Annotated in this window: 47 protein-coding genes; 20 read left to right on the forward strand and 27 right to left on the reverse strand. The window is 62.6% G+C overall.

Annotated features, from left to right (window positions below):
- Nucleotides 1-180 precede the first annotated feature (180 nt).
- The 5 genes from ACVOLL_RS16920 (at nt 181) to ACVOLL_RS16940 (ending at nt 4,673) form a co-directional block, all read left to right on the forward strand.
- On the forward strand, nt 181-969 hold the full coding sequence (locus tag ACVOLL_RS16920; RefSeq protein ID WP_481513947.1) for a ferredoxin--NADP reductase: 789 nt from the start codon (nt 181-183) through the stop codon (nt 967-969).
- A gap of 112 nt (nt 970-1,081) precedes the next feature.
- Nucleotides 1,082-3,490, forward strand: coding sequence for an AAA family ATPase (locus ACVOLL_RS16925; RefSeq protein WP_481513948.1), 2,409 nt, complete (start codon nt 1,082-1,084; stop codon nt 3,488-3,490).
- A gap of 114 nt (nt 3,491-3,604) precedes the next feature.
- The gene (locus ACVOLL_RS16930; RefSeq protein ID WP_296246580.1) at nt 3,605-3,883 is read left to right on the forward strand and encodes a type II toxin-antitoxin system RelE/ParE family toxin; all 279 of its coding nucleotides are present in this window, start codon (nt 3,605-3,607) and stop codon (nt 3,881-3,883) included.
- On the forward strand, nt 3,883-4,176 hold the full coding sequence (locus ACVOLL_RS16935; RefSeq protein WP_481513949.1) for a HigA family addiction module antitoxin: 294 nt from the start codon (nt 3,883-3,885) through the stop codon (nt 4,174-4,176). Before ACVOLL_RS16930 ends, ACVOLL_RS16935 begins: the two co-directional genes overlap by 1 nt.
- A 119-nt stretch (nt 4,177-4,295) precedes the next feature.
- Complete coding sequence (locus ACVOLL_RS16940) at nt 4,296-4,673, forward strand: DUF6970 domain-containing protein (RefSeq protein WP_481513950.1); 378 nt, start codon at nt 4,296-4,298, stop codon at nt 4,671-4,673.
- Nucleotides 4,674-4,739: 66 nt separating this feature from the next.
- Here ACVOLL_RS16940 and ACVOLL_RS16945 read toward each other — a convergent pair whose 3' ends face one another.
- A complete protein-coding gene (locus tag ACVOLL_RS16945) occupies nt 4,740-5,222 on the reverse strand; it encodes a glutathione peroxidase (RefSeq protein WP_481513951.1) in 483 nt (160 codons plus the stop codon).
- 155 nt (nt 5,223-5,377) lie between these two features.
- Here ACVOLL_RS16945 and ACVOLL_RS16950 point away from each other — a divergent pair, with 155 nt between their 5' ends.
- On the forward strand, nt 5,378-7,549 hold the full coding sequence (locus ACVOLL_RS16950; protein WP_481513952.1) for a M3 family metallopeptidase: 2,172 nt from the start codon (nt 5,378-5,380) through the stop codon (nt 7,547-7,549).
- A gap of 417 nt (nt 7,550-7,966) precedes the next feature.
- Here the strand turns inward: ACVOLL_RS16950 and ACVOLL_RS16955 are convergent, their stop codons facing one another.
- The 7 genes from ACVOLL_RS16955 to ACVOLL_RS16985 form a co-directional block, all read right to left on the reverse strand.
- Nucleotides 7,967-8,968: an HlyD family secretion protein gene (locus ACVOLL_RS16955; protein ID WP_481513953.1), complete on the reverse strand. Its 1,002-nt coding sequence runs from the start codon at nt 8,966-8,968 to the stop codon at nt 7,967-7,969.
- A gap of 9 nt (nt 8,969-8,977) precedes the next feature.
- Nucleotides 8,978-9,175: a DUF1656 domain-containing protein gene (locus tag ACVOLL_RS16960; protein ID WP_481513954.1), complete on the reverse strand. Its 198-nt coding sequence runs from the start codon at nt 9,173-9,175 to the stop codon at nt 8,978-8,980.
- Entirely contained in the window at nt 9,165-11,252 is a 2,088-nt protein-coding gene (locus ACVOLL_RS16965; protein WP_481513955.1) for an FUSC family protein, read from the reverse strand. The genes ACVOLL_RS16960 and ACVOLL_RS16965 overlap by 11 nt, the downstream gene beginning before the upstream one ends.
- Nucleotides 11,253-11,316: 64 nt before the next feature.
- On the reverse strand, nt 11,317-11,811 hold the full coding sequence (locus ACVOLL_RS16970; protein ID WP_481513956.1) for a MarR family winged helix-turn-helix transcriptional regulator: 495 nt from the start codon (nt 11,809-11,811) through the stop codon (nt 11,317-11,319).
- A gap of 90 nt (nt 11,812-11,901) precedes the next feature.
- Complete coding sequence (gene cfa, locus ACVOLL_RS16975) at nt 11,902-13,017, reverse strand: cyclopropane fatty acyl phospholipid synthase (protein ID WP_481513957.1); 1,116 nt, start codon at nt 13,015-13,017, stop codon at nt 11,902-11,904.
- A 17-nt stretch (nt 13,018-13,034) separates the two neighbouring features.
- Nucleotides 13,035-13,862: a DUF3298 and DUF4163 domain-containing protein gene (locus ACVOLL_RS16980; protein ID WP_481513958.1), complete on the reverse strand. Its 828-nt coding sequence runs from the start codon at nt 13,860-13,862 to the stop codon at nt 13,035-13,037.
- 60 nt (nt 13,863-13,922) lie between these two features.
- Complete coding sequence (locus tag ACVOLL_RS16985; protein ID WP_481513959.1) at nt 13,923-14,216, reverse strand: GNAT family N-acetyltransferase; 294 nt, start codon at nt 14,214-14,216, stop codon at nt 13,923-13,925.
- Nucleotides 14,217-14,415: 199 nt separating this feature from the next.
- Here ACVOLL_RS16985 and ACVOLL_RS16990 point away from each other — a divergent pair, with 199 nt between their 5' ends.
- On the forward strand, nt 14,416-14,580 hold the full coding sequence (locus ACVOLL_RS16990) for a hypothetical protein (protein WP_481508433.1): 165 nt from the start codon (nt 14,416-14,418) through the stop codon (nt 14,578-14,580).
- A 122-nt stretch (nt 14,581-14,702) separates the two neighbouring features.
- Here ACVOLL_RS16990 and ACVOLL_RS16995 read toward each other — a convergent pair whose 3' ends face one another.
- Entirely contained in the window at nt 14,703-15,323 is a 621-nt protein-coding gene (locus ACVOLL_RS16995; protein ID WP_481513960.1) for a rhomboid family intramembrane serine protease, read from the reverse strand.
- Between the two features lie 4 nt (nt 15,324-15,327).
- The gene (locus ACVOLL_RS17000; protein WP_481513961.1) at nt 15,328-16,896 is read right to left on the reverse strand and encodes a POT-type proton-dependent oligopeptide transporter; all 1,569 of its coding nucleotides are present in this window, start codon (nt 16,894-16,896) and stop codon (nt 15,328-15,330) included.
- 178 nt (nt 16,897-17,074) lie between these two features.
- On the opposite strand from ACVOLL_RS17000, the gene ACVOLL_RS17005 reads away from it, so the two are divergent.
- On the forward strand, nt 17,075-17,884 hold the full coding sequence (locus ACVOLL_RS17005; RefSeq protein WP_481513962.1) for an endonuclease/exonuclease/phosphatase family protein: 810 nt from the start codon (nt 17,075-17,077) through the stop codon (nt 17,882-17,884).
- Between the two features lie 231 nt (nt 17,885-18,115).
- Here ACVOLL_RS17005 and ACVOLL_RS17010 read toward each other — a convergent pair whose 3' ends face one another.
- Nucleotides 18,116-18,727: a superoxide dismutase gene (locus tag ACVOLL_RS17010; protein ID WP_481513963.1), complete on the reverse strand. Its 612-nt coding sequence runs from the start codon at nt 18,725-18,727 to the stop codon at nt 18,116-18,118.
- Nucleotides 18,728-19,006: 279 nt separating this feature from the next.
- Here ACVOLL_RS17010 and ACVOLL_RS17015 point away from each other — a divergent pair, with 279 nt between their 5' ends.
- Both ACVOLL_RS17015 and ACVOLL_RS17020 read left to right on the forward strand, forming a co-directional pair.
- The gene (locus ACVOLL_RS17015) at nt 19,007-19,480 is read left to right on the forward strand and encodes a guanyl-specific ribonuclease (protein ID WP_481513964.1); all 474 of its coding nucleotides are present in this window, start codon (nt 19,007-19,009) and stop codon (nt 19,478-19,480) included.
- On the forward strand, nt 19,477-19,926 hold the full coding sequence (locus ACVOLL_RS17020; protein ID WP_481513965.1) for a barstar family protein: 450 nt from the start codon (nt 19,477-19,479) through the stop codon (nt 19,924-19,926). Before ACVOLL_RS17015 ends, ACVOLL_RS17020 begins: the two co-directional genes overlap by 4 nt.
- Before the next feature lie 3 nt (nt 19,927-19,929).
- On the opposite strand, the gene ACVOLL_RS17025 is transcribed toward ACVOLL_RS17020, so the two are convergent.
- From ACVOLL_RS17025 to ACVOLL_RS17040, 4 genes are all read right to left on the reverse strand, one after another.
- A complete protein-coding gene (locus ACVOLL_RS17025) occupies nt 19,930-20,457 on the reverse strand; it encodes an SRPBCC family protein (RefSeq protein ID WP_481513966.1) in 528 nt (175 codons plus the stop codon).
- A gap of 324 nt (nt 20,458-20,781) precedes the next feature.
- A complete protein-coding gene (locus tag ACVOLL_RS17030) occupies nt 20,782-21,210 on the reverse strand; it encodes a VOC family protein (protein WP_481513967.1) in 429 nt (142 codons plus the stop codon).
- Nucleotides 21,211-21,295: 85 nt separating this feature from the next.
- Entirely contained in the window at nt 21,296-23,185 is a 1,890-nt protein-coding gene (locus ACVOLL_RS17035) for an ATP-binding cassette domain-containing protein (RefSeq protein WP_481513968.1), read from the reverse strand.
- A 35-nt stretch (nt 23,186-23,220) separates the two neighbouring features.
- Complete coding sequence (locus ACVOLL_RS17040; RefSeq protein ID WP_481513969.1) at nt 23,221-24,126, reverse strand: LysR family transcriptional regulator; 906 nt, start codon at nt 24,124-24,126, stop codon at nt 23,221-23,223.
- A 127-nt stretch (nt 24,127-24,253) separates the two neighbouring features.
- Between ACVOLL_RS17040 and ACVOLL_RS17045 the strand changes: the two genes are divergently transcribed.
- Complete coding sequence (locus ACVOLL_RS17045; protein WP_481513970.1) at nt 24,254-25,282, forward strand: YeiH family protein; 1,029 nt, start codon at nt 24,254-24,256, stop codon at nt 25,280-25,282.
- Between the two features lie 304 nt (nt 25,283-25,586).
- Here the strand turns inward: ACVOLL_RS17045 and lysS are convergent, their stop codons facing one another.
- Both lysS and prfB read right to left on the reverse strand, forming a co-directional pair.
- Nucleotides 25,587-27,107, reverse strand: a complete 1,521-nt coding sequence (gene lysS / locus ACVOLL_RS17050; RefSeq protein ID WP_481513971.1) for a lysine--tRNA ligase — start codon at nt 27,105-27,107, stop codon at nt 25,587-25,589.
- Nucleotides 27,108-27,206: 99 nt separating this feature from the next.
- A protein-coding gene (gene prfB, locus ACVOLL_RS17055) for a peptide chain release factor 2 (protein WP_481513972.1) occupies nt 27,207-28,332 on the reverse strand; the annotation gives its coding sequence in 2 pieces (ribosomal slippage) (nt 27,207-28,256 and nt 28,258-28,332; 1,125 coding nt in all).
- 158 nt (nt 28,333-28,490) lie between these two features.
- Here prfB and ACVOLL_RS17060 point away from each other — a divergent pair.
- Together ACVOLL_RS17060 and ACVOLL_RS17065 are read left to right on the forward strand one after the other, a co-directional pair.
- The gene (locus ACVOLL_RS17060) at nt 28,491-29,669 is read left to right on the forward strand and encodes a PPC domain-containing protein (protein ID WP_481513973.1); all 1,179 of its coding nucleotides are present in this window, start codon (nt 28,491-28,493) and stop codon (nt 29,667-29,669) included.
- Between the two features lie 115 nt (nt 29,670-29,784).
- Nucleotides 29,785-31,131 carry an ABC transporter substrate-binding protein gene (locus ACVOLL_RS17065; protein WP_481513974.1) on the forward strand — a complete coding sequence of 449 codons (1,347 nt, stop codon included), beginning with the start codon at nt 29,785-29,787 and terminating at the stop codon, nt 31,129-31,131.
- Between the two features lie 172 nt (nt 31,132-31,303).
- On the opposite strand, the gene ACVOLL_RS17070 is transcribed toward ACVOLL_RS17065, so the two are convergent.
- The gene (locus tag ACVOLL_RS17070) at nt 31,304-34,165 is read right to left on the reverse strand and encodes a VIT domain-containing protein (RefSeq protein WP_481513975.1); all 2,862 of its coding nucleotides are present in this window, start codon (nt 34,163-34,165) and stop codon (nt 31,304-31,306) included.
- 536 nt (nt 34,166-34,701) lie between these two features.
- On the opposite strand from ACVOLL_RS17070, the gene ACVOLL_RS17075 reads away from it, so the two are divergent.
- A complete protein-coding gene (locus ACVOLL_RS17075) occupies nt 34,702-35,244 on the forward strand; it encodes a DUF6630 family protein (RefSeq protein WP_481513976.1) in 543 nt (180 codons plus the stop codon).
- Between the two features lie 290 nt (nt 35,245-35,534).
- On the opposite strand, the gene ACVOLL_RS17080 is transcribed toward ACVOLL_RS17075, so the two are convergent.
- The gene (locus ACVOLL_RS17080; protein WP_481513977.1) at nt 35,535-36,446 is read right to left on the reverse strand and encodes a tetratricopeptide repeat protein; all 912 of its coding nucleotides are present in this window, start codon (nt 36,444-36,446) and stop codon (nt 35,535-35,537) included.
- Nucleotides 36,447-36,516: 70 nt separating this feature from the next.
- The gene (locus ACVOLL_RS17085) at nt 36,517-37,431 is read right to left on the reverse strand and encodes a LytTR family DNA-binding domain-containing protein (protein WP_481513978.1); all 915 of its coding nucleotides are present in this window, start codon (nt 37,429-37,431) and stop codon (nt 36,517-36,519) included.
- A gap of 154 nt (nt 37,432-37,585) precedes the next feature.
- Between ACVOLL_RS17085 and ACVOLL_RS17090 the strand changes: the two genes are divergently transcribed.
- Entirely contained in the window at nt 37,586-38,779 is a 1,194-nt protein-coding gene (locus ACVOLL_RS17090; RefSeq protein WP_481513979.1) for an acyltransferase family protein, read from the forward strand.
- Nucleotides 38,780-38,793: 14 nt separating this feature from the next.
- Here the strand turns inward: ACVOLL_RS17090 and ACVOLL_RS17095 are convergent, their stop codons facing one another.
- Nucleotides 38,794-39,468, reverse strand: a complete 675-nt coding sequence (locus tag ACVOLL_RS17095; RefSeq protein WP_481513980.1) for a TetR/AcrR family transcriptional regulator — start codon at nt 39,466-39,468, stop codon at nt 38,794-38,796.
- Between the two features lie 14 nt (nt 39,469-39,482).
- Here ACVOLL_RS17095 and ACVOLL_RS17100 point away from each other — a divergent pair, with 14 nt between their 5' ends.
- Nucleotides 39,483-40,421, forward strand: coding sequence for an ABC transporter six-transmembrane domain-containing protein (locus ACVOLL_RS17100; protein WP_481513981.1), 939 nt, complete (start codon nt 39,483-39,485; stop codon nt 40,419-40,421).
- A gap of 134 nt (nt 40,422-40,555) precedes the next feature.
- On the opposite strand, the gene ACVOLL_RS17105 is transcribed toward ACVOLL_RS17100, so the two are convergent.
- Together ACVOLL_RS17105 and ACVOLL_RS17110 are read right to left on the reverse strand one after the other, a co-directional pair.
- A complete protein-coding gene (locus ACVOLL_RS17105) occupies nt 40,556-41,683 on the reverse strand; it encodes a fatty acid desaturase family protein (protein ID WP_481513982.1) in 1,128 nt (375 codons plus the stop codon).
- Nucleotides 41,684-41,686: 3 nt separating this feature from the next.
- Nucleotides 41,687-42,739 (reverse strand): ferredoxin reductase, encoded by a 1,053-nt coding sequence (locus tag ACVOLL_RS17110; RefSeq protein WP_481513983.1) that lies wholly within the window; start codon nt 42,737-42,739, stop codon nt 41,687-41,689.
- Between the two features lie 93 nt (nt 42,740-42,832).
- On the opposite strand from ACVOLL_RS17110, the gene fabR reads away from it, so the two are divergent.
- The gene (fabR, locus tag ACVOLL_RS17115; RefSeq protein WP_481513984.1) at nt 42,833-43,495 is read left to right on the forward strand and encodes an HTH-type transcriptional repressor FabR; all 663 of its coding nucleotides are present in this window, start codon (nt 42,833-42,835) and stop codon (nt 43,493-43,495) included.
- A 361-nt stretch (nt 43,496-43,856) separates the two neighbouring features.
- On the opposite strand, the gene ACVOLL_RS17120 is transcribed toward fabR, so the two are convergent.
- Nucleotides 43,857-45,011 carry a DUF1615 domain-containing protein gene (locus ACVOLL_RS17120; protein ID WP_481513985.1) on the reverse strand — a complete coding sequence of 385 codons (1,155 nt, stop codon included), beginning with the start codon at nt 45,009-45,011 and terminating at the stop codon, nt 43,857-43,859.
- A 47-nt stretch (nt 45,012-45,058) separates the two neighbouring features.
- On the opposite strand from ACVOLL_RS17120, the gene ACVOLL_RS17125 reads away from it, so the two are divergent.
- From ACVOLL_RS17125 to ACVOLL_RS17135, 3 genes are all read left to right on the forward strand, one after another.
- Nucleotides 45,059-46,252, forward strand: coding sequence for a GGDEF domain-containing protein (locus tag ACVOLL_RS17125; RefSeq protein WP_481513986.1), 1,194 nt, complete (start codon nt 45,059-45,061; stop codon nt 46,250-46,252).
- Between the two features lie 130 nt (nt 46,253-46,382).
- Nucleotides 46,383-47,159 (forward strand): HipA family kinase, encoded by a 777-nt coding sequence (locus tag ACVOLL_RS17130; RefSeq protein WP_481513987.1) that lies wholly within the window; start codon nt 46,383-46,385, stop codon nt 47,157-47,159.
- Complete coding sequence (locus ACVOLL_RS17135; protein WP_481513988.1) at nt 47,137-47,529, forward strand: DUF3037 domain-containing protein; 393 nt, start codon at nt 47,137-47,139, stop codon at nt 47,527-47,529. The genes ACVOLL_RS17130 and ACVOLL_RS17135 overlap by 23 nt, the downstream gene beginning before the upstream one ends.
- 203 nt (nt 47,530-47,732) lie before the next feature.
- Here the strand turns inward: ACVOLL_RS17135 and ACVOLL_RS17140 are convergent, their stop codons facing one another.
- From ACVOLL_RS17140 to gyrA, 3 genes are all read right to left on the reverse strand, one after another.
- On the reverse strand, nt 47,733-48,119 hold the full coding sequence (locus ACVOLL_RS17140; protein ID WP_481513989.1) for an energy transducer TonB: 387 nt from the start codon (nt 48,117-48,119) through the stop codon (nt 47,733-47,735).
- 114 nt (nt 48,120-48,233) lie between these two features.
- Complete coding sequence (locus ACVOLL_RS17145) at nt 48,234-49,853, reverse strand: acyl-CoA synthetase (protein WP_481513990.1); 1,620 nt, start codon at nt 49,851-49,853, stop codon at nt 48,234-48,236.
- Nucleotides 49,854-50,104: 251 nt separating this feature from the next.
- Entirely contained in the window at nt 50,105-52,804 is a 2,700-nt protein-coding gene (gyrA, locus tag ACVOLL_RS17150) for a DNA gyrase subunit A (RefSeq protein ID WP_481513991.1), read from the reverse strand.
- Nucleotides 52,805-53,228 lie beyond the last annotated feature (424 nt).

Genomic DNA, 53,228 nt, shown 5'->3' on the forward strand with positions numbered 1-53,228 from the left:
CCCCCCCCCCCGCCCCGCCCCCCCCCCCCCCCCCCCCCCCCCCCCCCCCCCCCCCCGCCCCCCCCCCCCCCCCCCCCCCCCCCCCCCCCCCCCCACACCAACAGTCCAGTCAAATGAGATTCATTCCTATTTATGGGTTATCGGCTAGAATAGGTCGGTCTCCAATCTACGAATCACGGCATGTCTTCCGCTTTTGGCGCCGAAACGGTGCTTGAAGTCCGTCACTGGACGGACGCCTACTTCAGCTTCTCCACCACCCGCGACAGCGGCTTCCGCTTCGAGAATGGCCAGTTCGTGATGATCGGGCTGGAAAACGAAAACGAAGGCGCCCGCCCGGTGATGCGTGCTTATTCCATCGCCAGTGCCAACTGGGAAGAGCAGCTGCACTTCTTCAGCATCAAGGTGCAGGAAGGTGCGTTGACTTCGCGTCTGCAGCACCTCAAGCCCGGCGACAAGGTCCTGGTCGGCAAGAAGCCTACCGGCACCTTGCTGATCAGCGATCTGCACCCCGGCAAGCACCTCTATCTGCTGGGCACCGGCACCGGCCTGGCGCCGTGGTTGAGCGTGGTCAAGGACCCCGAAACCTACGAGCGTTTCGACAAGGTGATCGTCTGCCACGGCGTGCGCTACGAGAAGGATCTGGCCTACCGCGAGTACTTCGAGCAGGAGCTGCCGAACGACGAGATCCTCGGCGACATCGTCCGTGACAAGCTGCTGTATTACCCGGCGGTCACCCGTGAGCCCTTCCCCAACCAGGGGCGCCTGACCTCGCTGATGGAAAGCGGTCAGATGCAGGAATCACTCGGCCTGCCGCAGCTGGATCCGGCCAACGACCGCTTCATGATCTGCGGCAGCCCGCAGATGCTGGCCGATCTGCGCAGCGTATTGGACGCACGCGGCTTCGAAGTCTCCACCCGCATCGGCACTCCGGGCCACTACGTGTTCGAGCGCGCCTTCGTCGAGAAGTAAGGCGTGTAGGGTGTTTACCGACCATTGGTCGCTATGAACCCAGACAATGATGGCGTAGCGTAACGGCCGGATCACACTGATCCGGCCGTTTTCAGTTCAGGGGAAAGGATTCATGGTTTCAAGCAGTTCCCGCAGCAACTTCATCGACAACCAGCGCAGCGTGCTGCTCGACGAGCTGGCGCAATGCCAGCAACGTGCCCACACCGCAAAGCAGGCGATGGGCGCTGCCTACCCCGCCGCATGCCAGGCCGCCCAGGCTATGCGTCCGGCGTTCGAAGAAGGTCTGGCGCAGGCACGCCGCAACACGCAGCAACACGGCCGCAAAGGCACCTTGGGGCCAGCGTTGAGTTTGCGCGCGACCTTGGGCAGCGGCGGCGTCCGCACCGTGGCCTGGCTGCTGCTGCTCGGCAGCCTGGCGTTGTATGGGCCGATTCGGAACTTCTGCGGCCAGCTGTCGTACACGCTGCCCTTCCCGGCCAGCACGCTGTTCCTGTTGTTCGTCTACATTCCGCCTGGCCTGCTCCTGTATGCGCTGTTGGTCTGGCTGGGCCGCAACCGTATGTCAAAGCGCAATGCCGCCGCTGGGTTGGCATCGATCGATGCGCTGGGCAAACGCCAGCTGCAGCTGCACGCCTTCGGCAAGAAGCACGACGATGGCCGCAGTCACCCCTATCCTGTCATCCGCGCGCCCGCACCCTCGGTGGAGAAGATGGGGAACAGTTGGCAGCTCGGTGACAAGCACGACAACTCCAACGCGGTGATGGTTGGCTTGAGTACTGATGTCGCCAACGACAAGGACCCCGACATCTTCATCCGCCTGCCGCTCAACGGCCACCCCGGCGGCCTTGTACGCGTCCGCGCCGAAGCGGATGAACACGCCGCGACGTGGACTCCATTGGCTGCCGAATTGGCACCGATGCTGGCACCACTGGCCCAGCCCATTCTTGACCTGCAGGCACTGAGCGCGCCGTATGAGCGCGAGTTGCAGCTGCAGCAGTCGCTGCTGACCCGGCTGGCCTCGCTGGACAAGCTGGAAGCCAACTGGAAAGACGTCGCCATCCCGGAGCAGACCCTGGAGCAGGTGATCAAGCTGGTGGACCGCTTTGCCGCCGGTACCCCGCCGCTGCCCAAGGGCATGCTGCTGTGGGGCCCTCCCGGCACCGGCAAAACCCTGATCGCACGCAAGCTGGCCGAACACGTGGACTGCAATTTCGTCGCAGTCACCATCGCCGATCTGAAGGGCGAGCACATCGGCCACACCGGCCCCAAGGTCAAGAAGATCTGGGAAGACGCGCGCAGCAAGGGCCCAACCATCCTGTTCGTTGACGAATGCGAAAGCGCCTTCGCCCGTCGTGGCAGCCGCGACACCGACAATTTCGGCAACGAGCTGGTGCAGACCTTCATCGCCGAATGGGATGGCTTCAACCAGGGCAGCGGCAACGTACTGGTGATTGGCGCCACCAATCGCCAGGAGTTGATCGATGATGCCGTGCTGTCGCGCTTCACTGTCTCCATCGAACTTGCCGCACCCAATGCCGAGGCGCGCGAGCGCATCCTGCTGGCCGAGTTCGGCAAGGCCCAGCTGGCATTGCCGGTAACCGAAGCGCTGGTGCGCGAAACCGCCGGCATGTCCGGCCGCGACCTGTCCACCCTGATCACCAGCGTGGTCTCCACCCATCCGGCCGGGCGCCCTGCACAAAGCGACTTCAGCGCCGCCATCGCGCGCCTGCGCGGCAAGAGCTCCACCTCGGTGCAGACCTTGGGCTGGGACGATGTGATCGTGCCGGCCAGCACCCGTGCCGAGTTCGAAAGCCTGGGCAAGGAGCTGCTGCATGCCGAAGAACTGGCGCGGATGAACATCCCGGTGCCACGCGGCATCCTGCTGTACGGCCCACCCGGTACCGGCAAGACCCAGATTGCGCGCGTACTGGCCAGCCAGTCCGGGCTGTCCTTCATCGCCGCCTCCTCGGCGGAGATCAAGGGCCAGTTCCTCGGCGACGGCGGCGCACGGGTCAAGCAGCTGTTCGAAAAGGCCCGTGCACAGGCGCCGTGCATCGTCTTCCTCGATGAGATCGACACCATCGCCCCGCCGCGTGGCAGCGGCAACTCGGACAAGTTGAACGCCGAGATCGTCGCCCAGCTGCTGCAGGAACTGGACGGCATCAGTACCAAACAAGGACAGGTCTTCCTGCTTGCTGCCAGCAATCATCTGGACGCCATCGACAGCGCCCTGCTGTCGCGACTGGAGCGCAAGATCCAGATCGGCCTGCCCGACGTGGACGCACGCGCGGCAATCCTGCGCCTGCAGCTGGCCGGCAAGCCCTTGGATTTTGCCGTTGAGGAAGTACTGGGCACCCTGGCAGCCGCCACCGAAGGCAGCTCCGGCCGCGACCTGCAGTCACTGGTCACCGCCGCCACCCGCCGCGCCCTGCAACGGGCCATGGCCGAACATGGCGACCCCACCAAGGTGCAGTTGCAGCAGAAGGACCTGCTGGACGAGGCGGAGACCGATCCGGTCTAAGCAAGGTTGCCCGGCGCAGTCCCGCGCCGGGCATTGCCGCACCCCGACTGACCCCGCTACCACCCCTGCTATCCCAGTGAATGTTGCGTGATGCGCAACATGCTACAATCCAGCATGATCAAGTCATTCCGCCACAAAGGGCTGCGCAAGCTCTATGAAACCGGAAGCACCGCAGGCATACAGGCAAGTCATGCGAATCGACTGCGCCTGCAGCTGGCCGCACTTGATACAGCACACACAATCGAGGACATGGATATCCCCGGATTTCGCCTGCACGCACTGAGGGGTGAGATGAAGGGGCGCTGGTCGATTGCCGTCAACGGCAACTGGCGCGTCACCTTTGAATTCAAGGATGGCAATTGCCACGTGCTGGACTACGAGGACTATCATTGATGAACATGCATAACCCACCGCATCCGGGCGCCTTCATTTCCGGCATCTATCTGGAGCCGAACAATGTCAGCGGCCGCGAACTCGCACAGGCACTTGGGGTTTCCGCCTCGACGTTGAGTCGGGTGTTGAACGGCAGCAGTCGGGTCAGCCCTGAAATGGCTTTGCGCCTATCTGTCGCCCTTGGTCGCAGCCCGGAAAGCTGGTTGGCCATGCAGGACGCGCATGATCTCTGGGTAGCCCGTCAGCACGTCGATCTCAAGACGGTAGGCCGTCTGCAGCTGGCTGCCGCATGATGGCTTTGTATAGGCCGGCGCACTGACAAGCGTCCGCGGCACCATCATTGGCTGTCGACATGGGATTTCAAACCACGGCCGATTGGGGACTATTTGCTTCTCAGCCATGCGAGCAAAACATGAATCCGCAACCACTTCTGATCCTGCTTGGTTTATCCGCTACCAACACCTGCTTTGCGGAAGACCCTCCGCCTTTCGTCAACGCGCTGATCACACAATATGAGTCAGCCTCGCCCAGCGCGAGTCCCGGCTCGATCTGGCGCTACCAGTACGGTCGGCGCACGGTGTACTTCGTACCCATGGGGCGCTGCTGTGACTTTCCGAGTGAGTTATACGAGCGAAATGGGCAACGAATCTGCTTCCCCAACGGCGGTCTGTCAGGCAGCGGAGATGGCAAATGCCGCGACTTCTTCCAGCAGCGAACTGCCGGCACCAGGATCTGGCATGACCCACGAACAGTCCCGGTAAACGAAGCACCCGTGACGGTGCGCCCATGACTCGCCGCCCGGAAGCTTCGCCAAGCAAGGCCCGCTTCTCAACTCAAACTGATCCGGCACCATTCTTCAGCCAAGCGCGGCCCGAATGTCCGCCTCCAGCGCCTCCGGGCGCGCGGTCGGCGCGTAGCGGGCAATCACCTGGCCGTTGCGACCGATCAGAAACTTGCTGAAGTTCCATTTGATAGCGGCGATGCCCAGCGCGCCACGCTTCTGCCGCTGCAGCCACTGCCATAGCGGATCAGCGTCGGCACCGTTGACCTTGAGCTTGGCCGACAAAGGGAAGCTGACCCCATAATTGATGCTGCAGAAGTCCTGGATGGCGGCGGCATCGCCCGGCTCCTGGTGGCCGAACTGGTCGCAGGGGCAGCCCAGCACCACCAGCCCTTGCGGGCCCAACTCCTGCCACAGCTGCTCCAGTCCTTCGTACTGCGGGGTGAAGCCGCATTTGGAGGCGGTATTGACGATCAGCAGCGCCTTGCCGTCAAACGCAGCCAGCGGCAGCGGACGTCCGTCCAGCGCGGTCAGCTCGAAATCGAAGGCATTTGGCATGGCGCGGCTCCTGACAGGACCGTCAGCGTACGCCATCGCGGCGCCAACGGCATGCAAGATGTGGCCTTTCAGCGCAACCATGCCATTCGACACACCCGTGCGGGCGCGCCTGCAGGTACCCTGAAAGATCAGTCTTTTTTACCGGAGTTTCCGCCTTGAACACCCGTCTCGCCCTCGCCCTTGCCGCGACCCTGGGTCTTGCCCTGCCGGCTTACAGCCAGGCCGCAACCGCTGCGACCACCCAATCGGCCCAGCAGGCCAATCCGTTCTTCGCTGAAAGCCCGCTGCCGCTGCACTACCCGCAGTTCGACAAGATCAAGGACGCCGATTTCGCGCCGGCCTTCGACGCCGGCATGGCGCAGCAGCTGCAGGAAGTGGAAGCGATCGCCAACAACCCGGCCGCGCCCACCTTTGAAAACACCCTGATCGCGCTGGAAAACAGCGGCGCCGTGCTCGACCGCGCCACCACCGTGTTCTTCTCGCTGATCGGCGCCGACACCAACGACGCACGCAAGAAGCTGCAGGGCGACTACTCGGCCAAGTTCGCCGCGCACAGCGACGCCATCAACCTCAACGGCAAGCTGTTCTCGCGCATCGAGACCCTGTACAACAACCGCGCCAACCTGGGCCTGGACGCTGAGAGCCTGCGTCTGGTCGAGAAGTACCGCGACAACTTCGTCCGCGCCGGCGCCAAGCTGGGCGACGCCGACAAGGCCAAGCTCAAGGCGATGAACGCCGAGCTGGCCAACCTGGGCACCAAGTTCAGCCAGAACGTGCTGGCCGAGGTCAACGCCTCCTTCATCGTGGTCGATGACGTCAAGCAGCTGGACGGCCTGTCCGCCGAGCAGATCGCCGCCGCTGCCGAAGCCGCCAAGGCCCGCAAGCTGGATGGCAAGTACGTCATCGCCCTGCTCAACACCACCGGCCAGCCGCCGCTGACCAACCTGGCCAACCGCGAACTGCGCCAGAAGATCTACGAGGCCTCGGTCTCGCGTGGCAGCAAGGGCGGTGAGTACGACAACACCGCACTGGTGTCGCGCATCATGACCCTGCGCGCCGAGAAGGCCGCACTGATGGGCTTCCCGAACTTCGCCACCTATTCGCTGGGCAACCAGACGGCAAAGACCCCGGAAGCAGTCAACGCGATGCTGGGCCAGCTGGCTCCGGCCGCCGTCACCAACGCCAAGCGCGAAGCCGCCGACCTGCAGGCGATGATCGACAGCGAGCAGAAGGCCGCCGGCAAGCCGACGTTCGAACTGCAGCCGTGGGACTGGGCCTTCTACAGCGAGAAGGTGCGCCAGGCCAAGTACAACTTCGACGAATCGCAGCTCAAGCCGTACTTCGAGCTGAAGAACGTGCTGGAGAACGGCGTGTTCTTCGCCGCCGGCAAGGAATTCGGTCTGAGCTTCAAGCAGCGCACCGATCTGCCGGTTTACCACGACGACGTCACCGTCTATGACGTGTTCGACGCCGATGGTAGCCAGCTGGCGATCTTCATCTTCGATCCGTATGCACGCGAATCCAAGCGTGGCGGTGCGTGGATGAACGCCTACGTGTCGCAGTCGGGCCTGACCGGCGACAAGCCGGTGGTCGCCAACCACCTCAACATCCCCAAGCCGCCGGCCGGCAAGCCGACCCTGCTGACCTGGGACGAAGTGACCACCACTTTCCACGAGTTCGGCCACGCCCTGCACGGCATGTTCTCGGACGTGAAGTACCCTTACTTCGCAGGCACCGCGGTGCCGCGTGACTTCGTCGAGTTCCCGTCGCAGGTGAACGAGATGTGGTCAGACGAGCCGACCATCCTGGCCAACTACGCCAAGCACTACCAGAACGGCTCGGCAATGCCGCAGGCTCTGCTGGACAAGGTGATCGCCGCGTCCAAGTTCAACCAGGGCTTTGCCACCACCGAGTACCTGGGCGCAGCGATGCTGGACCAGAACTGGCACCAGATCGGTGTTGGCCAGATCCCGGCACCGAAGGACGTAATGAAGTTCGAGCATGAAGCGCTGGTCAAGGACGGCATCTACTACGCGCCGGTCCCGCCGCGCTACAAGACTCCGTACTTCAGCCACATCATGGGCGGCTACTCGGCTGGCTACTACGCCTACATCTGGTCGGAAGTGCTGGATGCCAACACCCAGAAGTGGTTCCGCGAGAACGGCGGCCTGTCGCGCGCCAATGGCGACCACTTCCGCAAGACCCTGCTCTCCAAGGGCGGCAGCGTCGATGCGATGGAGCTGTTCCGCAACTTCGCCGGCCACGAGCCGCAGATCGAGCCGCTGCTTGAGAAGCGTGGTTTGACCACCGGTGCTGCTGCCAAGTAAGCAGCTACTGGTTTTGGTGGAATGAGAACGCCCGGCTTTGCCGGGCGTTTTCTTTTGCTTCGTGCGGCAGATCAAAAGCCCCCTCATCCGCCCTCCGGGCACCTTCTCCCGCAGGCGGGAGAAGGGAGTGGTCAGGCGCCGCGGGGGTCAGATGTATTGCTTGAGCTCACGCATTGCGCGGCAAGCTATCAGCTCAAGCAGCGCCTGCATTCCCTTCTCCCGCCTGCGGGAGAAGGTGCCCGGAGAGCCTGCCCCCGCGAAGGCGGGGGGCGGATGAGGGGGCTTTGTGCTTCTGGCTTTGTGCTTCTGGCTTTGTGCTTCTGGCTTTGTGCTTCTGGCTCTGTGCTTCTGGCTTCTGGCTTCTGGCTTCGGACTTCGTTCAACCAGCATCCGGTCAGCAAAAAATCCGACCCAGCCTTACCGCCCCCGCTCCACAATCACCGTAGCGGTCATGCCATTGGCCAACACAACACCTTTCGCAACCGAGCCCGCATCCAGCTTGATCCGTACCGGAATCCGCTGCGCCAAGCGCACCCAGTTGTAGGTCGGATTCACATTCGCAAGCAGATCACTGCCAGTCGGACTATCCGCATCGGTAATACCATGCGAAATACTTTCGATGTGCCCGTGCAGCTCCTGCCCGCTCATCAACTGCACGCGCGTGCCATCACCCACATGCAACTGCGCCAGCTTGGTCTCTTCAAAATAGCCGTAGACCCAGAACGAATCGGTGTCGATCACCGCCAGCTTGGCCGCACCAGCTGTGGCGTAATCGCCCTGTCGCACTTCGAGGTTGGTGACATAACCATCCACCGGCGCGCGCACCTGGGTGCGCTCCAGATTCAACTCCGCCGTATCCAAAGCCGCCTGCGCCTGCTCCACCGCCGCCAGTGCCTGTTGCTGCGAGGCACTGGCCTGCTGCCGGCTGGCCTGCGCCTGTGCCACCCCGGCGCGCGCTGCCTGCACAGCACTGAACGCATCGGTGCGCGCCTCTTCGGAAATCAAACTGCTGGTGATGCGTTGGCGTCGCTCGTACTGCTGTTGGTAGCGACTTGCATTGGCACTCTGCTGTGCAGCGCCGGCCGCCGCGACCTGGATGCTGGCGCCTGCCGCACGCGCTGATGCCTGTGCCGCAGCCAGGTTGCCGCGTGCCTGATTCAAAGCATTCTGGTAGCGCGCCGGATCAATCTGGTAGAGCACATCACCACGCTTCACCAACTGGTTGTCGCGCACCGCTACCGCGCTCACCGGCCCGGAGACATCTGGTGCCACCCGTACCACCTCGGCGCGCAGACGACCTTCACGGGTCCAAGGCGAATACATGTAATGACGCCACATCGCCATCGCGATAAAGGCTGCAATCACCACCATCACGGCAGTGATGGAGAAACGAAGAATGGATTGGACTTTGGGGGTCATGGAAGATTCTCAGAACAGCAGCAGGCCGAAGCCACCAAACAGGCAGATGAAGATCGCGGTGCGGAACAAGGCTGGGTGCCAGACATTGCGGTACCAACCACGACGACCAGCCAGCGTGTCCAGTCCCCACAGCACGATGCAGACCACAACAAACAACAACAGCAAGCCCGGAAACAGGGTTCCCGCAAATGCGATTTCAATTGGCATGGCGAGCCGCCTCCAGGCGTGAATCAAGTGGCGTGATATAGGTCGCCATCACCGAGCTGTCATCCACCATCGCCAGGCGCACCAAGCGCAGGTGCAGCAGCACGCGTGCTGCGACGCCGCCGTCCTTGGCCTGACTGCGGGCAAGCGCAATGGCGGCAGTCAGTACGCTGTCGGCACGTTGCCAAGCCTGTGCGCTGGGTGCTGCGAAGAAGTCGGCCAGCACCAACACCACCTCGTCCACACATTGGTGCAACTGCGTCGATGCCGGCTCATGGGCCACATCCTGACGCAGATGGATCAGCGCACGGCCAGTTTCGTTGACCGCCAAGGCCCAGGCCAATTGCATGCGTGATTCCTCACTGCCCGCTGCGGTGTGAGCGACGATCTGATGCAACAGGTCGCTGTTGGAACTTTCGAAACGATGCTGCAGGCCACTTAGCGGCGCCTGCGCAGCCATACCCACCTGCGCACGCAGGCCGGCCATCTGCCGACGGCGCAACCAGGCCGTGCCCACCAGCGGTGGCATCAACGCGAAGCTCAGCACCGCCGCTCCCATCGCGATCATCTGCGAGGTGCCTTCGTTGAAGAAACGCACCGGGTCGAAGGTGTGCACGCCGGTAATAGCCAGGATGTTGACCAGCCCCATCGTGTAACCCAGGCCGAACACCGCCAGCTTGGGCCGGCTGACCATATACGGACCGACCATGAAAAACGGCAGCAAGCCAGCAACCAACAAGGTGAAGCCCTCCATCCGGGTCAGCACCATGTAGTCGCAGACGTAAGCTGCAAGCACACCAACCAGATAGCCCCAGGCCACTTTACTGGTCATCTGCGCAGCGTTTGGCATGGTGGCAAACAGGCCGGAAAAGATCGTCGCCAGCAGCATCACATTGACCGCCATCGCCCAGCCGCTGGCGGCCCACAGCGCCCCTAGCAGCAACATGGTGATGGCAGTGCGGGCGAACGCCACCGCGGCACCGAGATAGTCATTGCCGCGGATGAAATGGGCACGTGCGTCCTCTTCGGTCGGTGCGACCTGCAGGGTCAGCTGTCGACGTGCATGAACGTACTGCGCAAGCTCCTTCACGAAGCGCCGCAACAACTGTACACCCACATCGAAGTCCTCTACCTGCGCTGCAGCGCTCAGTTGCCTGCGCAACTGGGCAGCACGCGTCGCCACGTTTCCACGCATCTCGTGGATCTGCTCGGCCAGTTGCGCGGGCGACTGCTCGCTCGACTGCAGGGCCGCGCCCAGCGGCTGATACAGCGCCTGCAAGGCCTGGCCGGCAGCCGGGTCTGGCTGACGTAGCATACGATTGATCAGATGGTGCAGGGACTGGAAACTGGTCGATGCAGCCATGAAGCGCTGGTTGAAGCGCTGCAGATGCGCGCTGCGTGCGCGCGCTTCACTGTCCTCGAAGATCACCGAACTGCGCAGGTCTTCCAACGCAACCGCATCCCGCACCACGCGTAGATGCGCCTGCTCCATCCGCTCGCGTGGCACTTCGCCAAGCAGCGCGCCGCGCGTGAAACCAAGGAAATTTTCGTACTGATTGTTCACCGCTGTACGCAAGGTGTCGCGCAGGCGCACTGGAAATATCGTGTCGCTGATCACCGCGGTCACCAGCAAGCCCAGCAGTACTTCGCTGATGCGTGCCACCGCCGAGTCGAAGACCTGCCCTGGGTGGGTGGAGATCACCGGCAAGGCGATGATGGCAGCGGTATAGCCGGCCAGCACGAAGGCATAGGATTTGAAGTTGCGATGCAAAGTGGCCCCGGCGGTACAGCCGGCGATCCACAGCGCCATCAACAGCAGGAACGGCTCGCGCTGTTGCGGAAACAAGCCCACGATCAACAGCGCACCGGCCGCACCTGCAAAGGTGCCAAGTACCCGGTAGAACGCCTTGGCCAGCACCATCCCGCTTTGCCGGTGCATGACGATGACCGTGGTCATCATCGCCGTGCCCGGCTGCGGCAACTGCAGGCGCATCGCCAGCCAGCCGGTGAGGAAGAATGCTACGGTCGTTCGCAGCACGAACAACCAGGTATCGGCCTCGCCCTTGAGGAAGCCGGGCATGCCTGCGTACCAAGGCTCTGCAAGTTGCGGGCTTGTTGATGTCGGGATTGCTGACATGACGTACTCAGCCCGCCTCAATGCCGTCCAGCATCTTTTTCAGCAGGCGCTCGAGCTGGTGCTGCTCATTCTCGTCCAGGCCCTGCACCTGCATGACCAACAGCTCCGCCATCTTCGGCAACAGCTTCTGTATGCAGGCAAGACCGGCAGCGGTCAGGTGCAGCCCCAACTTGCGCCGGTCATTGGTGTCCGGAATACGCTCCAGCAGGCCCTTGTTGCAGAGCTGATCGGTGAGCCGGGTGATGTTGGCCGACTTCTCGGTCGCCGCTTCAGCCAACTCCGACGGGGTCAACGGGTGCCCCGGGGTGCCGTACAACATCATCAGGATGTTGTATTCGGCGTGGCTGAGGTCGAAATCACGCAGCACTGCATTGGCGCGATCATGGACCGTCTTGTAGATGCCCTTGACCAGGCGCACCAGTACCGCCGGTTCACGCGGAAACCCGGGCCAGCGGGCGCAGGTGGCATCAATCCGGGTTTCAGTCGCGTCGAAGCTGCTCATGGGCTATCCGGCTCATCCAAGAATGAGGCAGATAATACACATATGTAATATAAACTTATAAAACAGTTTTGCGGTTACAGCGTTCCACGTTCAGCGTGGCGCCAGATAACCTTCCCGAACCCCGCGCGGTGACAGCAACAACTGCCACAACTGCGAGTGGCGGGTACGGAAGCTCGCCATCGACGCGGCCAGGTAGAAACGCCACATGCGCCGGAAGCGCTCATCGTAACGCGCGTCCAGATGCTCCCAGGCCGCCTCCACGTTGTCGCGCCAGGCCTGCAGGGTGCGGTCGTAGTCGGTGCCGAAGTTGTGCCAGTCCTCCAGCACGAACAGCCCTTCCATCGCATGGGTGATCTGCGCCGCCGACGGCAGCATGGAGTTGGGGAAGATGTACTTGGCGATCCACGGATCGGTGCGGTCGCGGCTGATGTTGGTGCCGATGCTGTGCAGCAGGAACAGGCCCTGCTCGCCCAGGCAGCGCCGGGCAACCTCGAAGTAGCTGCGATAGTTCTTGACCCCGACATGCTCGAACATGCCCACCGAGAATACGGCGTCGAAGTGTTCGTCCAGCTCGCGGTAGTCCTGCAGGCGTATTTCGACCGGCAGACCGGCACACAGTTCACGGGCAAATGCGGCCTGCTCCTGCGAGATGGTCACGCCCACCCCCTGCACGCCATAGCGCTCGGCGGCGAACTTCAGTGCTTCGCCCCAACCACAGCCGATATCCAGCACGCGCATCCCCGGCTGCAGGCCGAGCTTGCGGCAGATCAGTTCGAGCTTGGCTTCCTGCGCATCATCCAGCGTGCTGGCATTGCGCCAGTATCCGCAGCTGTAGACCAGCCGCTTGCCCAACATGGCCCGGTAAAGGTCGTTGCCCAGGTCGTAATGCCGCTTGCCAACCTCGTAGCTGCCCTGCCCGCTCTGCAGGTTGAACAGCTTGGCCTTGAGCGCGTCCCAGACTTCGCCGCTGCCGTGCACGCGTTCGTCCAGTCGCGCATCCAGCAGGTGGGTGAGCAGGCCATCCAGCGAATGCGCCTGCCACCAGCCTTCCATGTAGCTCTCGCCCAGACCGAGCGAGCCTTCGGCCAGCACCCGCGCATAAAAGCGCGGGTCGAGGATTTCCAGGTCCTGCGGCCGGTCACCGCCAGGGATGATATCGGCCTCCTGCAGCAGTGCTTCCACACGTCGTTGCAGCCCTGCATCCATCACTGACCTCCTGTGTTTCAGGGGCGCGCGAACAGCCCCTGGTAAGCCGCCGCCACATGCGGCAACAGCACCGCTGCCGGCACATCCACCGTCTGCGTGCCATCCGAGTACGGCCCCACCTGATAGGGCGGGAACACGAAGCGCAGTGCCGATATCTTGCCCCCCGCGTCCAGCACCGGCTGGAACTGGCCGAAGTTGGTGGCGTCGGCGGTGGTGCCTTCGTCGATCATCTTGGACAGATTGCGGACCTGGGCCTGCTGCTCCTCTGGCGACATGTCCTCGCCCTGGGCGCGCACCGTAGCCTGCTCCAGCAGCTTGTCCTCGGTGAAATCACTGATCGCTTGCCAGCCCTTGACCGAGGTGATCAGGTCTTCGGCCTTGAGCAACTGCTGCTGCTCGGGCAGCCATACAAAACGGGCTACCAGCGGCTGGCCGTGGGCGCCACCGGTGTAGCTGCTGCCATCAGCGGAAACCGCTACAACCGCAGGCGATTCCACCAGCATGTCGAAGGCCAGTGACAGTTCATACGGGGCGGTGGGCTTGTCATTGCCCAGCTCGGACACCGACTTCAACAGGTCAGCCTTGGCATGGCCTGCATAGTCGCTCAGCGCATTGGCCAGACCCGGGTACTTGGCGGCTGCCGGCGGGTAGCTGATACCAATGACATAGCTTGGGGTGTTTTCAATCACATCGCGCAGATCAGCTGCCGCAGGTGCGACCGCAACCGGTGCCTGCACCGGTTCCGCGGCCGGTGCGACCGGCGCACCTTGCTCATCCTGCTTGCAACCAGCCAATGCCAGCAGCAACACCGCTGCGGCAGACGATCCCCGTACCAACCTGTTCATGCCCTTTCATCCCTTGGAGGTGTGTGCGGCCGCCCGGTCGGGCTTGGCCATGCCAGCGAATTATCCCAGCAGGTCTGCATATTCGCCATGGCGTTGCATGAAAGTCGCGGCATAGGCGCAGGCCGGTATCACCTTCCAGCCAGCTGCACGCGCATGCTCCAGCGCGAAGCGGGTCAGCGCTGCGGCAATGCCGCGGCCGCCGATGGCCTCGGGCACCCCGGTATGGGTGATGACCATGACGCCGTCGTCCAGCTCGTAATCCAGCACGGCGCGCTGGCCATCGACCAGGGTCTGGAAGCGGCTTGCGACAGCGTCATGTTCGATCCCTGGAACTGGCGGTTTATTCAAGGTCATGGCTACTCCTGCGGAACGCGGTGTTTTTGGTGAAAGCGACGTGATGACACGTGCTGCCGGTCGGAAGCGCCACTTTGCGTCACTTTCCGACATCGGCGCCGGCAACGCCACCGCAATCAAAGCATGGACTGTGTCTCAAAAGCTGGCACGGGATTTGCTGCGTATACCCTCAAACGACAAACAGCAGCCAAGGTGTCCCATGTTCGACAACGACCGCACGATGCAGATCCCGTCCAACGACCATGACTCCACCCTGCTGGAGGGCCTGTTCCAGCTGGCCGTCGCTGGCGACACCAGCGGCTGGGAATTCAAGAAGATCGACAGCGAAGTCTATTCGCGTCTGCTCGACAGCTACGCCGCCTGAGTCAGCTGCAAGCGTTCGCGCGCGAGGCGCAGCTGCCGTAAACGAAGCGGGGCCGCGACGACACGATGCGCGCGGCCCCTTGCATGAGGGGCGACACAGCCCCTCAGCTCCCTCTCCGTCGATCAGAAGCGGAAAGTAGGGTTCATCAGACTCTGCAGGAAGTGCTGCAGCAGTTCCGGCTCCATGATCAGCATGAACATCACACCGAACGCGGCGCCGGCCAGGTGTGCGCTGTGATTGACGTTGTCCTTGCCCTTCTTGTCCATCCAGATGCTGTAGCCGACATAGAACACGGCGTACAAAATGGCCGGCGCCGGGATGAACATGATCAGGATCAGCTTCCACGGCGCGATCAGGATGTAGGCAAACAGCACTGCCGACACCGCTCCCGAAGCGCCCAGGCTCAGATAGTTCGGGTTCTTCTGGTTCTTCAGGTAGGTCGGCAGTATCGATACCACCAGCGCCGCCAGGTAGAACAACGGGTAGACCCACCATTGCCCGGTGATCCCGAGCATGATGACTTCGATCGAGCGGCCGAAGAAGTACAGGGTCACCATGTTGAACAACAGGTGCCCGAAGTCAGCATGGATGAACCCATAGGTCACCAGCCGGTCGTACTGCTTGTGCTTGTCGATGGCCGGCGGCCACAGGATCAGCCGGTCAGCCAACTTGCGGTTGTTGAACGCCATCCACGAAACAAGCGCGGTGATGGCGATCAGGATCAGGGTTATCGGTCCTTGCATGTGTTCAAACCGCCCGGTAGTTGTCGACCATCTTGTAACGGCGCGCGTAGATTCCAAATGCCAGTGCGGCAATGAACGCAAAACCAGCAAAGAAGAACATCAGGAACGCCGTCTCGCTCAAGCCGGTGCTGGCAATACGATCAGTGACCGCATGGTTGCGCACCGCCGCGTTGGACAGCAGCACCCACAGATTACCGATGGTTGTGGTCAGGTTCCAGAAGCTCATCACCACACCCTTCATGGATGCCGGTGCCTGGCTATAGGCAAACTCCAGACCGGTCGCCGAAACCAGCACTTCGCCGAAGGTCAGCAGCGCATACGGCAGCACCTGCCAGAAGATCGACATCGCATCGCCGCCGTCCATGACCACCTGGATGCCACCCACAACGATCCAGGCCAGGCCACTGAAGGCGATACCGGCAGTCATCCGCCGCAGCGCGGTTGGCTCGAAGCCAAAGCGACGCAGCGCCGGGTACAGCACCAGATTGTTGAACGGGATCAGGATCATCACCAGCAGCGGGTTGAGCGCCTGCATCTGCGAGGCGGTGAACCAGCTGGGCATGCTCATCTGCTGGCCCTGCAGCACCCAGGTCGAGGCTTTCTGGTCGAACAGGGAGAAGAACGGCGTGGTCAGGGCGAAGATTACCAGCACCTTCATTACCGAACGTACGCCTTCAACAGCCGACTCCGGGTGCACGCCACGGGCGCGGTCCAGCTGCAGCATGGTGCCGCCGCCAATACCGGCCAGCACCGAAACCAGCGCCAGACACAGGCAGATCACGATGCCCAAGGCGGGCACCAGCGCGAACGAAGCCAGCGCCAGCACCACGCCCAGCACCGCCACCACCAGGCCCATGCGGCCTTGGCCCGGCGCCTGCGCCAGCAGCGCGGTCCGGATCACGTTGGCGAAGGAGTGCGGGTCCTTGGGCGGCAGCGGCACCAGCACATAGCGTTTACGGCCGAGCCAGAACACGAAGGTGGCCACGAACATCAGGATGCCGGGGATACCGAAAGCCCATTGCGGGCCAAGATTCTTCAGCGCAAGCGGGATCAACAGCGAGGCGAACAGCGAGCCGAAATTGATGATCCAGTAGAAGGCGTCAAACACGATCTTGGCCAGGTGCTTGTTGCCCTGATCGAACTGGTCACCCATGAACGAAGCGACCAGCGGTTTGATGCCACCGGCGCCCAGTGCGATCAGCCCCAAGCCAAGGAAGAAGCCCTGGCGGTTGCCCTCGAACAGCGCCAGGCACAGATGGCCAACGCAGTAGATCAGGCTGAACCAGAGAATGGTGTGGTACTTGCCGAAGAAGCGGTCAGCCAGCCAACCTCCGAGCAGCGGGAAGAAATACACGCCGATCATGAAGCTGTGCATGATGTCTTTGGCTTCGCCGGCACGGCCCTCGGCGGTGATCTCCTGCAACAGCAGCGAGGTGATCAGGAACTGCACCAGGATGTTGCGCATCCCGTAGAAGCTGAAACGTTCGCACGCCTCATTGCCGATGATGTAGCCGATCTGGCGCGGCATCTTTGCCTTGGGGTTCGGGGCTGTTGCCACGTCGTTGGTCGTCATCTGCGGGCGATCCGTGAATACAAAGGTTGCAAGCGTAACGCATCAGGCCGCCCGCCAGACCGGTTCGGACCAGCAAAACACCTACCGCCCATACCGGCAAAACCTCAGCTCATACGCCTGCACGCCCCTTCGACGCAGTAAGCATTAGGATGACAGTCCCTCATTTCGAGGCGTTGCAATGCTGCGCTGGGGTTGTTTTGGACTGTTGGTCCTGTCATTTGGCGTCATGGCCGAGCCGGTGTTGCCGGTCATCAAGGTAGCCAACCTGCGTCTCCCCGACAGTGGTGAGATCTGGAGCAGCCAGCGCGAGCGGATCGCCGCGCTGATGCAGGATCTTCGGCCGGATGTGATCGTGGTACAGGACGTCCGCCAATTGGCCAGCGCCCCTAACCCCGCCTGCTGGCTGGGTACCCGCCTTAAATACAGCTGCGACTTCATCAGTGCCGACCGCCCCAGCCAACCAGTGCGGCGTGGCAATGCGGTGTTGACCCGCCTGCAGGCACAGCAGGACGGCATCACCCTTCTGCACGGTGACGATGCCCCCACGGCCGCCGGCATGCAGCGCCTGCAGTTGCAGCAGGCGCTGCTGAACATCTACGCCGCCAGTATGTGCCCCAGCGACAACAGCTCGGTCGCGCGCGGCCACCAGGCTGCCGACCTGCGCTCATGGATGGACGCCACCGCTGATGGCCTGCCGTCGCTGATCATCGGTGACTTTGCCGCGCCAACCGAGGAATTGGTGCGCCAGCTGCCGGGCTATCAGCCCGCGCGCAGGAACCCCTCCACCCGTCACGGCGAAGCCCGCCTGTCTGCCGACACCCAGCATGGTATGGACGTGCTGTACCAGGTCCGTAGCTTTGCCGATATCACCCAGCAGGCAATCCAGCTACCGGCCAGCGATGCGCAGCCAGCAAGCGAGCCGCTGGGCATGATGGCGACGCTGCGGATTACCCGGATTCCAGCGAGCGTTGACGCTGAGAAGCCCTGAAGCGGCGCCGCAGCGGTAGTCGTTTGTGGGAGCGGCGTAAGCCGCGAAGCAGATGCATCATCAGATCACAAAGGTGCCAAGGGTTCGAGCAACATCAGCCTCGCGGCTTACACCGCTCCCACAAAAGGGGGTCATGCTGCGGCCGAACACCCCCGAAACAACAGAGGCCGGGCAATGCCCGGCCTCTGCGGCAACGGCGACCACTTGGGCCACCGCTTCATGTCACTGCACTCAGGCAATGGCTTCCTGGTAGCGACGCTCGACTTCCTTCCAGTTGATCAGGCTGTAGAAGGTTTCGATGAACTCGGCGCGACGGTTCTGGAACTTCAGATAGTAGGCGTGCTCCCACACGTCGATGGTCAGCACCGGGGTGCGGCCTTCCATCAGCGGGCTTTCCTGGTTGGAGCTCTTCTCCACCAGCAGCTTCTTGTCGGCGGTGACGCTCAGCCATGCCCAGCCGGAACCGAACTGAGTCAGTGCGGCCTTGGTGAAGGCTTCCTTGAACTTGTCGAAGCCACCCAGCTGCTCGTCGATGGCCTTGGCCAGCGCGCCGCTCGGGGTGCCACCGGCATTCGGGGCGATCACGTCCCAGAACAGCGAGTGGTTGCCGTGGCCGCCGCCCTGGTTGCGCACGCCCTGCTGCAGGTTTTCCGGCAGGGTCTTGACCTTGCGCAGCAGCTCATCGACCGGCAGGTCGGCGTACTCGGTGCCTTCGACCAGTGCATTGAGGTTGTTGACGTAGGTCTGGTGGTGCTTGGAGTAGTGGATCTCGACCGTGGCCGCATCCATGTACGGTTCCAGCGCGTCGTAAGCGTAAGGCAGCTTGGGCAGGGTATAGGCCATCACAAATCTCCTTGGGTATATGCCTGGGGTCTGTGCCCGGAGAACCCGGGCGATGCAGATACAGCAGTGAATGGTAGGCAGGAACGTCCAACTTACCAAGACCGATGTAAAGGAAACTTTGTCCCGCAATCGGAATCGACACGATTTCAGGGCTGTGCGTCGTCATTGTTATCGGCCTGTGAACCACGCTGCAGGCATCACGCATGAATCGCCCGTTCAACAAAATCCGGCTGACAGCGTGATAATCATTCCCCTTTCTTCGATTGATCGCCTGCCCTGATGCGCAAGCCCTACCTTCTGGTTATAGCCGTGGTCCTGCTGGTTGCCGGCCTATGGGGCATGCGCGTTGCGCAGCAACCACCGCCGCCGCAGTTCGCGCCCTCATTGGGCGCGGACCTTGGCGCTGGAAGCGATCCGCAAATTGCGGCAGAAGCGCAATCCCGCGCGGCCACACCTCGCGATCCGCTACCGGCCTTCCTGCCGCCCGAAGCACGCGAGACCATCGCCCTGATCCAGCGCGGCGGGCCCTACCCGCATCGCCAGGACGGCAGCACCTTCGGCAACCGCGAGCGCCAGCTGCCGCAGCGCCCGCGCGGCTATTACCGCGAATACACCGTGGATACACCCGGGCTGAGCCATCGTGGTGCCAAGCGCATCGTTACCGGCGGCGACCCGCCGGATGCCTGGTATTACACCGACGACCATTACGAGAGCTTCCGCAGCTTTGAAGTCCCCGCCAGGAGTACGCCATGAGTGACAGCGGTTTCGATATGGGCCTGGAAGATGTCAGCCAGGCCGGCGTCTACGGTGTCGGCGATGGCGACCTTGGTGGCTTGGCGGCGGTCGCACGCGATGCCGGGCTGCGCGTGTGCAGAATCGACCTGGAAGGTTGCGCCGACAAGCGCACCTTGTTGATGCGACTCGGTACCCAGCTCGACTTCCCCGCCGGTTGGAGCCGCAACTGGGATGCGCTGTCCGATGGCCTGCGTGACCTGTCCTGGTTACCGGCCAACGGCTATGCCTTGCTGTTCAGTGACGCCAACGACCTGCGCCAGGGCAGCCCGGCGGATTTCGATACCTTGCTGGATGTGCTGTCCGAAGCATCGGCCAGTTGGGCCGAGAACAACGTGGCGTTCTGGGCCTTTATGGAACTGCCCGGCGGTGGTGAAGAGGCAGGCGACGAGGACGAGGAAGCGTGATCCTCAGCGGGTGCTCTGCAGCCATTGCGCCAGACCGCCCAACTGCTGCGCTTGGACCTTGTCCACCACCGGCGCCAGCACACCGAGATCATCCGGGCTGTAGCCACCTGCGCGATAGCGCCATGTCACCCGGGTAGCTGCGCCTTCGGCCTGCAGCGTCCACTCGGCAACGCCATGCAGGCCCATGCCCTGCATCGGCCCAAGTGCGCCGCTCATGCGCAGGGTTTTCTCCGGATCGACGAACACTACCTGCAGGTGCTGCGCCTGCTGCGCGTCTGCAATCTCACAGAAGCAGCCACCGGCGCGGGCATCGATGGACAACCTTGCGGCCTTGCCCCACCAGCTGTGGTCTTTTGGCCACCAATGGTCGATATCGGCGGTCATCGCCTGCCAGACGCGCGTTGGCGAGGCTGCGATCAGGGCGCTGTTCTCAACGGTGAAGCCTGCGACTGTGGCGTCTTTGACTTCAGCGTGTGCGGGCAAGGCGAAGGCTGTTGCGAGCAGCAGGAGCGTAGTGAGTCTGCGGGACATGGCTGCTGCTCATGGTGAATGACATGAGCATGCGCGGAGCATGGTTGGGCCGCAAGCGTTGGGTTCATGGCGAAGAGTCCCCCTCCCCAGCCCTCCCCTACGCCTTCGCCGCAAGGGAGGGAGCGAAGCGTTGAGCCCTTCGTTTTGGTTCGCGCCCGGACCCTCCCGTGTGCCGAGCAGCTGAGCCCTCCCTTTCGCGCAGCGAAGGGGAGGCTTGGGAGGGGTGCTTTTGATCTTCGCCAAATACGCGACGGCACGGATACAGCGAGAAGCCCCCTCCCCAACCCTCCCCTGCGCCTGAGGTGCAAGGGAGGGAGCAGAGCATCAGCCCAAGCCAGCCGAAACCGGCCCCTTCAGCTCGATGGTGTTGCCGTCGGGGTCCCTGAAGTACAACAACAGCCCGTCCCCTTCAGCACCGAAATTCACCTCGGCAGCCGCCAACGGCGTTGCGCCGTGCAGGGATAGATACGCAACCAATTCCGTCTCATCGAAAGGCTCAATGCGCAGGCACAGATGATCAACATTGCGCGCTTCCGCTCCCGGTCCGGCACCGCCGCGGGCACCCAACGCGCCATCCAGACTGATCAGGTCGATCATCGAAGCGCCGGCACGCAGATGCACCAAGCCAAGATGGTCGCGTCGTCGCACCACCTCGCAGCCCAGCACCGTTGAATAGAAAGCAATGCTGCGCTCCAGGTCGCGGACCCGGAACACCACATGATCGATACGCTCAACCTCAAACGGTCTTCTCATCATCACCTCGCAGCATCCATGGACACATCCTGCCGTCCTCGACGAGGACGGCAGGTGAAGCAAGGCGCAGACCGTCAGAACCAGTTCAGGCGTCCAGTTCCTGCCAACGAGCGTAGGCGGCATCCAGCTCGGCCTGCACCTTGGTCAGCTGCTGCGTGTGTGCAGTGACTTCGGCACTGCTGCGCGTGTAGAACGAGGGATCGTTCATTGCCGAGGTCAGGCCTTCCACGTCCAGTTCCAGCTTCTCGATCTTCGCCGGCAGTTGCTCCAGTTCGCGCGCATCCTTGAAGCTCAGCTTGCGCTTGGGCGCGGCTTCAGCAACCGGCGCGGCAGCCACAGCAGCAGGTGCCGCCGTCGCCGAGGCCTTGGCCACCGCCATCGCGGTCTGGGTCGGTGCTGGCCGCTGGCGCAGCGAGTCGCTATAGCCGCCGATGTAATCACCGACTTTGCCTTCGCCTTCCAGCACCAGCGTGGAGGTCACCACGTTGTCGAGGAAGTCACGGTCATGGCTGACCAGCAACAAGGTGCCGGTGTAGTCGGCGAGCAGCTCTTCCAGCAGCTCCAGGGTTTCCACGTCCAGGTCGTTGGTCGGTTCGTCCATCACCAGCAGGTTGGACGGCTGCGCGAACAGCTTGGCCAGCAACAGGCGGTTGCGCTCGCCGCCGGACAGGCGGGTGATCGGCGCGCGTGCGCGTTCCGGGGTGAACAGGAAGTCCTGCAAGTAGGCATGCACGTGCTTGCGCTTGCCGTTGAGATCGATGAAGTCCGCGCCTTCGGCCACGTTCTCGATCGCACTCCAATCCTCGCGCAAGGTGGCGCGGTACTGGTCGAAATAGGCGATCTGCAGGTTGGTGCCCTGGCGCACTTCGCCGCTGTCCGGCTGCAGTTCGCCCAGCAGCAGTTTCAGCAAAGTGGTCTTGCCGCTGCCGTTGGGGCCGATCAAACCGATGCGATCACCGCGCAGGATGGTGGTTTCGAAATCCTTGACCATCACCCGCTCGCCGAACGAGAAGGAGATGTTCTTGATGTCGATAACCTTCTTGCCGGAGTTCTCGGCACCGGCCGCTTCCAGCTTGACGTTGCCACCGAGCTCACGGCGCTGGCTGCGCTCGTTGCGCATCGCCTTGAGCCGGCGCACGCGGCCTTCGTCGCGGGTACGGCGGGCCTTGATGCCCTGCCGGATCCACACTTCTTCCTGCGCCAGCAGCTTGTCGAAGCGGGCGTTTTCCTGCGCCTGCGCGTTGAGGCGCTCTTCGCGACGGCGCTCGTAGTTGTCCCAGTCACCCGGCCAGCTGGTCACCTGGCCGCGATCGATCTCGACGATGCGGGTGGCCAGGGCACGCAGGAAACGGCGGTCATGGGTTACAAACACCACGCAGCCGTTCCAGCCCTTGAGGAAGGTTTCCAGCCAATCGATGGCTTCGATGTCCAGGTGGTTGGTCGGCTCGTCGAGCAGCAGTACGTCGGGGCCGGCGACCAGCGCACGCGCCAGCAGCACGCGACGCTTCATGCCGCCGGACAGACGGCCGAATTCGGCATCGCCATCCAGATCGAGCTTGGTCAGGGTTTCCTCGACGCGCTGGTCCAGACCCCAGCCATCGGCGGCGTCGATCTTGGCCTGCACATTGCCCATGGCCTCGCCATCGAAGACTTCGGCGTGGCTCAGGCGATGGAACTCGGCCAGCCAGTGGCCGAGCTCGCCGAGGCCATCGGCGACCACGTCGAACACGCTGCCGGCAGCGCCATGCGGCACTTCCTGCTCGAGTCGGGTGACGCGCACGCCCTGCTGCACGCGCACCTCGCCGTCGTCGGGCTTGAGCTCGCCAGCCATCAGCTTCATGAGAGTGGATTTGCCGGCGCCGTTGCGGCCGATCAAGGCGATACGCTCGCCAGTCTCGATCGACAGTTCGGCTTTTTCCAGCAACAACGGGCCGCCGACGCTGTAGTCGACGTTCTGCAAGGTAATCAAAGGCATGGGCGTATTGTACGGGCTCTGGCGGCCGACCGCGCTCAATCGTCGCTAAACACATCCGCCGGCAGGCCGAGCAGCTGGCGCAGGCTGGCCGGAATCCGCTTGCCGGGGTGCCGCACCGCCCAGAGCTGACGCTGCAATGGCGGCAAGGGCGTCGCCAGCACCTGCAGCTTGCCCAGCGTCACCAGGTCGGCCACCGCATGCCGCGACAGGCAGGCCAGGCCCAGCCCGGCCACCGCACCCTGCTTGATCGCCTCGGTGCCCCCCAGTTGCAGCACCTCGGCAAACCCATGCAGATGCGGCAACAAGGCCTGCTCGGCAGCCTCACGGGTGCCTGAACCGGGCTCGCGCAGCAGCCAGCGCGCCTGCCGCAACATCGCCAGATCCGCTCCGTTCCTGAACTGCGTGGCCAGCGGATGGCGTTCGCCAAACACCACCACCAGCTCGTCCTGCTGCCAGTGCGCCACTTCCAGGCCCGGCTCGTGGCTTGGCCCTTCGATCAAGCCGACATCCACTTCCAGCCGCTGCACTGCGGTGGTGACCTCGCGGGTATTGCCGATCACCAGTTCGACATGGGCATGTGGATTGGAAGCCTGCAGGTCGGCGATACGTGCCGGCATCAGGTAGTTGCCGATGGTGGTGCTGGCGCCGACCTGCCAACGCACGGCGGCGCCGGTCTGGCTGTCGGCACGGAACCGTCGCTCGATATCGGTCATACCCGCGAGCAGGGCCCGCGCCTGTGGCAGCAAGGCCCGGCCATGGCCATTCAGCACCAGCCTGCGGCCAATCCGATCAAACAAGGCCAGCCCAAGCAGGTTTTCCAGTTCGACCAGCGCGGCACTGACAGCCGATTGCGACAAGCCCAGCAATTCGCCCGCCGCCGTCGTGGTACCGGCTTCGGCGATGCCGGAGAAGATCTGCAATTGGCGCAAGGAGAGATGCATGATCTATCTCAAAAATCGGTTGATTCAACCAATATTATCCGTTTTACAGGTAATAACCTCGGGTGCAGCATGGGCTATCTTCTAATAACCCAACGTTATGAACACCTCGACCCAAGGGCTTACCTCAATGCCCCTTTCCCGCCTCCCCGGCCTGCTGCTGACGGCCACCGTCGCCGGCCTGTCGATCTGGCTGGGCACCTTGCCATGGATGCAGAGCCACGGCATCAGCGCGCTGACCCTGGCCATCGTCATCGGCATCGTGCTGGGCAACACGGTCTATCGCAGCCTGGCCACGCGCGCCGACGCTGGCGTTGGTTTTTCCAAGGCCACCCTGCTGCGCGCCGGCATCATTCTCTATGGCCTGCGCCTGACCCTGCAGGATATCGGCCAGGTCGGCGTTGCTGGCGTGGCGATCGATGCGCTGGTGCTGTGCTCGACCTTCGGCCTTGCCTGGTGGCTTGGCACCAGGCTGCTGGGCATGGACCGCAATTCGGCGCTGCTGATCGGCGCTGGCAGTTCGATCTGTGGCGCCGCCGCGGTGATGGCTGCCGAGCCGGTGATCAAGGGCCGCGCCGAACAGGTTGCGGTCGCCGTGGCCACGGTGGTGGTGTTCGGCACCGTAGCGATGTTCCTGTACCCGCTGTTGTATCAGTGGGGCGTGTCTGCGGGCTGGATGCCGTTGGATGAGACCGCGTTCGGCGTGTTCACCGGCTCTACCGTGCATGAAGTTGCGCAGGTGGTGGCTGCTGGCCGTGCGGTCAGTGAGCCTGCCGCCGATGCTGCCGTCATCACCAAGATGGTGCGGGTGATGATGCTGGCACCGTTCCTGGTCGGTCTGTCTGCATTGCTGGCCCGTGGCCAGAGCCGCACCAACGGAGAACGTTCGAAGATCACGATTCCCTGGTTTGCGTTTGGCTTCATCGCGATGGTTGGTTTCAACTCGCTGCAGTTGCTGCCGGCTGAGCTGGTGAAGGTGTTGGTCGACCTGGACACCGTGCTGCTGGCGATGGCAATGGCTGCGTTGGGCCTGACCACGCATGCTTCGGCACTGCGTCAGGCCGGTGCCAAGCCGATGCTGTTGGCTTTGCTGCTGTTCGTCTGGTTGTTGGCTGGCGGGATGCTGATCAATCTGGGGGTGCGGGCGGTTTTGGGCTGAGACGCTGTTGGGAAAGCCCCTGCCGAGCATGGCTCGGCACTACAGGATCGGGACCGCGACGGCTATAGCCCCTCTCCCGCGTGCGGGGGGAGAGAGCCCGCTTGCGAACCATTGGTTCGCGGTCGATCGAGCGCCTTTGCGCCAGCGCAAAGGCCGGGGCGCGGAGCGGGGGGCGGGGTGAGGGCAGCTTTTCGCTTGTAAGACCCCTGCCGAGCATGGCTCGGCACTACAGTTCGGAAACAAAAAGGCCTTCCCGGTTACGGGAAGGCCTTGGTTCTTCCGGCTGCAGCCAGAGCGTGCTGGATCAGGCTTCCGGACGCATGTACGGGAACAGCAGCACGTCGCGGATCGACGCACGACCGGTCAGCATCATCACCAGACGGTCGATGCCAATGCCCAGGCCGCCGGTCGGTGCCATGCCGTATTCCAGCGCACGGATATAGTCGGCGTCGTAATGCATGGCTTCGTCGTCGCCACCGTCCTTGGCTTCCACCTGGGCCTGGAAACGTGCGGCCTGGTCTTCCGGGTCGTTCAACTCGGAGAAACCATTGGCCAGTTCCTTGCCGTTGACGAACAGTTCGAAACGATCGGTGTAACCAGCGTCATTGTCGCTGGCGCGGGCCAGCGGCGAGACTTCGACCGGGTGATCGGTGATGAAGGTCGGCTGGATCAAGGTGTGCTCGACCGTTGCTTCGAAGATCTCCAGCAGCAGCTTGCCCCAGCCGTAGCTCGGCTTGACGCGGATCTTCAGGCGTTCGCAATGGCGCAGCAGCGCATCACGATCGGTGCAGTCGGCGGCAGTGATTTCCGGGTTGTGGTGACGTACCGCTTCGTCCATGCGCCAGCGGCGGAACGCCGGGGCCAGATCGATCTGCACGCCATCCCATTCCACCACGGTGGTGCCGAGCACGCTCTGCGCTACATCGCGGATCACGCCTTCGGTCAGGTCCATCACTTCGTTGTACGTGGCATAGGCCTCGTACAGCTCCATCATGGTGAATTCCGGGTTGTGGCGGGTGCTGACGCCTTCGTTGCGGAAGTTGCGGTTGATTTCGTAGACGCGCTCAAGGCCGCCAACCACCAGACGCTTCAGGTACAGCTCCGGCGCAACGCGCAGGTACAGCTGCATATCCAGCGCGTTGTGATGGGTGGTGAACGGCTTGGCCGTGGCGCCGCCGGGGATGTAATGCATCATCGGCGTCTCGACTTCGAGAAAGTCGCGGTTGTCCAGCCATGCGCGCATGGCGCGGATGATCTTGGAGCGCTTGATGAAGACGTCGCGCGATTCCGGGGTGACGATCAGGTCGACGTAACGCTGGCGATAACGCTGCTCGACGTCGGCCAGGCCATGCCACTTGTCCGGCAGCGGGCGCAGCGACTTGGTCAGCAGGCGGATGCTGGTCGCCTTGACCGACAGCTCGCCGGTCTTGGTGCGGGTCAGGCCGCCCTCGACAGCGATGATGTCGCCCACGTCCCAGCCCTTGAACGCGGCATAGATGTCGCCGAGCGCGGTGGCCTGCAGGAACAGCTGGATGCGGCCGCTCTCGTCCTGGATCTGGGCGAAGCTGGCCTTGCCCATGATGCGCTTGGCCATCAAGCGGCCAGCCATCTTCACCGTGCGGCCAGTGGCTTCCAGCGCTTCGCCGGTCCAGGTCTCGGCATCGGCGTACTCGGCCTGCAGCTTGCCGGCGAAGTCTTCGCGACGGAAGTCGTTCGGGTAGGCGACGCCCTGCCCGCGCAGCGCCGTGAGTTTCGCGCGGCGCTCGGCGATGAGGCTGTTCTCGTCGACGGGGAGCTGCTGCGTTTCAGGGGTCTGTTCGGTCATGGCTTTGTTTTCTATTTGGGGGGGATAACCAGGCGCGGCCACCGTCTGGTGAGACCGCACCCTACAACAAGGGAATGGCCCGTGCAGGGCCATTCCGGATCAAGCGTCGCTGCGCTTGGCGCCGGCCTGCAAGCCGGACTTGAGGCTGGCCTCGATGAACTCATCCAGGTCGCCGTCCAGCACCTTCTGCGTGTCGGTACGCTCAACGCCGGTGCGCAGGTCCTTGATACGGCTCTGGTCGAGCACGTAGTTGCGGATCTGGCTGCCCCAGCCGATGTCGGACTTGGTCGCTTCCAGCGCGTCACGCTCGGTGTTGCGCTTCTGCACTTCCAGCTCATAGAGCTTGGCGGCCAGCATCTTCATCGCGGTGTCGCGGTTCTGGTGCTGGCTGCGGCCGATCTGGCAGGCCACCACGGTATTGGTCGGGATGTGGGTGATACGCACCGCCGACTCGGTCTTGTTGACGTGCTGACCACCGGCACCGGAGGAACGGTACACGTCGGTGCGCAGGTCGGCCGGGTTGATGTCGATTTCGATGTTGTCATCGACTTCCGGCGACACGAATACCGAGGTAAAGCTGGTGTGTCGGCGGTTGTCCGAGTCGAACGGCGACTTGCGCACCAGCCGGTGCACGCCGATCTCGGTCTTCAGCCAGCCGTAGGCGAATTCGCCTTCGACGCGGAAGGTGGCCGATTTGATGCCAGCGACGTCGCCGCCGGACACTTCCATCAGCTCGGTCTTCCAGCCGCGCGATTCGCACCAGCGCAGGTACATGCGCAGCATGATTTCGGCCCAGTCCTGGGCTTCGGTACCACCGGCACCGGCCTGGATGTCGACGAACGCGTTGCAGCTGTCCATCTCGCCGGAGAACATGCGCTGGAACTCGAGCTTCTCGATGTGCGCCTGGAACTTGTCCAGGTCAGCCACAACGGCCAGCGCGGTGTCTTCGTCCTGCTCGCTTTCGGCAAGCTCAAGCAGTTCGGTGGCTTCGGACAGGCCGTCCAGTACGTTGGCAATACCGGTGACGGTCTTGTCCAGCATCGAGCGTTCACGGCCCAAGGTCTGGGCGTACTCCGGGTTGTTCCAGATGTCCGGGTTTTCGAGTTCGCGGGTTACTTCTTCAAGACGTTCTTTCTTGACGTCGTAGTCAAAGATACCCCCTGAGCGATAGCACGCGATCAGTCAGATCGGTGATTCGCTGGCGGATGGGATTGAGTTCGATCATGGTCGGTCTAGTGAGGCAGACAAGCGACCAATTCTAGCATCCAGGCGGGGCTGGCATTGGCTATTCAGACAGACAGGCCCTTCTCGCTGAATAGACACAACTTAACGTTAGAATCGTCCCCTGACCCGCGAAGACGGGAAATGGAGACATTTCTGACCATGAAGGACCTAAGCTTGAACGCCAGACACGCTCGCCTGTTCGCTGCAATCACCATGACCTTGGCGCTGACCGCCTGCCAGAAACTGGGCGGCATTGCCGCCACCGGTGCTGACAAAGCCCCGAACCTGACCGTCGGCGAAACGGTTTCCGGTGAGATCACCTCCTCCAGTAGCCTGAACTACAACGACGGCAGCCGTCACCAGGGCTACAAAGTGACCATGAAGAGCGGCGAAGCCGTCTCGCTGGAACTGGGCGGATCGCTCAGCGGCCAGCTGGCGGTATTCGACGGCCAGAACATGATTGCCAATGCCTCCTCCTCGGGGATGAGCGAAGGCGACTCTTCCAGCTCGGTCAACCTGGCCTTCCGCGCGCCCAAGGACGGCACCTACCTGGTCGCCGTCAACAGCGCCAGCGCCGACGCGTTTGGCCCGTTCAAGCTCAAGAGCGCCAAGGTCGTCCCCTACGACGGCAAGCCGCTTGGCGCCGACAGCGAAATCACCGACTGGCTGATGGGTGACAAGCAGGAATACAAATTCAAGGTCGACAAGGCTGGGCTGTACGCCATCACCCTGGAGTCCAGCGCATTTGACTCCTACCTGCGCCTGAATGGCCGCAACGTCGAGCTGGAAGACGATGACAACGGCGGCAATCTCAACGCCCGCATCCGTACCTACCTGGAACCGGGCGAGTACACCGTCGCTGCCTCCTCGGTGAATGGCAACACCGGCTCGTTCAAGCTCAACGTCAAGCTGACCCCGACCGAGAATGGCCTGGTTACCCGTGATGGCACTGCGCTGACCGTAGGCCAGACCGCACAGTCGATGATGGATTCGCGTGGCCGCCGCACCTTCGTGCTCAATCTGGACGCGCCCAAGCACATCCAGTTCGATGCCATCGCCGACGGCTTCGACTCGGTGCTGCACATCACCGGCCCCGGTGTTGATGAAGAGAACGACGACGGCGGCAACGGCACCAACGCCCAGCTGACCCTGAACCTGCGTGCAGGCCGTTACATCGTTGCGGTCACCAGCCTGGGCAGCCAGCAAGGCGTGTTCGAGCTGGAAACCACCGACCTCGGTGGCGGCGATGTCGCCGCCCCTGCCAACAGCAACCGCAAGGATGCTGCCGAAGAGGCCGCCAGCGCTGCAGCCGACGCAGCAGCAGCCGTCATCCAATAAGCCACACCGCCCATCGCGCCAGCCGGCGTGGTGGGCACACGGCCACGCCGCCTGCCCCCGCAGGCAGCGTGGCCGTTCTTTGCCTACCCCCTGCTTCCCACCTAAAGGAGTTCAAGTGAAGCGACTTGCAGCCGGACTGCTGTCCCTTGCCATTGCCGCCGCCGTTCATGCCCCCGCGTATGCCGCCGGCCCGGCCCGCCCGCTCGCCATCAATGGCGATGTCTCCGGCGAAATCACCTCTTCCAGCCCGGTCAACTACAGCGACGGCACCCGCAGCCAGTTGTTCTCGCTGCAGATGGGCGCCGGCCAGGCGGTATCGCTGAAGCTGGAAGGCGCACTCAACGGTGCGCTGGCCGTGTTCAACCGCGACGTGTTGGTGTCCCGCACCGAAGCCGGCCGCGAAGGCAGCGCCACCCTGAGCATGCGCGCCGACAAGGCCGGCCAGTACCTGGTCGCCGTCAGCGGTGCCGATGCGCGCGCCTTCGGCCCGTTCCAGCTCTCGGCCGAACCCATCGTCGCCTATGACGGCAAGCCGCTTACCGCAGGCCGCCGAGTCACCGATTGGTTGCGCAACGGCGACAAGACCTTCGTCCTGCAGGTCGACAAACCTGGTCTGTACACGATCGACCTGGAATCCACCGAGTTCGACGCACGGCTGGAATTGAGCGGCAACGGCCTCAACCTGGAAGACGATGACGGCGGCAGCAATCTGAACTCACGTCTGGTCGCACCGCTGCAGCCGGGCCGCTACACGCTGACCGCCGGCGGTCTGGGCGAAGCTTCCGGCGCTTTCTACCTTGGCGTAGAGCAGGCTGATTTCCCGGAAGGCCTGGTCTTCAATGACGGCACCAGCCTGCCGCTGGAAGGCACTGTCAGCGGCTTCATCAGTGCTGACGACACCCGCAGCTTCGTACTGAACCTGCCGGAGCGTCGCCGTGTGCAACTCGATGCCAGCGGCAAGGATCTGGACACCATGCTCACCCTGCAGGGCGGCGACATCACCCTCAGCGACGATGATGGCGGCGGCGGAGTCAATTCGCGCATCAGCCAGGTGCTGGACGCAGGCGAGTACAACGTCTCGGTGCGCTCGGTGAACAGCCGTGGCGGTGTGTTCCAGCTGGCTACCGGCACGGCAGCCGCGCCCGATGGCCCGATCCGCCCCGAACTGAAGATCGGCCGCGAAGTCCAAGGCCAGCTGCGCGCCGGCAACCGTGACATGTACACCTTGGAGATTCCGCGCAAGGGCAAGTACGTGATCAGCATGACAGCCGGCTCCTCGAGCCTGGATGGCATGATCACCGTGATGCGCAATGGTGAAGAGGTCGCCCAGCAGGACGACAGCGACTCCAGTCTGGATCCGAATCTGGAAATCGACCTGGAAGCCGGCCGCTACATTGTGTTCGCGCACAGCTTCGATCCGAACGCCACCGGCAGCTACCGCCTGCTGGCACGTCGCAAGTAAGCGAGCGTTACCAAAAGCCCGATGCCAGCGCTCTGGCATCGGGCTTTTCTTTTTTTGTGGGAGCGGCGTAAGCCGCGAAGCTGGCGCTGCCAATCCTTCATACTGACGCATTGTTTGCTTCGCGGCTTACGCCGCTCCCACAAACAAAGCGCAGATTGGCGCAGCAACTGACTCAACGCACTTCGAACTCACCCACCAACACGGTATCGGTGGCGTCCTGCAGGCGCATGGTCACCGCCTGATCCTTCTGCTTCGGCGTACCCCAATGGGTACTCAAGCGCAGCATCAAAGTAGCCGCACCAGTCACCAACTGCTGACGACTGCCAAAATAGTTGGCCTCCACCTTGTAGATGCCAGGCTTGGCATCGCGCAACGAGAACTGCTCGGGCCCGTAGCCACCGGTGAAATCCTGCGACATCTGCCCGCCCTGATAGGTCAAGCGGTTGCCATAGTAGGCACGCTCGCCATTGGGATCGGTCACCCACAGATCCATATCGCTGTTGTCCACGTCCCAGGCCAATACAACGCGCAGATCCAGCGGCATCGCCTTACGCAAGCGTGGATCAACCTGCGCTGCATCCAGCGCCGTGCCACCGCGTGCGATCAGGTTGGTCAACTCATCCAACGCGATCAGCGCAACGCCATCGAATCGCCCATCCCATTGTCGCTGCACCACTTGGTAGAGCGGATCGACCGCCTGCTGCAGCCGCCCTGCCGCCTCCAGCGCCAAACCCAGATCGCGGAAACTCTGCGGCTCGTCCTCGGCCATCGCCAGCACCTGTTCGAACACCGGTACCGCAAGACCCGGCTCGCCTGCCTGCATCAGGCGATAACCCAGTACCCGCAGCAGATGCCGGTTATCCAGCTCCATCTCGGCCAGATTGGACAGCACCCGCAATGCCAGTTCGCGTTGACCGGCAGCGAACAACATGTCGGCCACATCCAGGAAGAACGCGCTGCTGTTGGCATTGGCTTCGCGCTCGTCCAGATACCACGCGTACAACTCTCCGGCAGGTGCCTTGCGCAGGCGTTGCGCGAACGGTGAATCCGGCTCCCATGCCGCGAGTTTGATCTGCACCGCGCCGGAGTTGATCTGCTCGTCAGCTTCCGCAGCAGCGACAGCGCTATCGGCGACCCTGAAACTGTCCGCGACCACAGCGGACTCCGCCACCATTGCTGCAGCCGGTGCAGGCGGCGGTGGTGCCATCGCCATTACTGGTGCCGGCGCGCCACTCGAACGGTGTCTTGCCAACTTGGCAGCCTGTGCCACCTTCAACGGCGAGTCTTTCGGCCAACGCTTGTCCCACCACACCTGGCGCTGCTGCCATTGCTCGGCCACCTGATCAAGATGGGTCTTGCGCGCGGCCTCGCGATCGGCAACCTGGCGGGCAAAACGTCGGTCGTATTCTGCCCGCAGCGCTGCCGGCGGCCGGATGGCGTAGCGCAGGTAGTGGTCTATCGTATCCAGCACAAGCAAGGAACTGCCCTCGCTGACCATGCCGAACTGCTGCGACAGCAACTGCATCGCCTCGCGGTTACCGCGCGGGTCCGCCGCCAACTGCTGCAAGCGCGCCTGCGCCCACAATCCGGCCATCAAGCCGCCATCGACGTTGCCGGGAGCGATGTTCAACGTTTGCCACTGACCACCATTGATCCGCAAGCGCAGCTCGGCCGATGCAGCATCGGCGCGTGCACACAGCCACAACCAGCCCTGCTCCAGACTGCGGCGATCGACCACTACGTCGTGCAGCCCTGCTGCCGGCGCAACTTCCACGGCCGTCGGCATCGCCAGCAGGCGAGTTGCCGCAGCAGCCACGTCATCGGACACCAGCTGTACCAGACTGCCACCATTGGCCTCGCTCCAGCCACGCAGGCGCGTGGTATCGGCACCGGCCACTGTGCTACTGATCGCAAACAGACGTTGATCTGCTGCCAGTGTCGGTGGCTTTGCTGCGCCCCAGTTGGACAGGCCATCACTGATCAGCAAATACTCGCCGAGCTCTGCCTTTGGCGTCCACGACGCCAACGCGCTGGCGCCATCGCTCGGCGTCTGCTCCAACACGCGGCGCAACGCGCTCCAGTCACCCTTACGGATACTGAAGCGACGCTCCGCTTCCGGCTTGTCGCGCAGCACCGTCAATACAACGCTGCCCTCGCCCATCGCTGCGAAATAACGATCAAGCAATGCAAACTCGCGTGCCCGGTTACGTTTACCCGCCGAGCCCGATGCATCCCATAGCAGGCCGACCTTTGAAGGCAAACCGCGCGCAGCCGACACTGCTACCGGCAGCTGCGCCAATAGATAGTGCTGCCCGTCGTAGCGCGCCGTCTGCAGCGAGGCCTGGGGCTTTGCTGGCAACTGCCATTGCAGCTGCGCAGGCAATTGCCGGCCGCTGCCCTGCCAATCCAAGCCGCCGGCAATCAGCCGAAACGGCGCCTGGCCCAGCCTGTCGGCACCCGGTGCTCGCAAGTGCAGGCTTACTTCAGCTGCCGAGGATGCGAATTGCAGCGGCAGGCGCCACTGCCAAGCCTGACCCGACAACGGCATGGCCTCACGGATGGTCAACTGCACCCGGCGGCTACCGCCGGCTGGCAGCGGATACACACGAAGGCGGAACTGATTGCCGGCGGTCTGCTCCAGCAACGCCGGGTCCTGGCCCTGCCGGACGATAGCCTCGAACACCTGTCGGCCACGCTCCTTCGGCACCGGCACCGCGTCGCGGAGTTGCCCGCCAATATCCAGGGCGAAGCCACTGATCTGTTGACCTTCGGCCAAAGGGAACTGCAGCTCGCCTTCCATCACCCGCCGATTGGGGTTGTGGAATACCAACTCGATCCTGGTCTGGGCGACGCCAGCCTGTACCTCACCGTCAATGATCACCCGTCGCAGCTCGATTGGCTGCTCAGCCTTGGAAACCGCAATAAGGACCGGTGGCCGGATGATCTCCCTGCCCTGCTGCGCGGCAGCGGGTGCTGTCATCGCGCCCAACAACACGCCAAACATCCAACAACGCCGCCAGATAACCAGGCTCATCGCAGTACTCCGTCCAGGGGTTGGAAGATCAAACGCGCCATCAGCCAGAACGGGGTTAGCGGTTGTGCTGACCAGCGCCGCGAACGCCCATCAGCCTTTCCCCTCGCCCCCTGCGCATTGTGCCGTATCTCTTCGTCGTCAAAAGGCAAGGGTCGCTACCCTCTCAGCGACACGGGTCTGCTAACCGCGTTCACTACTGAAGCTGATCTAGTGAACCAATCCACACCGATCAACAAGCCGACGTTGATCGGTTGAATCCCCGGCAAGAAGCAGAAACTCACAACGTGCGAGTCATGCCGGCCTACGGAGGGTGTGCTGTTTGAATGAACGTTGCAGACACCAACAGACAGATGGCCAGCGGATGTCTGCTTCGGGCGCACAACGCTACAGCCATGGGAAGCTGCACGAGCTTGCCACGACGCCAGCCAACATGCATAAGTGTGTTGAACGCCAGATACTGGAAGACAGCGATGAGAGGGCTATGGTCACGAATGAAACAGGCACTATGGGGTGAACCACCCGCACCGAGGTACGCCGTGGGAACCCAAGGTTTTTACCCGGACTTCGATGAGGAGGACGCCATCACCCCGTCGCAACTGGTATCACTTGCAAAACTAGTCGAACTGCTTGCCTCCAAGCTTGGAGCGGAGCGGGCGGCTGCGCTGGCCCAGCAGGCAATCCAAGCCGCTGACAGAAACATGGGGGAAGCTATAGCGTTCGCTTCCGGAACGAGTATCGACGTGGAGTTCGCGCTATCTCTTTACCTGGATTGGAGCAGTAGTGATGAAGTCGAATGGCAGATCAACAGGGTCCTGGAGACGCTAGAAACAGACATGCGCTGGCGCTGGGACCCGGATGTTGCAGACCGATCCATGCCGGCTACCTTCAAGTCATTGGAAGATTGGCTTGCGCTTCACGGTTACCACATGTGGCACGTGAAGACCGAGGGCGATGATGCGCTCCTCTTCCCGGTTGAGCGCAAGAATATCGAATTGGCTGCGCGTCTTGCCAGCGAACTCGGGTTGCAACTGTTTACGCTAGCCGAATCAGAACCCTACTACGGCGCAATAGCGAAGTGAGCGTGCTTTTGTGCGATCTGGTTGCCCTAGGGAGCTCTGGGTAACTCTCCGGAAACCGTGCGGGAGTGACAGTCACTGTAGATCGAACGGTGTTCCGTAGGCACTGATTGGCTGCATTGGGCCGGAAACGGAGATTGCGGACAAACAAACCAAGTCCCGGAGGCATGAACACTCAATGCTCAGCGCGCAAGCCGAACTGAACATTTTTCCGGATCGAACAGCCCGTACGTGCGCAGGATTTGGAGATTAGTTCGCGCACCTGAGTATCCCTGTGCAGCGGCCTCGCAGTACTACGACACGCCTTCGTCAACGTCCTTGGGGACTCCGAGCTCCTCGTAATACATGTATCCCAGCATGGTCTGAGCCGGCGCGTAGCCCAATCTTGCCGCCTTGCGATACCAGTCGACCGCCTGAGCCTCGTCCTTCTGCACACCGATGCCTCTGCGATAGATGTCCCCGAGTGTGTTCTGCACTTTGCTATCGCCGCCCTCGGCCGCCGCCGTCAGAACCTCCACGGGACCGAAAGCCCCAGGGGTATCGACCTCGGCACACCACACATCATTTTCTCCGCCATATCCGCACAGCTTCAGGCGGGACTGCTTGACGCCCAGTTGCCAGGCGGCCTGCACAGCTGCCTTGCCGTACCAGCGCATGGCCTCGGTGTCGTCTTTAACAAGGCCAGCGGCTCCTCTCTGATACATGCTGGCAAGGTTGTATTGCCCCGCCGGTGAACCCTGCTCCGCCGCCTTACGGATCCAGAAAATCGCTTGGGCATCATCCTCGGCTACGGCCATTCCCTGGAGATACATCATCCCAAGATCGGACTGTGCCAGCGCCTCGCCCTGATCCGCGGCTTTGCGCACCCAGACAATGGCCTGCGCGGCATCTTTCGGCACTCCTATTCCGCGCAAATACAGCGTACCAAGTGCGGATTGGGCAGGCGCATAGCCCTGCTCAGCGGCTTTGCGATACCAGATTGCCGCCTGCGCCTCGTCCTTGGCTACACCAACGCCCTGAAGATACCTATATGCCAGATCGTTCTCGGCTTTCGCACTACCTGCCCGTGCCTCTGCCTGCACCCTCTCCAACAAGGCTGCATCGTCATTGCCAAAGCTTTGGGCACTACAAGCGAAGACAGCAAGCCAGGTAGCAGGTAGAGCAAATCTCGCCACATATCCTGCAAGAACCCACTTCTGCATCATGTATGTTCGACCTGGACCTGTTGCATGCATTGTGCCGTGTTTCGCCAGCGACCCGGCACCGCAGCATCTCCTATCCAACCCAAGCCGAGGCAGGCGCTTCCTTGTCACCCCCCAACTTCGACTTCAGCGCCGGCAGGTAGCGTCGGCTGCAGGCGACCTCTTTACCATCGGCCATATGCAGCAAGGCCTCGCCGCCTTCCAGCGGTTCGATTGACACCAGATGCGCCAGGTTGATCAGCCAACTGCGATGGACCCGAACGAAACACGCCGCATCCAGCTTCTGCTCCAGTGCAGCCATGGTGATCCGCAGCGGGTAGTCGTGTCCGCGCAGATGCAGATTGACGTAGTTGCCCGCAGCCTGAGCCCATTCGATATCGGCCGTTGCGATCAGGAAGTCGCGGCCCAGCTTGCGCACCAGCAAACGCTCGGGATGATCGATGGGTTCCACAGGCGGCCCTTCGTCAGGCGCGGCCAGCAGCTGTACCTCGCCTTGCAGACGTCGAAGCAGAAAGCGGTAGCCATCGATGCAGAACAGGATGGCGGCGTAGGTGCGCACATCCTTGAGGTATTCGTATAGCAGCTCGTCGACCCAGTCGCCGACCTGGTAGCGCTCGCCGACCGCGGCATAGGCAAGCATCCTCAGTCCGAACATGGCCAGCACGTGCAGCAACGAGATCGGCACACTGGCCAGCAGGTACCAGGGCAGGCGTCGCCGCCAGTTGTCCAGATGCAGCGGCCAGCGCCTGCTGAACCAGACGATGGCTGGTACCAGCAACAGCAACCAGACCAGTCCACTGGAGAACTCCCAGACCCAGGGCTCCCACCATTCCATGGAGGGCGCACCGGAGCGGTTGGCGTCCATCCAGGTAGTGATCGCATTGCCGCTGCAGTTGATCAACACCAGCAGCAACCAGAACAGCAGCTCCATGCTTTGCCGCCAGCGGTTGGAGCGATTCAACAAGGTCGGCGATGCGGCTTGGCTCATCCGCGCATTCTAGACGGCGCGGCGGTCGCAGCCGTCGTTGGCCATCCCCAGATCACCGCCACTCGTCCCTTCGCCCCAGCAGGTCGGCCCTTCCGGTCCCACGGGATGCGCACCCCGGGCTGTAATGACGGCCCTCTCATCCGCTGGACACGCAATGCACAGGCGCCACGATCTGGATTGGCTGCGGGTAATCGCCTTTGGCCTGTTGGTGATCTACCACGTAGGCATGTATTACGTGAGCTGGGACTGGCACGTCAAAAGCCCGGCCGCGAGCATCGCGGCGGAGCCATTCATGCTGCTGACTTCGCCATGGCGGATGTCGCTGCTGTTCCTGATCTCCGGCGTCGCCACCGCCTTCATGTTCGAGCGCCAACCTGCCGGCCTGCTGCGCCGCCGCTCATGGCAGTTGCTGCTACCGTTGCTGTTCGGAATGGCGGTGATCGTGCCGCCGCAGGCCTACTATCAAGTGGTCGAGCAGCTACCCGGCGGCTACAACGAATCCTACTGGGCGTTCTACGGCAAGTATCTCAGCGCTTACCGCGGCTTCTGCGACAGCGACGGCTGCCTGCGCGTCCCGACCTGGAACCACCTCTGGTTCCTGCCCTATCTGTGGAGCTACACCGTTCTGGCCTGGCTATTGTGGCGGCTGTTGCCCAGCTCCGCATCGCAGCGCCTGCGCCAATGGACCGGCCTAACCTTGAACGGCTGGGGCGCGTTGATTGTCCCGGTGGCGGTCCTGGCCATCGCGCGTCTGTTGCTGGTCAACCGCTTCGAGCAGACCCATGCGCTGACCGATGACTGGTACAACCATGCCCAGTACGGCAGCGCGTTCCTGATCGGTTATCTCGCCGCCTTCAGCAGCCGCTTCTGGGAGTCGCTGCAGCGCCTGCGCTGGCTGTCACTGACCTTGGCAGGCGTCTGCTATGCAGCGCTGATCCACACCTGGTACTTCGCCGGCTACAACGACGCGCAACCGCCGCCGCTGGCGCTTCGCCTTGCGCTCCGGGTTGTCTGGGCGGTGGACCAATGGTGCGCGATCGCCACCTTGCTGGGCTTTGCCTATCGTTGGCGCGAGGCCGACAGCCCGGCGCTGCGCTATCTCACCCTGGCGGTATTCCCGCTCTACATCCTGCACCAGACGGTGATTATCGTGCTGGCACACAAACTCAAACCGCTGCAGCTGAACCCTGGCATCGAGGCCACCATTCTTATCGTGGTCACGTTTGCTTTGTGTCTTGCCGCCTATGAACTGATCCGGCGCTGCGCACCGCTGCGGCCACTGTTTGGGCTGCGCACGCAACCTGCGGCGAGGCTCGGCCAATCACTGGCCAAGCCTGTTAGGGAGTGAGCCGGAGGCTTTAATCAACCACGTGGCGTTGCGGTGCCTAGCAGCAGCCAGGCAACCTCAGCCAGCTCACTTTCCATCGCTGAGCGCTCATCGTCCGATTGCAGCAGCATCAGGTCGTTGGCATAGCCCATTGCCAAAGCAAACAGTTGCCGGGCCACCCGCGTTGGCGATGCGCACTGGTAGGTGCCGGCATCCACGCCACGTTGCACTATCCCGGCCAAAAGGTCCTGCCACTGCTGGTTTACGGCCAGATAGGTCGCCGACAGCTTGGCGTCATGCATGGCTTCATCCCAGGCATCAAGCCACAACACCCAGGAGTCGTCGTCGGTTGCCGGCAAACAGTCGCTCAGAAAGAAAGCGAGTGCTTCGTCCGCCGCCAGGGGTTGGACCGCTACCTTCACCTGCTCAAGCTGCTCGTTGGCGAAGCGGGCAAATGCTTCACGGCGGAGCTCGTTCCAGTCGGCGAAGTAGTGATAGATGTGGCTGCGCGAAATGCCCGCGTGGGCAGATATATCCCGTGTCGAGACATTGGCGAAGCCATTCGTTCTAAACAGATACAAAGCCGCTTCAATGATCTGATCACGACGGGATGGAATGGCCAAACGACACCTATTGGGCAGAACTGAACGGAAAGCATATCGGCTCAAGCGTTTGAGCGATCGCTCAAGTAGAATTGAGCGGTCGCTCAAATCTACGCCTCGACATGAAACATATTCCATCTTCAGGGCCACTCTCAGCGCCCGCGACCCAGATCGGGCAGCAGACTGCAGCAAGCACGCTGATTGCTCTTGCGAAGACCTATCCGGGCCAGATCAGTCTGACGCTGTCGCTGGTTGCTGCGGAGAACGCGCTCCTGCTCGCCTACCCGCTATTCGCCGGATTCGCCGTGGACTCGATCATCAAAGGCGATGTCTACAAGGCCATCTGGTATGCAGGGGTAGTGCTGTCGTTCTGGTTGATAGGCGCCGCGCGCAGGGCGATGGACACCCGCGTATTCACTCGGATCTACGCGGATCTGGCAGTCAGCGTAGTGCTGGCACAGCGGCAGCAGATGCAGGCAACCTCCACGGTGGCAGCACGGGTCGTGCTGGCCCGGGAATTCGTCGACTTCTTCGAGAAGCACGTGCCGATCATCACCACCGCGTTGGTATCGATGGTGGGTGCTGCAATCATGCTGCTGGTGATCGAGCCCTGGGTCGGCATCGCCGCCCTGTCGGTGCTGCTGCTTGGAATGACGGTTCTTCCCCGCTACGCGCGCCGTAATGAGCGCTTGCATGGGCGTCTGAATGACCGGCTGGAACATGAGATCCGGATGGTCGAACGGGTCAACGCAGGGACGCTTCTACGCCACTACACGGTTCTTTCTCGCCTGCGCATCTGGCTGTCGGACAGGGAAGCCGGTGCCTTCCTCGTGGTTGGGACCGCCGCTGCGGCCTTGTTCGCACTGACCATGATGCAACTGGCCACCACTACCGACGTCACCCCAGGGCATGTCTATGCAGTGATGACCTACCTCTGGACCTTCGTTACCAGTCTGGATGATGGTCCAACGATGGTCGATCAACTCGCTCGGCTGAAAGACATCGGCAAGCGCGTGAATCCCGGCCTGGAAGAGGCTGGATCGGAGCAGCCCGATCGCTAAGCCCAGGTGATGCAACCACATCCGGGAACTGAGCTGCGGGCTGAGCGGCGCGTAGCACAACGCCAAAACCAGAGCGCGACGCGACCCGTATCGGGTGCGTCGCGCTTGTCAGACCATCAGCAGATTCAAGTACCTCAGCTTGCTTCAGCCTGCGGCTCAGCAACCAACGGCCGTTCCGGCGCCGGCTTGCTCGGGAAGGCATGGCGCAGGATGCGCCACATCACCTGGCCGAACTGGCGCGGCAACGAGCCGGTGTTGTAGTGCTGGCCGTAGCGCGCGCAGATGTCCTTCACTTCCACCGCCATCGCCGCATAGCGGTTGGCAGGGATATCCGGATAGAAGTGATGCTCGATCTGATGGCTGAGATTGCCGGTCATCACGTTCATCAACTTGCCACCGGTCAGATTGGATGAGCCGCGCAGCTGGCGCAGATACCAATGGCCGCGCCCCTCATTGCGGATACATTCCTTGGGGAAGGTCTCCGCATCGGCGGTGAAGTGACCGCAGAAGATCACCACATAGGTCCAGACGTTGCGGATGATGTTGGCCGCCACATTACCCAGCAACACCGACAGAAAGAACGGGCCAGCCAATGCCGGGAACAGCACGTAGTCCTTCAGGACCTGCAGCATCGCCTTGCGGCCAACCGGACGCGCCTGGTTCCACAGCTGCTTGAGGGTCATCTTGCCAACCAGCACGCGGCCGATGCGCAGATCCTGTATGGCGATACCCCACTCGAACAACAGCGCGAACACCACCGCCACGAACGGCTGAGCCAGGAAAAACGGATGCCAGCGCTGCTCGGGGAAGATCCGCAGCAGGCCGTAGCCGATGTCATCGTCCAGCCCGCGCACATTGGTATAGGTGTGGTGGCGAAAGTTATGCGTCTTGCGCCAGTTTTCCGAGGTGCCGGCGATATCCCATTCGTAGGTCTTGCCCTGCAGCTGCGGGTCGCCCATCCAGTCGTACTGGCCGTGGATGACGTTGTGCGCCAGCTCCATGTTTTCCAGAATCTTGGACAGTGCGAGCAGCAGCACACCGGCGATCCACGCCGGCACCAGCACGCTGTGCACGAATGCACCGAGGAACAACAGCGCACGCCCGGCTACACCAGTCCAACGCACGGCTGCCACGATCCGGCGGATGTAGCGCGCATCGCTGGCACCCAACAAGGCCTGATGGCGGGCTTTTACGGCGTCGAGTTCATCACCAAAGGTCTGCAGCTCGGCGGGTGACAGCACGCGGTTGTGCACGGAAGACATGACTTACAGCTCCAGGGTCAAATCGGTACTGGCGCTGTTGACGCACAGTTTGAGCGGAACGGACGGCTCGCTGGTGTAATCGCCGGTCAAGGTATGGCGTGTGATGCCCGAGGTTTTCCCGCAGACGCAGGTGTTGCAGATACCCATGCGGCAACCACTGGCCGGCTTGATGCCGGCTGCTTCAAGCGCAGGCAGCAAGGCAACGCCACGCGGTACTGTGAGCGTGCGCCCGCTTTTGAGCAGCTGTATCTGCACACTGCCCTGCTCCACTTCGGCCAGCTGCGGCGCGCTGAACGCCTCGCTGTCGAACTGCGCCACCTGGGCCTGCAGGCGCGCGCGCGCGGCATCGACAAAGCCGCCGGGGCCGCAGGCCAGCACATGCGCTGCGCCCAGATCGCCGAGACCGTCGAGGTCATAGCTGCCCACACGCGCTACCGCCTCCCCGGTCACCGCCAGATGCAGCCGGAACGACGGGTGGCGGGCGGCGATGGCATTGAGCTCGTCAACGAAGCACAACTGCTCGCGCTGACGCGCCCAGTAAACAAGATCGACCGAGCCCGGCATGCCCTGCGCATCCAGCTGACGCAGCAAGGCGCGCATCGGCGTGATCCCACTGCCAGCGGCCAGCATCACCAGCTTCGGCGCCGGCGCTACTGGCAGCAGCATCTCGCCAAAGGCCTGACCCAACGCGAGCACCTCGCCAATGACCGCCTGTTCAGACAGGTACTGGCTCAGCTTGCCACCGGCGATACGCTTGACCGTGATCGCAAGGCGGCCATTCTCGAGCAGGGCGGGGCTATAGCTGCGCGTGGTCAGGCGCCCGTCCAGCTCGGCACCCAGATTGATGTGCTGGCCTGCCTGAACACCACGGAAGTGGCGATTGGGCTGCAATTCAAGGGTGACAGCATCAGCGCTGGCCGCGTGCCGCGCCACCAACCTGGCCAGTGGCCGCCGCAGCGTCCACAGCGGATGCAGCCGGGAAGACCAGAAATCAAAGAAGCCTTCACTCAGCCACGGGATCGGCGGCGGCGAGGTATTGCGGTAGACAGCACTCATGTGGCGCACTATACGGCCGAGCATACGACTGTGTATACAGTTGTATATTGCCAGTACAGGCTATGATTCACGCACCTGACCGGCCCGAGCCCCATGACAGCACGCGAACAGCCCCTGCCCGCACAAGACGACCTGCACCCGGCGCGCAAGGCTTCCATCTCGCGTGACGACCTGTTGGCTGCCGCTTTATCCCTTATCGGCCCGCACCGCAGCGTTTCCACCCTCAGCCTGCGCGAGGTTGCGCGCGAGGCTGGCATCGCGCCGAATTCGTTCTATCGCCAGTTCCGCGACATGGATGAATTGACGGTTGCACTGATTGATCTGGCCGGTCGTTCGCTGCGCACCATCATCGGCCAGGCGCGCTTGCGCGCGGCCGACAGCAATCGCGGGGTGATCCGCCTGTCGGTGGAAACCTTCATGGAGCAGCTGCGCGCCGACGACCGCCTGATGCACGTGCTGCTGCGTGAAGGCACTGCCGGCTCGGACGCGTTCAAGCACGCTGTGGACCGCGAGCTGGAGTATTTCGAGGAAGAGCTGAAAGCCGACCTTGTGCGGCTGGCCGCACTTGATGGTGCAACCCTGCACGAACCCGCGCTGGCCGCCAAAGCGATTACCCGGCTGGTGTTCGCAATGGGCGGCAGCGCGATCGATCTGCCCGAACAGCGCGACCCTGAATTGATCGAAGAAATGTCGCAGATGATCCGCATGATCATCACCGGCGCCCGCGCGCTTGCGCGGCATCCAGTCAAGGCCTGAAGCAAGCCAAGCGATTATGTGCGGTTGTGGGAGCGGCGTAAGCCGCGATGCTGGTGGTCCGCCTGATCAGGGTTACTCCTGCAATTTCATTGGCGTCGGCTTCGCGGCTTACGCCGCTCTTACAGCCTGTCTATCGGTAACGCTCTTGCCGAGCATGGCTCGGCACTACGGGCGCGTCTGTGGCTGTAGCGACCATCTGCATCGGTCCACAGATCCGGATTTGTAGGAGCGGCGTCAGCCGCGAAGCTGATACTCCATCTGATCACGGTTACCCCTGCAATCTCATTGGCGTCGGCTTCGCGGCTTACGCCGCTCCCACAACCTGTCTGTCGGTAGCGCCCCTGCCGAGCATGGCTCGGCACTACCTCTGCAGGCATTGGCGGTAGCGGCTGTCTACTCTGTTGGCGAACCATTCGGTGGTCAGTTCCCGGGTGATCTTGGGGCTGTCCAGGCGGATGCCGGGAATCAGTGCGCGCGGCAAGGCCTTTCCGGCACGTGCATCGGCCAGCGCGAACACCTGCGAATGCAGCGCGCTGTTGCTGAATTCCAACCGATCCGACTGCGCAAGCGCGCGTCGTATCTCACGTTCATCCATGCGCAGTCGTGGCGCCAAGCTGCGCACCGCCAGTTCAGTCTGGCTTGGCTTGTCGATAGGTGCACCCGGCACCAGCAGATCACCATCAAGCGCCAACGAAACACCTGTAAGCGTGCTTACCGCGCTCTGGAACGCCGCATTGCGACTGGCGTAGCGGCCGGCATTGTAGTCAGCAAAACGATGTACCTTCTGCGTGTAGGGGGTCCGGTAATCGAGTAGATGCGCGATGCCGAAGTACACGCCGCCGCGCCGGGTGAAAACTTCATCGCGGATGCTGCGCGCCACCGGATAGGGGTAGTTCTGTGCATTGGCCTGTGCAAACGGAATGCTGACCTGCATCGCGCCGCCGGTCTGCACGGGATTCTTGCCAGCAAACAAACGCTGGCCCATCGGCACACGACCGATGATTTCCTCGTACAACTCACTCAGATCACGCTCGTTGCGCACCCGCGCCAGCCGCTCGCCATAGCTGAAGCCATCACTGCCCTTCACCTTCAGACCTGCATCCACCAGCAACTTCGGTATATGCACGGTGGCGGCACGGCGATCTATTTCGCCCCGCGCAATCCGCGGCAGATTGGGCACCTCTGGATTGGCGCGATAGCCGGACTCCTGCTCGATCACCGCCAGCGTTGCGCAGATGTTCTCGACCGAAGGCTCGATGTGCTGCGCGTCGAAGGCCACGCGGATATCACCTGCCCAACCAGCGCGATCAGCGACGGTCGCCGGAATGCGCCGCACGATCTCATCGCGCACCTGTGGCGCCGATGCTCCCGGCGCAGGCGATGGCACCGTACTGCAGGACACCAACGCCAAGGCCGCAAGCAGACCCAGCAGTGCCTGCGTCGTCGCTCCAGCACACCGCCGAGGGAAAACCACGCAGGTGCTGCGCCAACCATCGTATGTCGCCTGCGTACCCATATACTCTGCACCCTCGCCTGTCCAAACCGCCGAACGTGGCTTGACCCTTGAGCGCCACCGCTGAACAGTACTTCCCGCTTGTGGTCCCCGCCACCTCCCTGCTGTTGGGATTGGCGCTGCTGGCCGGCTGGCGTTCATTGCGCGAACACCGCTACCTGCTGTGGTTGGCGGCTGGCTATATCTGCACCGCGTTTCCACTGGCCGCGCAGATCCTGATGGACAACGCCCGGATGGCGACCTGGTCGGTACTGACTGGCGCCTTGTACTGTGCGGGAAGCTGGGCCACGGCGCAGGGTTTCGCGCTCAGATCCGGCGGCAGAGTGCCGGTGCCGGCCGCACTGGCCATCAGCCTGATTACCTTGTTCGCATTATTCTGCTTCTCCAGACTCAGTGACGTACTGGGCGCGCGCATCGTCTTCCTCAACCTCGGCATGGGTCTGCTGCTTGCGCTGGCACTGCCAACGCTGTTTGGCCGCGAGCAACCCGACACGCTCTTCGAGCGCCTGTTGCGCCGGACCTACCTGTTGCTGGTGGCGTACGCGATTCTGCGGCCCCTCCTGGCCTGGTTGCTGGCCGGCTGGTTCACCAGCAGCGGCTTGCCGCGCTCCGGCCTATGGCTGTGGATGCTGGCCTTCAACCTGCTGCTCAATCTGTGGCTATTGTTTCTGCTGCTGGGCGGGCTGGCCCAGCAACTGATGGGGGAACTGCGCCACGAGCGCAACCACGATCCCCTTACCCTCCTGCTCAACCGCCGCGCCTTCTTCGAGATCGCCAACCAGCGCCTGCAGCACAGTCCCGCCAACCATTGGGCGCTGCTTGCCTGCGACGTCGACCATTTCAAACAGGTCAACGACACCTGGGGCCACGCAGCCGGTGACAACGTACTACGCCAGGTCGGCGTACTGCTGCAGCAGATGACGCGCCCGGGTGATCTGGTCGCGCGCTTCGGTGGTGAAGAATTCGTGCTGCTGTTGCGCTGCGCTGATCTACCGACCGCCATCCGGATTGCCGAACGTATCCGCATCGGCCTCAGCGAGATGCGCTGCTCACCAGCGAAGCAGACCATGACCGCCAGTTTCGGCGTCACTCTGGTGGCAGCAGCGGATGATCTGGAAAGCGCACTGGAGCGCGCAGACCTTGCTGTGTACCGAGCCAAGCACGAAGGACGCAACCGGGTTATCGCCAGTCCATCCCAGCACTGCATCGATAGCCCTCATGCGAACCAGCACGCCAGGCTTTGATCTCAAGCTGCAACTCGCTTGGCTCTGGCATGCATCTCACTGCACGGCGCACCAACGCCCGCCATCAGCCACACCACCGGGAGCGCCAGCTTTGCGCTAGGCTTGCCCTTCTTCCAGACAGCACATTCACGTGAAAACCGTTCACGCCACCCGCTACATCACACCACTGCGCGAAGGCGGTTCACTGCCAGCGGTGATCGAAGCCGATGACGATGGCATGTACGTCATCAAGTTCCGTGGTGCCGGCCAAGGCCCCAAAGCACTGATTGCCGAACTCGTGGTTGGCCGGCTTGCGCAGCTATTGGGCCTGCCGATGCCAGACATCGCCTTGGTTGAACTGGACCGCGAATTCGCCCGCACCGAGCCCGACCCGGAAATCCAGGACCTGATCCGCGCCAGCGAGGGCACCAACCTGGGCAGCGACTACCTGCCCGGCGCAATCAACTACGATCCTGCTGCGATGCAACCCGACGCCGAACTGGCCTCGCGCATCGTCTGGTTTGATGCCTACACCAGCAACGTCGATCGCACCGCGCGCAATCCCAACCTGATGGTCTGGCACCGCAAGCTCTATCTGATTGATCACGGCGCGGCGCTGTACTTCCACCACGATTGGGAGAACGCCGGCGAAGCCTGTGGCAAGCCATTCGTGTTGATCAAGGACCACGTGTTGCTACCGTTCGCCGCTCGCATCGCCGAAGCCGACACGGCGCTGGCACCATTGCTGACCGACGCGGTCATCGACGACGTCGTCGCCCAGATTCCGGACAGCTGGTTGCAGACCGAGCCATTCTTTGTCGATTCGACCGCCTACCGTTCGGCATACGCCAGCTATTTGAAGCGTCGCCTGCAATTGCGCGAAGCCTTCGTACAGGAGGCCATCCGTGCCCACGCTGCATACCTATGATTACGCCATCATCCGCGTCGTACCGCGGGTGGAGCGCGAGGAATTCATCAACGTGGGGGTGATCGTCTCCTGCCCCAGCGCAGGACACCTGCAAGCCGCGATCGAGATTGATGTCGCGCGTCTGCAGGCGTTTGCGCCGCAACTGGATCAGGCTGCAATGCGGCCGTGGCTGGATGCCATCGTCGCGATCTGTCGTGGTGAGCCAAGCGCCGGGCCGATCGCACAATTGCCACCGCGTGCCCGCTTCCATTTCCTGACCGCCAAGCGCAGTTCGGTGGTGCAGACCTCGGTGACCCACGTAGGCCGCACCGCCAACCCAGCCGGAATCGTCGACCACCTGCTGGAACGCATGGTGCGTATACCGCGCTGAGTCGCCGGCCGTAACGCTCAGTCATATCGACGCCTGTGGAGCCAAGCCATGCTCGGCTGGTGCTCTACCGGTAGTGCCGAGCCATGCTCGGCATTGGGATTGCCAGTGAAGCCTCTGCCGAGCATGGTTCGGCACTACAGGCACGCCAGCCACACAACAAAGCCGGGCAACGCCCGGCTTTGTTCATCATTTCAGTGTGAGTTCTAGCGTGCCGATCCATCCCAACGCGTCGACAACTGACTACGAACCGGTTGACGCGCCGAATTGCTCTCGGTGGGATCAAAACGCATGGCCTTGACGGCATTGATCGCCCATTGGGAGCTTGCGCCAGCCGGCTTCGCCTCGATCACCTCGACATCCTTGGTTCGACCGCGCTTGGTTACCGTGTAGGCAACAGTAACTTCTTCCGCGAACGCCACCTTGCCTAGATCCCTTGGCACCCGGGGATGAAACTCCCCTCCACTTGGGGTCCAAAGCTTCAGGGCTTCAGCGGGTGCGAGCTGCAAAGGTTCGGCATTCCCTGCAACGACCAGCGGACTGGCGGTGACCGCGACAGCAAGCAACATGAAACCCACAATCTTTGAGCGCATGACCTTCCCTGAATTGGCGGATATGGCCGGACTCTAGAAGCGTTTGACTCGAACCGCAAGTACCTTGCCGCCCCACCTGCTCCGGCACATCTGCTGCCCTGCATGAAAGCAGCATCACTCGATATCGACCAGCTCCCTGGCCACGTCGCGCAGGCTGAACTTCTGCACTTTGCCCGTAGCGGTGCGCGGCAGCGGACCGAAAACAAAGCGCCGCGGCAGCTTGAAGCTTGCCAGGTGCTGGCGGCAGTGCGCGAGCGCTTCAATTGCTTCAAGGTTCGTGGCCTCCTTCAGCTCAACAAAGGCGCAAGGCGTTTCCCCCCACTTCGGATCAGGCCGCGCAACCACCGCAGCCGCCAACACCGCCGGGTGCCTGCACAGCACATCTTCCACTTCCAGCGACGAAATGTTCTCGCCGCCGGAGATGATCACGTCCTTGGAGCGGTCGCGGATTTTGACTGCACCATTGGCATGGACCACGGCCAGATCACCGGTATGGAACCAGCCGCCAGCAAAAGCCTCAGCGGTTGCACGAGGATTCTTCAGATAACCCTGCATGGTGATGTTGCCGCGGAACATGATCTCGCCAACGCTGACGCCATCCCACGGCACCGGCTGCAGGGTTTCCGGGTCCAGCACCTGCATGTCTTCCTGCAACAGGCAGGCCACGCCTTGGCGGCTGTTGAGCTCGGCACGTTCGGCAATCGGCAGCTGCGCCCATTCGGCCTGCGGCTGGCAGATCGACGCCGGACCATAGACCTCGGTCAGTCCGTAGACGTGAGTGATCTCCACGCCCATGCGTTCCATTTCCTCCAGCACTGCTGCCGGCGGTGCTGCACCTGCGACCTGGCCCTTGATGCCGACCAAGCCCTGTTTACTTTCTTCGGGCGCGGCCGCGAGCGCAGCGTGAATAACCGGTGCGCCGCAGTAATGACTGACGCCATGTTCGCGCATCATTTCCAGCACACGCTTGCGATCAAACCGGCGCAGGCAGACCTGGGTGCCGGCCACCGCAGCCATGGTCCACGGGAAACACCAGCCGTTGCAGTGGAACATTGGCAGCGTCCACAGATACACCGGGTGTTGCGGCATGCCCCAGTCGATGATGTTCGCCACCGCATTCAAGTACGCACCGCGATGGTGGTAGACCACGCCTTTGGGGTCACCAGTTGTACCGGAGGTGTAGTTCAGAGTGATTGCATCCCACTCATCGGCTGGCAGCTCGAATGCGAAGTCCGGGTCACCAGTGGCCAGCAGCGCTTCGTACTCGATCTCAGCAAGGAACGCACCGCTTTCGATCTCTGCATCATCGACGTCGATGAGCTGCGGCGGCTGCTTGCACAGCGCCAACGCCTGTTCCATCAATGGTGCGAACTCACGGTCGCTGAATACGATTTTCGCCTCACCGTGATCCAGCATGAAGGCCAGGGTCTTCGCATCCAGCCGGGTGTTAAGTGTGTTCAACACCGCGCCGAGCATCGCAGGCCCGTAGTGCAGCTCGATCATCGCCGGAGTATTGGGCAGCAACGCGGCGACGGTATCGCCCCTGCCTATGCCCAATTGCTGCAGGGCTGAAGCCAGTCGGCGGCAGCGCTGGTAAACCTGCGCCCAGTTTAGGCGGCGCTCACCATGGATGACTGCCAAGCGCCGCGGATGCACGGTTGCCGCCTTGCGCAGGAAGCTCAACGGCGACAGCGCGGTGTAGTTGGCCTGGTTGCGACCAAGATCCTGATACATCTGGGGCCTCTCCCTCTCCAAGGACGTTGCTGGTAGAGAGTCGGACAGCCGGGCGGTGTTTGTCGCTGCGACATTAGTCGCAGGGGCTGAGTCCTGGATTGCTCGCTAGAAGCCTGCCCTCCCCCCAACCCCTCTCCCGTTTACGGGAGAGGGGTTGGGGGGAGGGGAAGCTCCTGGCTGATAAAACCAGACAAAAGCACAAAAAAAGCGCCGGCATGCCGGCGCTTTTTCAAAACGCAAAGCCCGGAGAATCAGGCCTCCGGCGCTGCCGGTGCCACTGCTTCCACAGTGCCTGCAGCATCATCTTCCAGCACCTCATCCTCAGCCTCGAGCGAAGCATCCAGGCGTTCAACCGCCTGCAGCTTCTCGCCCTTGGACAGACGGATCAAGGTCACGCCCTGGGTGTTACGGCCGACGCGCGAAATCTCCGAACCACGGGTACGCACCAAGGTGCCACCGTCGGAAATCAACAACACCTCATCGCCGGTGCCCAGCAGCACCGCGCTGACCAACTTGCCGTTGCGCTCGCTGGTCTGGATGCCGATCACGCCCTGCGTGCCGCGCCCCTTGCGCGGGTAATCCGCCAGTGGGGTGCGCTTGCCGTAGCCGTTCTCGGTCGCGGTCAGGATGTACTGCACACCAGCATCGTCTGCAGCTTCGACGATCTCGCCGCCGTCCACTGCTACTTCCTCCACGCCGTTGTCCTCTTCATTCTCATCCTCAACGCCGCCAGCGCTTTCGGCAACGATCAGGCTGACCACTTCCTCGCCCTTGGGCATCTTGATGCCGCGCACGCCGGTGGCAGTACGGCCCATCGAGCGGACCTTGTCTTCGCCGAAGCGGACGGTCTTGCCGTTGGAGGCGAACAGCACGATGTCACGCTCACCATCGGTGAGGCCGACGCCGACCAGCGCGTCACCGTCATCGAGGTTGATGGCGATCTTGCCGCGCGCCAGACGGAATGCGAACTCGCTCAGCGGGGTCTTCTTGACCGTACCGTTGCGGGTAGCGAAGAACACGAAGTGGTTTTCATCGTACTCGCGCACCGGCAACACAGCCTGCACGCGCTCGCCGTTCTCCAGCGCGATCCAGTTGATGATCGGCCGGCCACGTGCATTGGAACCGGCTTCGGGCAGCTGATGCACTGGCAGCCAGAACACCTTGCCCGAGCTGGTGAAGGTCAACAGCGTGTCATGGGTGTTGACCAGCCACAGCTGTTCGATCGAATCCTCGTCCTTGGTCGCGGCGGCACTGCGGCCACGGCCACCGCGGCGCTGTGCGCGGTAGGCGCTGACCGGCTGACGCTTGACGTAACCGGCACGCGACAAGGTAACCACCACGTCTTCCGGTGCGATCAGATCGAGGATGTCCAGATCTTCTTCGCTGTGACGGATCTCGGTACGACGCGCATCGCCAAACTCGGCGCGCACGCTTTCCAGCTCATCGCGGATGACCTGCAGCAGCACGTCCGGGTTTTCCAGAATGCGGATCAGGCCAGCAATGACTTCCAGCAGCTGCTTGTATTCTTCGGTCAGCCTGTCCTGCTCCAGCCCGGTCAGGCGGTGCAGACGCATTTCCAGAATCTGCGTGGCCTGGACTTCGCTGAGCTGGTAGTTGCCGTCGACCAGACCAATACCCTTGGGCAGGTCTTCAGGGCGCGAGGCCTCGGCGCCGGCGGCGCCCAGCAGCGCACCAACCAGACCCGGCTGCCACACCTTGGAGAGCATGCGCTCTTTGGCTTCAGCCGGATTGGCCGAGGTCTTGATCAACTCGATCATTTCATCGATGTTGGCCAGGGCAACAGTCAGGCCTTCCAACACGTGCGCACGCGCACGCGCCTTGCGCAGTTCAAAGATGGTGCGGCGGGTCACAACCTCACGGCGGTGGCGGATGAACGCCTCCAGCACTTCCTTGAGGTTCAACAGCTTCGGCCGCCCATCGACCAGCGCCACCATGTTGATGCCGAACACCGACTCCATCTGGGTCTGCTGGTACAGGTTGTTGAGCACAACCTCGGCCGACTCGCCGCGCTTGATTTCGATGTAGATGCGCATGCCATCCTTGTCGGACTCATCGCGCAGCTCGCTGATGCCTTCGAGCTTCTTTTCCTTGACCAGCTCGGCGATCTTCTCGATCAACCGCGCCTTGTTCACCTGGTACGGAATTTCGGTAACGATGATCGACTCACGACCATTGTCAGCCACTTCGATATCAGCCTTGGCACGGATGCGCACGCGGCCACGACCGGTGCGGTAACCGGCGATGATGCCGGCGGTGCCATTGATGATGCCGGCAGTGGGGAAATCCGGACCCGGGATGTATTCCATCAAGCCGTCAACGTCGATAGCCGGATCGTCGATCAGCGCGATACAAGCGGTGATGGCTTCGGTGAGGTTGTGCGGCGGAATATTGGTCGCCATGCCCACCGCGATACCGGCCGAACCATTGACCAGCAGGTTCGGGAACCGGGTCGGCATGACCGTCGGCTCCAGTTCCTTTTCGTCGTAGTTGGGCTGGAAATCGACGGTTTCCTTGTCGATATCGGCCATCAGCTCATGCGTCAGGCGCGACATGCGTGCCTCGGTGTAACGCATTGCTGCTGCCGAGTCGCCGTCGACCGAACCGAAGTTACCCTGGCCGTCCACCAGCATGTAACGCAGCGAGAATGGCTGCGCCAAACGCACCAGCGCGTCGTAGACCGACTGATCGCCGTGCGGGTGGTACTTACCGATCACGTCACCGACGATACGCGCCGACTTGAAGTACGCCTTGTTGCTGTGCGCACCCAGCTCGTTCATCGCAAACAGGACGCGGCGATGAACTGGCTTGAGGCCATCGCGGGCATCGGGGAGTGCGCGGCCGACGATCACGCTCATCGCGTAATCGAGGTAGCTCTTGCGCATCTCGTCTTCCAGGTTGACCTGGATGATTTCCTTGGCGTTTTCTGCCATTCGGGTTCCGTTGTCAGGTAGCGATCCCGTCCGCTGGCGGCACCTTGACGGGCCGCCCTGCCGGAAACTCGGATCAACCTGCGGAGTCTATCACAAACGCCGGTTTTTCGCCGCCACTTAAGGGGCTTTTACCGGAAGAAATCAGGAACTTAGAGACAGCCATAGGGTAGTGCCGAGCCATGCTCGGCAGGGGCCTTACCGGCGCCCCGTGCAAGAGCGGTGTAAGCCGCAAAACCACAGCTCCAGCTGGCCACAGCCCTCTTCGACTCAAGCACCGTCAGCTTCGCGGCTTACGCCGCTCCCACAAGGCAAAGAGCTCCCTGTAGAGCCGAGCCCAGCTCAGCTGAGGCCCTAACGCGCAGGCCCCCTGCCCACCATGGCGAGGGCCGAACATTACAAAAATACCAGGGAAACAACCCCCCAA

It is taken from the genome of Stenotrophomonas sp. STEN035 (assembly GCF_056759935.1).

Coding starts and splice junctions, on each gene's coding strand:
- ACVOLL_RS16920 (WP_481513947.1), top strand. CDS start 181: ATGTCTTCCGCTTTTGGCGCCGAAACGGTGCTTGAAGTCCGTCACTGG.
- ACVOLL_RS16925 (WP_481513948.1), top strand. CDS start 1,082: ATGGTTTCAAGCAGTTCCCGCAGCAACTTCATCGACAACCAGCGCAGC.
- ACVOLL_RS16930 (WP_296246580.1), top strand. CDS start 3,605: ATGATCAAGTCATTCCGCCACAAAGGGCTGCGCAAGCTCTATGAAACC.
- ACVOLL_RS16935 (WP_481513949.1), top strand. CDS start 3,883: ATGAACATGCATAACCCACCGCATCCGGGCGCCTTCATTTCCGGCATC.
- ACVOLL_RS16940 (WP_481513950.1), top strand. CDS start 4,296: ATGAATCCGCAACCACTTCTGATCCTGCTTGGTTTATCCGCTACCAAC.
- ACVOLL_RS16945 (WP_481513951.1), bottom strand. CDS start 5,222: ATGCCAAATGCCTTCGATTTCGAGCTGACCGCGCTGGACGGACGTCCG.
- ACVOLL_RS16955 (WP_481513953.1), bottom strand. CDS start 8,968: ATGACCCCCAAAGTCCAATCCATTCTTCGTTTCTCCATCACTGCCGTG.
- ACVOLL_RS16960 (WP_481513954.1), bottom strand. CDS start 9,175: ATGCCAATTGAAATCGCATTTGCGGGAACCCTGTTTCCGGGCTTGCTG.
- ACVOLL_RS16965 (WP_481513955.1), bottom strand. CDS start 11,252: ATGCCCGGCTTCCTCAAGGGCGAGGCCGATACCTGGTTGTTCGTGCTG.
- ACVOLL_RS16970 (WP_481513956.1), bottom strand. CDS start 11,811: ATGAGCAGCTTCGACGCGACTGAAACCCGGATTGATGCCACCTGCGCC.
- cfa (WP_481513957.1), bottom strand. CDS start 13,017: ATGGATGCAGGGCTGCAACGACGTGTGGAAGCACTGCTGCAGGAGGCC.
- ACVOLL_RS16980 (WP_481513958.1), bottom strand. CDS start 13,862: ATGAACAGGTTGGTACGGGGATCGTCTGCCGCAGCGGTGTTGCTGCTG.
- ACVOLL_RS16985 (WP_481513959.1), bottom strand. CDS start 14,216: ATGACCTTGAATAAACCGCCAGTTCCAGGGATCGAACATGACGCTGTC.
- ACVOLL_RS16990 (WP_481508433.1), top strand. CDS start 14,416: ATGTTCGACAACGACCGCACGATGCAGATCCCGTCCAACGACCATGAC.
- ACVOLL_RS16995 (WP_481513960.1), bottom strand. CDS start 15,323: ATGCAAGGACCGATAACCCTGATCCTGATCGCCATCACCGCGCTTGTT.
- ACVOLL_RS17000 (WP_481513961.1), bottom strand. CDS start 16,896: ATGACGACCAACGACGTGGCAACAGCCCCGAACCCCAAGGCAAAGATG.
- ACVOLL_RS17005 (WP_481513962.1), top strand. CDS start 17,075: ATGCTGCGCTGGGGTTGTTTTGGACTGTTGGTCCTGTCATTTGGCGTC.
- ACVOLL_RS17010 (WP_481513963.1), bottom strand. CDS start 18,727: ATGGCCTATACCCTGCCCAAGCTGCCTTACGCTTACGACGCGCTGGAA.
- ACVOLL_RS17015 (WP_481513964.1), top strand. CDS start 19,007: ATGCGCAAGCCCTACCTTCTGGTTATAGCCGTGGTCCTGCTGGTTGCC.
- ACVOLL_RS17020 (WP_481513965.1), top strand. CDS start 19,477: ATGAGTGACAGCGGTTTCGATATGGGCCTGGAAGATGTCAGCCAGGCC.
- ACVOLL_RS17025 (WP_481513966.1), bottom strand. CDS start 20,457: ATGTCCCGCAGACTCACTACGCTCCTGCTGCTCGCAACAGCCTTCGCC.
- ACVOLL_RS17030 (WP_481513967.1), bottom strand. CDS start 21,210: ATGAGAAGACCGTTTGAGGTTGAGCGTATCGATCATGTGGTGTTCCGG.
- ACVOLL_RS17035 (WP_481513968.1), bottom strand. CDS start 23,185: ATGCCTTTGATTACCTTGCAGAACGTCGACTACAGCGTCGGCGGCCCG.
- ACVOLL_RS17040 (WP_481513969.1), bottom strand. CDS start 24,126: ATGCATCTCTCCTTGCGCCAATTGCAGATCTTCTCCGGCATCGCCGAA.
- ACVOLL_RS17045 (WP_481513970.1), top strand. CDS start 24,254: ATGCCCCTTTCCCGCCTCCCCGGCCTGCTGCTGACGGCCACCGTCGCC.
- lysS (WP_481513971.1), bottom strand. CDS start 27,107: ATGACCGAACAGACCCCTGAAACGCAGCAGCTCCCCGTCGACGAGAAC.
- ACVOLL_RS17060 (WP_481513973.1), top strand. CDS start 28,491: ATGAAGGACCTAAGCTTGAACGCCAGACACGCTCGCCTGTTCGCTGCA.
- ACVOLL_RS17070 (WP_481513975.1), bottom strand. CDS start 34,165: ATGAGCCTGGTTATCTGGCGGCGTTGTTGGATGTTTGGCGTGTTGTTG.
- ACVOLL_RS17080 (WP_481513977.1), bottom strand. CDS start 36,446: ATGATGCAGAAGTGGGTTCTTGCAGGATATGTGGCGAGATTTGCTCTA.
- ACVOLL_RS17085 (WP_481513978.1), bottom strand. CDS start 37,431: ATGAGCCAAGCCGCATCGCCGACCTTGTTGAATCGCTCCAACCGCTGG.
- ACVOLL_RS17090 (WP_481513979.1), top strand. CDS start 37,586: ATGCACAGGCGCCACGATCTGGATTGGCTGCGGGTAATCGCCTTTGGC.
- ACVOLL_RS17100 (WP_481513981.1), top strand. CDS start 39,483: ATGAAACATATTCCATCTTCAGGGCCACTCTCAGCGCCCGCGACCCAG.
- ACVOLL_RS17105 (WP_481513982.1), bottom strand. CDS start 41,683: ATGTCTTCCGTGCACAACCGCGTGCTGTCACCCGCCGAGCTGCAGACC.
- ACVOLL_RS17110 (WP_481513983.1), bottom strand. CDS start 42,739: ATGAGTGCTGTCTACCGCAATACCTCGCCGCCGCCGATCCCGTGGCTG.
- fabR (WP_481513984.1), top strand. CDS start 42,833: ATGACAGCACGCGAACAGCCCCTGCCCGCACAAGACGACCTGCACCCG.
- ACVOLL_RS17120 (WP_481513985.1), bottom strand. CDS start 45,011: ATGGGTACGCAGGCGACATACGATGGTTGGCGCAGCACCTGCGTGGTT.
- ACVOLL_RS17140 (WP_481513989.1), bottom strand. CDS start 48,119: ATGCGCTCAAAGATTGTGGGTTTCATGTTGCTTGCTGTCGCGGTCACC.
- ACVOLL_RS17145 (WP_481513990.1), bottom strand. CDS start 49,853: ATGTATCAGGATCTTGGTCGCAACCAGGCCAACTACACCGCGCTGTCG.
- gyrA (WP_481513991.1), bottom strand. CDS start 52,804: ATGGCAGAAAACGCCAAGGAAATCATCCAGGTCAACCTGGAAGACGAG.